Source organism: Verrucomicrobiia bacterium, assembly GCA_036405135.1.
In the GTDB taxonomy this organism is placed as follows: Bacteria; Verrucomicrobiota; Verrucomicrobiia; order Limisphaerales; family JAEYXS01; genus JAEYXS01.
In genome coordinates, this window is sequence record DASWYF010000027.1 from 1 (window position 1) to 57,671 (window position 57,671).

Genomic DNA, 57,671 nt, shown 5'->3' on the forward strand with positions numbered 1-57,671 from the left:
GCGGGCTAAACTCACGAACTCAAGTCGTACACTCATCAGGTCTTTCACAGGCCATGGCATAATTACGACACACTCCCATACCTCTCCCATGTGTCCACCATGTCCCCGCACACCTGTCCACCTTGTACCCAGTCCATACACTCCCTTGGGGAGAAGGAGTCAACGTTTCCTACGTAAAGACGAATGATACCGCCCGGATTTTATTGTGTAATTTGCAAGGTGAGAACATGAAGATATAGAAGGCGGATTTGCACTTAAGTCGCAGAGCCGGATGGCCGATACAGCTTTGCCGACAGTCACCGATGAAAGAGACGTATATATTGGAGCGCGTTCATAGCCAGAAAACTTGGGTCAATCACAAGCTGGAAGAGGCGTTGTCATCGGAACATCTGGTGCCTTCGTTCAGCCGCACGGCAGCGCGGCTATGCACGCTGGTGAATGATCCCAATGTGGAGATGGACAAGATCATCGAGGTGATTTCGCTGGACCCGGGACTGGTCGCACGATTTTTGAAGGCGGCAAGTTCGGCCGTTGCAGGCGGCAACCGGCATTCATCAATCGATGAAGCTGTCTTTAGATTGGGATTGAAGGAGATCCGGCGCATCGCACTCACGGTGGGTGTGATGGGGCAATTTTCTCATCTGCGCGTGAAGGTGGACTGGTCCCGCTTTTGGCTGCACAGCATCTTGGTGGCGCGCCTGACAGAGAGGCTGGCGATGGGTTTCCGTGAGCCGACCGGGCATGAGTATCTTTCCGGGCTGGTGCATGACATCGGCAAACTGGTGATCGAGCACAGTTTTCCGCGTGAGTTCGAGACGATCTACCTTCGCGCTATGGAGCGGAAGTGCGGGCATCAGAAGCTGGAGTTCGATCTGCTCGGCACGGACCACAGTCAGATCGGGGCATCCATTTGCGAACAACTGCAATTGCATCCGCATATCATCAGTGCGGTGCGTTATCACCATCAGCCGGATGATGTGCATCACACGCAGGAGCCGGGCGGCGATGGTGGTTTCCTCGCCGCATGTGTCGCGGTGGCGAATGCGATGGCGAATCGTGCTCAGATCAACATCGATGGGGCGGATCAAACATTTGGAATGGAATTCGAGGAACTGCCTGAGTGGCAGTTCTTGAACCAGTTCGAGATGTCATACGGTCTGGAAGTGGACACGGAAGAGGAGTGCGCGCTGGCGCTGGCGGATCTGCAGGGGCTGAATTGAGAAAAAGCTTATGCCCGCTTCTTAGGGCTTTCCGCGAACGTCTTTGTTTTCATCTCGCATGACCCCCACCCTTCTCGCCAGCAAGGCAAAGCAATAGATCCCAAGGAAATCGAAGAGCAGATCCACCAGATCGAATGTGCGGGTCGGCACCCAGGCTTGAGATATCTCCTCCAGCACCACGATGACGGTAACGATGGCGCTGCCCAGCAGCCAAGGCCGTTTCAGGGCGGTAAACGTACGCAGTCCGCAGGCAAGATTTACCACGAATGAAAGTCCGCCCATCAGCACAAAATGGCCGATCTTATCGGCATCAGGGATTGCGCGTATCCACGTGAAGATAAAGCTGTAGTGACCGTCATTGGCCAGCATGACCACCAAGGCGATGATCAGAACATAGACTGCCGCCAGCCAGCGAAAGCGGCCGGTACTCAGGGTTGTTGACGACATAGATGCACGCATTGATCGAATGCGACCTGCAGCTTGCGGGTCACCGGCCCAGCCTGACCATGGGCAATTTTACTACCTTCCATCTCCACCACAGGCATCACTTCTACCGTGGTGCCCATGAGAAAAACTTCATCGGCGGTGAACAGATCTGTTTTACTAAAGGCCTCTTCTTGCAACGGGATGCCAAGTTGCGCGCAAAGTTTCACCACCACCTGACGCGTGATGCCGTTCAGGATGCCTGTAGTCAAAGGATGCGTGCGCACCACGCCGTCCTTCACGATGGCGACATTAGAGCGTGAAGCTTCGGTGACTAGGTCATCACGGAGCAGGATGGCTTCATCCGCACCTTGTTCACGAGCGGCTTGCGCGGCGAGGACATTGGCCAGCAAGGCAACCGCCTTGATGTCGCATCGTGTCCAGCGCAGGTCTGGATGAAATACGACACGGAAACCTTGCTTGAACTTCTCCACGTTACGCGGCAATTCCGTGACGTAACCGTAAACGGTGGCTTGCAGATCGGCAGGATAAGAGTGATTGCGTGGGGCAGCGCCTCGTGTGATCTGCAGGTAGACGTAGCCGTCCTTCGCCTCCATCCGGTTTCGCACGACAAGTTCCTGGCAGACTTTCTCGTAATCCAGCGCAGGCGGACGGCTTATGCGCAGTTCCGTGAGACTGCGATCAAAGCGTTGCCAATGAGCGGCGGCCTCGAAGAAGCGACCTTGATAAAAGCGCACAACCTCATAGACGCCGTCACCAAAGAGAAAACCGCGATCATCCGGCGAGATGCGCGCCTCGGCTTTCGGCAGGAACTGATGATTGAGATAGACGATCATCGCGCTCTAGGTAAGCACAGGCGCGCGGAGATGCAATCTCAGGGAATGGAGATGCGCTAAATCGCAAAAATCTTATCCACCCGACCAACCAAATCCTTGGCCGTATCGACGCTGTCCGCCTGATTGCCGGATTGCTCGGTGATGGCCCAACCCGTGTAGCCGATCTTGTCCAGCTCCGCCATGATGGCTGGCCAGTTGTTATCGCCTTCCAGCAGTTTGAAACCAAAGCCTGCGCCCGGCTTCTCGGCAGTCATGACTTTGGTGTTAAATTCTTTGATGTGCAGACGCACGATGCGTTTACCGATCACAGGAATCCACGTCTCCGCCGGGCTATAACGGCCCACATTGCCGATATCGAAATGCCAGCCCACCCATTCACTGTTGATGGCGTCGAGGTAATCCACGGCCTGCTGCGGCTTGATGATGAAATCATTCCACACGTTCTCGATGGCGATCTTCACACCGAGGTCTTTCGCGACGGGTACCGCTTTCTTCACTTCTTCGACAGAGCGTTTGAAGCAGTCTTCATAGCTCACGCCATTGCGCGCCACACCGGGCACAAGCAATACGGAGGTGGCGCCATAAGCCTTCGCGTCTTGCAGCGAAAGGACGAGGCCATCGTAACCGACCTGACGCACGGGAGGTGCGGGATCGCTGAGCGGCTTGGCCCAATGCGTGTGACAGCACACGCTCGCGGCTTCGAGGCCAGTCTCTTTCAGCGCGGCGATGACTTCGGCGCGGTCCATGCCGCCCATGGGTTCCACGCCTTCAAAGCCCGCCGCCTTCATGGCCTTGTACTTTTCCATCACTGTACCCTTCACCCCTATGGTGGAGTGCATGATGGCCTTGCGCAGCTTGCGCTTCGCAGCGAAGACATTGGAAGGCAGCAACGTCGAAGTCGCAAAGGCGGCTGCGGAAGTCAGGAGGAATGAGCGGCGATTCATAGATGTGTCTGCTTAAACGTATTTCGTGCGACCGGGCATGGCCAACGGCGGCACTTCGATGGGCGTGTTCCAATCTTTGATGTCCGGCACGAGCACTTGCTTCGAGTTCAAAGCCATATCCCAAGTGATCTCCAAGCCCGTGTAACCGGCGGTGCGGCCCATGATGCCCATGAGCGTGCTGTTCACCATGCGGTCGCCATCGTTGATGGGATTGCCCGCGCGGATGGAGGCGTACATCTCATCGTGTTCCACCTGATACATGTCGGGCGTAGGTCCCTCGTAACGCCACGGATTCTCACCCGTGATCTGCACGCGGCCACGCGCGATGCTGGCGATGCCCTTGGAACCGATGACGCTCAGATTGTTCTCACCGTAGCAGCCGGTGATCTGACGCTGGGCGAGGAAGCCGCGCACGCCGTTCGGCCACTCGAAGTTCACCTCGATATGGTCGTAGATGTTGCCGCCTTCAGCAGGGATCTGCCGACCGCCGATGGCGGTGCATTTGCTGGGGGGCACATCTTTCATGGCCCAACCAAGCCAGTCCACGGCATGGATCGCCTGCTCGACGAGGCCGTCACCGGAGAGCCAGTTGAAGTTATACCAGTTACGCACCATCCACTCCATGTCCGTGATGCCTGCGGGCCGGGTATCGGCGGGCGGCATGGGCTTCACGGGGCTGGTGAGATAGGTGCCATAAATCGCGCGCACTTCACCGATCTGGCCTTCGTGGATGCGCTTGAACAGTTCGCGCCGCGGAGAATCGTAACGCCAGCAATAGCCCGCCACTACGGCGAGCTTCTTTTGCTTGGCCAGCTTCACCGATTCGATCACGGAACGGATGCCCGGAGCGTCGGTGGCCATGGGTTTCTCCAGGAACACATGCTTGCCCGCTTCGATCGCGGCGCGCAGATGTTGAGGGCGGAAACCCGGAGGCGTGGTGAGGATGACCACGTCCACACCGGAGCCGATGACCTTCTGATAAGCATTGAGCCCCTCAAACTGGCGTTCGGCGGGGACGTTAAATTTTTCGGGGTTGTCCGGAAGATTCTTCTTAAGGCTCGTCAGGCTCTTGTCCATCTGGCTCGCGAAGACGTCGCCCATAGCATACAGCTCCACGTTGCTATCCGCCTTCAATGCCTGTAAGGCCGCACCAGAGCCACGCCCACCGCAGCCGATGAAGCCGATGCGCAATTTATCACCCGGGCCTGCGGCTTTCGTGATGGTAGGGATGGTTGCCAGCGCGCCACCAATGGCCACCGTGGAAGAGGTCTTCAAAAAATCGCGACGAGAAGTAGATGTCGGTTCCATATGGATTGGCTCAGGATTGGAAAAGAAAGTAGGTCTTTATTCGTTGCTACGTCAAGCGGCATGCACCGCCACAAAACCAGACGCCCGTGATTAGAAGAACCTTCAAAGAGAAATTCAAGCGCGGTTCCTATCACCGCATGAAACTGCTTCATGAAAAAAGCCCCAAGCCATTGATGGCCTGAGGCTTCTTGCAAAATGACCGTTTATTTTAGATCAGCGGTGTGATGCCCGGCAAGGCGATCGGAACCTCAGGCAGTTTGCTGTCCCACGTCAGGTTCTTCGGGAAGGAATCTTCCTTGGAGTTAATCACTTGTTCCCAAGTGATCTCTTTGCCCGTGTAGGCAGCCATGCGGCCCATGATGCCCATCGCGGTGGCCTTGATGAAGCGTTCCGAGGTGTTGATCGGGTTGCCCGCGCGGATGGAGGCGAACAGCTCGTTGTGTTCCGTCTGGTAACCGTCATCCTTGAAGCCCTCTGGAGCACGATAGCGCCAGCGGTTTTCGCCACGGATTGTATGCACCTTGCTCGCGCTCTCACCATCGTAAACACCCTTGGTGCCGAACACGCGATCGGCCACGGAGTTCCAGCAGCGATCGATCTGGCGGCTGTAATGGTAGCCTGGGGTGCCGTCTTCCCAGCGGTATTCCACGGCAAAATGATCGAACACATTGCCGAACTTCGCATCCGTGCGGACCTGGCGGCCACCGTGGGCCACCGCTTTCACCGGAGCCACGTCTTTCATCGTCCAGAGCATCTTGTCGATGCTGTGGATGGCCTGTTCCACGATGCCGTCGCCGGAAAGCCACCAGTAGTAGTGCCAGCGGCGCATTTGGTATTCGACTTCGTTCGGCGTGTTCTCCCGGGTGACGTTCGGATAACGGTCCGTGCCCGCGGAATTGTAAGTAGAATAGACCGCGAGCACGTCGCCGATCGCACCTTCATGGATTTTCTTGTAAGCTTCGCGATTCGCCTGCGTCCAGCGCCAGACGAAGCCGTCCACCATCGCCAGTTTTTTCTGTTTGGCGATCTCGGCGCTCGCGAGCACGGAGCGCAGGCCGGTGCCGTCCACGGCCATGGGTTTCTCGGTGAAGATGTGTTTGCCCGCTTTGACGGCGGCTTCGATGTGTTGCGGACGGAATCCTGGAGGGGCGGTGAGGATCACTACGTCCACGCCGCTGTCGATGACCTTTTGGAAGGCGTCGATGCCCACGAACTGGCGCTCCGGCGGGACATTGAACTTCTCCGGCTTGTCCTTCATGTAGGTCTTCACGCCGTTGAGGCTCTTATCCATGTTCTCCTTGAAGGCATCGCCCGTGGCGAAGAGTTCCACGTTGCTATCCGCCTGGAGGGCCTGCACGGCGGCACCTGCGCCACGACCGCCGCAGCCGACCCAGCCGAGCTTGAGCTTGTCGCCGCCGGCCTGGGCCCGGGTGATGCTCGGAAACGAAACGGCCGAGGCCAAAGCGCTGGCGGTGAGCACCGCGCCGGAAGAAGTCTTGAGGAACGAACGACGATTGATGGAGGAGTCAGGAGGCTGATTCATATTCAAGGGTTCTCGTAAAAGGCTGTTTTAGACCCGTCACCGGTAGCGTCAAGCTTCGCTTCTCGCCGGGATGGCACGACCAGCCACCAGATAGACGATGGAACAGGCCGAAGTATTCGGTCAAGAGAGGGAATTTCTATGCCCTGTGATATGGAAAGGCAACCTACGAAGTCACCGCAGCCCGTTGCTGCTCACATTCCTGCAACCGTTTGGTGAGGAGGGATTGTTCGGATTTTACCTCGGTGAGTTCCAAGGCCTTGCGCAAGTGATCGCCAGCGGAAGCGAAGCGGCTCAACTGCACTTCAAAATCTGCGCGTACGGCGTAGAAGAGGTAATAGGAATTGAGCGGTTGTTGGTTGCGGATGGCTTCGAGGGCTTTGATGCCCGCTTCAGGACCGTGAACATTGGCGACAGCGACAGCGCGGTTCAGGGCGATGACGGGGGAATCATCGAATGACACCAGGCGATCGTAGAGCGAGAGTATCTGCGCCCAATCAGTGGATTGATAATCCTTCGCCGTGCCGTGGCAGGCCGCGATGCCCGCTTGCAGATGGTATTCACTTAAATCATCACCCGTGGCAGAGCGGCTGAGGTGCATGATGCCGTGAACTACCAATGTCCTGTCCCAGAGCGAACGATCCTGATCACGCAGCAGCAGGATATTGCCCTCGCTGTCCATGCGTGCCTTGAGTCGTGCGGCGTTCAGATACATGAGCGCGGCGAGGGCATGGACGCGCGGCTGATTGCCGATGGGATGCGCGGTGAGCAAGGTCGTGAGGCGGATGGCTTCCTTACACAGTTCTTCGCGAATGAGATTCTCGCCGCTGGAGGCTTTGTAGCCTTCGTTGAAAAGCAGGTAGAGCGTTTGCATCACGCTCTCCAAACGCACGGTCGCCGCTTCACCCGTGGGGATCTCGAATTGGATCTCCAGCTCGCGGATGCGTTGACGTGCGCGCACGAGACGCTTGGCGATGGCGGCTTCACTGGTAAGAAAGGCTTTCGCGATCTCCTCCGGGCTGAAACCGCACAGGGTTTTCAGCGCGAGCGCAATCTGGGCATCCGCTGGAATCTGCGGATGGCAACACGCGAACATGAGGCGCAGGCGCTCGTCCTTGATCTCGTGATCGTGGGAATCGGGATCATCGGCATCCGCCGACCATTGCTCCATGAAGGCGATGATCTGCGGCTGCTTGTCGTGAAAATTCTTTTCACGTCGTACGAGATCTAGCGCAAGGTTTTTTGCTGTTTGCGTGAGCCATGCGGCTGGATTTTTCGGCACGCCGTAATACGGCCACGTCTTCAACGCCTTGATGAGTGATTCCTGCACCACGTCCTCGGCGAACTGCAAACGGTCCATGCCGAAGATGCTCGTGAGCACGGACACGAGACGACCGGCCTCATGACGGAAAAGATGCTCCGCCAGCCCGGAGATGTCTTGGGCTGGCGGTGCGGGAGAATTGGTGGCGGTATCACTCATGGTTGATGATGTTCGTCCTTCTCCCCTCGGAGGGGAGAAGGATTGAGGATGAGGGGTGCCCCTCAATCAGTATATCTGTGTACGAAAACCCGGCACCCCTCACCCCGGCCCTCTCCCCTCCGAGGGGCGAGGGAGATAGTATGGGTGCACTTCTTAAGCATTTTCGTTTTGGAAGTTCATAGCCTGCTCACGCGCAGGCTTCAGCGGTGGTAACGCCTGCTTCTTTAGCCGCCCGGGCACGCATGCCGCAGATGTCCGCTACCGGACGCACTTCCACCACGAGCCCATATGGGAGCGCGGGGCACATCTGCGCGATGGCGATCGCTTCGTCCTCACCAGAGACACGCAGATAGAAGTAACCGCCGATGGCTTCTTTCGATTCCGCGAAGGGACCATCCGCCACAGACTTGCCGTTCTTGCCGGAGACGAGTTTGCCTTCGTTCTGCAACGGGTGACCGGAGAGGGCCTTGCCTTCCTGCTTCAAGCGCTCGAACCACGCCATCCAGTCGGCCACGACTTTCTGGAGCTGTTCGGGCGAGAGGCCTTTGTCCCAGGCGTTGCCGCGGAAGAGCAGCATGTAATCGGCAGATGGTTCAGTGGGTGTCGTGCTCATAAGGTTATGTCGCGTGAGGTTGTGGTTTCTGTCAAGCCGTGGCGAGGGCGAGTTGTTCTTTGGCGCGCTGGTAAGTGGCGCATTCCTCGGCCAGCGGACGTACCTCGATGGAGCAACCATGGGCCAAGTTCGGAAATCCGCGCGCGATCTCCGTAGCCTCCTCCAAGCTGGCTGCCTGGAGGATGAGGTAGCCGCCAATGGTCTCTTTGGATTCCACAAAAGGGCCATCGGATATCGTGGCTTTCTTGCCGGAGACGGTTTTGCCTTCCGCGCCCAAGGGCTGGCCGCCTTTCACGCGGCCTTGCTGATGGAGGCTCTCAAACCAGCGCATGGTCTGGCTCATGACGCGTTGGATCTCCTCGGGCGAAAGGCCTTTGTCCCAGTCCGCACCGCGGATGAGGAACAGATAATTGTTTGTGCTCATGTCTTTTATGGCGAAACGGGTGGGTTAATCTGCCCGCTTCAATGATACGACGAACGGGGAATGGGATTTAGGACAAGGGGGTGAAGAATAGTTTAATATCGCTTTAGCTATGTCTTTGGCCCAACGGGCCAACAGATTCCAGCCCAAGGCAGACCGATAGCGGTCTGCCTTGGGTATTGGAGTTAGGAAGCCAGCGGACTGAAAGGTCGCAAGAGCTCTAGTGTCCCTACAGGAAACATCGTTATTAACATAATGCCACCCAGGGCAATCGCCACTGAGATGTGGCGTTTGCCCTGGGCTAGAATCTATTGGCCCGTTGGGCCAAGTCACTTGCGTCACGCACCGTGTGAAGACGATTTACTTTTTCACCGTTTTCTTCGCTTTGGCAGCGGCTTCGAGGGTAGCAATGTCCAGTTTTACCATCTTGAGCATGGCGGACATGACGCGGTTGGCTTTTTCTTTGTCTTTGCTGAGGATCAGCTTGGACAACTGGCGCGGCACGACCTGCCAGCAGAGGCCGAACTTGTCTGAGAGCCAGCCGCATTGCTGGGCCTGCCCGCCGACGAGGAGCTTGTCCCAATAGTAATCCACCTCCGCTTGCGTGCCGCAATCGATGGAGAAGGAGATCGCAGGTGTGAACTTGAAATGCGGGCCGCCGTTCAAGGCGATGAAGTCCTGGCCTTCGAGGCGGAACTTGATGGTCAGCACGGAACCGGGTTTGCCGTGCCCGGCTTCAGTGTAATGCGACACGTTCAGCACTTTGCTTTTCTTGAAGATGGAACGGTAAAACGCCACGGCTTCTTCGGCATTGTCATCGTACCACAGGCAGGGCGTGAGTTTCTGACCGGAGGCGGCGGTGGCTTTGATCTTGGTCGGTTTCGTTTTCATAGGATGTATCGGTTTCAATATAACGACGAATGGGGATGCGGGCGGAGGACGGGGAATTTGTTCAACCGAATGGGGACAAACGAATGAGATTAGGGGATGGCGTTTGTGCGCTGGCGGAGCTGTATGGGAGTCTACTTTGCTTAAGGGAGTTGCTGCGACTCGGAGAGTCGCGCTCCAAAGAAAATGCGGCGTGAACCTTTATGGTTCACGCCGCATTGGGTGCGAAAACTACTTCGCTTCGACGGCGATCTTGAAGCCGCCGTAGGTCATGCGTTTGCAGTCGAACGGCATGTCTTCCGGGGTGCACATCTCGTTCAGGCGAGGGTCTGCCATTACTTTCTTGTTCACCTTGTCGCGGTGGGCGCGGGACTTGTAAACGATCCACGCGAACACCACGGTTTCGCCAGCCTTGGCGTTTGCCAACTTGGGAAAGGGGACTCCCATCTTGCTTTTCAGGTCGTCGCCCACCGCTTCGTAATATTCCAGAGCGCCGTGGTCTTTCCAGACTTTCGAGGCCTTCTTCGCGATCGCGAGATATTGCTTCAGTTTCTTTTTCGGCACGGCGAGGACGAATCCATCTACATAGTTCATGATGTTTTCCTTTTTCTTGGTTGGTTTTGTTTTCGTGAAAATCTTTAAGTGATGATCTTGCTGGCGAGCAGCGTGGTGTAGTTCTTCCGGCAGGCGTAGGCAAGGAAGAGGTTCATCGCGAGGACGACTATACCGGTGATCATGCCTTCGGGAGCGGTGAAGATATGAAAGAAGAAGATGTTCAGCGTGACGGGGAAAATCATCACCGTAGCCAGTGGAACGAAACGGCCGGAGATCAATAACAGGCCGCACACCAGTTCAGTGATTTTGATGAACGGAAACAGATACTTCGTGGCGATGGCGCCTTCCATGAATTCCTTTACTGCACCTGTTGGTTCTGGAGCTTTAACCAGATTGAACAGAACGACGATTGCGGAAAAGGCGTAGAGCAATCCCAATAATACACGAACAATAATGGTAGCGATTTTCATTTTATTGATCCCAATTTAACACCCCGGAAAACCAAACCTCTAACGGACGGTAAGCCCAGGCACTTTTTCACCAAATATCACTTTATCCAAGGAGAACCGGCCTGGTCCGGCGAGCAACAGTAGCAGCGCGACGGTGAGATACACACCGGCCAGTTCATAAGAACCGCCGCCCGTATTCGATACGAACGGATCACCCTTCGCGATCATGTGCGTGTGCACCGCCACGGCCATGGTGCACAGGATGCCGAAGGATGCTAGGGGTATCAGCGCCCCTAGCATCCAGGCGAGGCCGCCGCCAAATTCGGAGACGGCGGCGAGCATCTGCAAATAGCCGGGCATCTTTGCATCCGGTCCCATCCACTCGAACGGTTTCTGGATCTTGCCCCAGCCGTGGAACATGAACGCTAGTCCCACCACGAGCCGCAGCAGCAATAATCCGATAGAGGTGCGGTTATCCAATGCCAGTGGCTGAAATAATCTCAGGAACTTTACCATACGACGCGTAATTGAGGTTAAACCCCAATATACGCGCGATTTGGCATCGCTCAAGGCATCGGGGCCGGAACGATGACCATCCAGTTGATACCGAACTTGTCCACGACCATGCCGAAACACGGGGAGAAAAACGTCTTGGTCAGTGGCATATGCGGCTGGCCACCTTCGGCGAGCGCATTGAAGGCGCTCTTGGCCTCGGCTTCCGTCGGAAAGCTCAGAGAGAGCGAGATGCCTTGGAACGTGGCCTTGCCCGAGCACATGCCGTCCGAGACCATGATCATGGATTCGCCGACGAAAAAGCTCGAGTGCATCACTTTATCCGCAGGCGGAGGCGTGCCACCACCGGGACAGCCTTCATTGCCGGGAGGCGCGTCCTTGAAACGCATGAGCATGCCGGCCTTCGCGCCGATGGCCTTGGCGTAGAAGTTCAGTGCTTCTTCGCAACGGCCTTCGAAGCAGATGTAAGGGTGGACGATAGGGTTCTTGATGGGTGCAGTCATATTTTTAATTTTTATTTCGATCTTCAACATTACAACGAACGAAGATTTCGATTTAGGACAGGTGATGTGAATTTCCTGAAAATTATTTTCAGGCCTTTTCCCAAAGCGCGTTCAGGGTCTGCGCGAGATCGGTATCCAAGCGATCGAGCATCTGAAGCCAGCTCGGGTGCGCGCCAGTGCGTTTGGCGAGGGCTTCATCCACGGTCTGATGGAGCGTGAGGCGGGTTTGGCCGTCCACATCTTCGAAGATGACGGTGAGAACCGTTTCCGCAGGCCACGTCGGGTCCATGCCTTTGGTGGAGGGATCGATGCGCTGGCCGCGTTCATCGGCGATGGCCATGGTGTAAACGATGCGTTCGTTCGGCGTGATCTCGCGGTAATCGCCCACGCACCAGCACTCGTAACCATCCGGCGTGCGAATGCAGGAGTGGAAGCTGCCGCCTGCGCGAAACTCCAGGCGCTTGAACTGGATGGTGCAGCCGTTTGGTGCGAACCAGCGGCTGAGATGCGCGGTATCACTCCACGCGCGAAAAACGAATTCGCGTGGGGCATCGAAGAGACGAGTGATGTGGACGTGATTGGGAGCGGAGGGATTCATGGTGAAAGATTAAATGTTTCGATGCGTTCCTCTCCCTCGCCCCTCGGAGGGGAGAGGGCCGGGGTGAGGGGTGCCGGAGTTGCCCGAGAATAATACACTTTCAAATGACGGGCACCCCTCATCCTCATTCCTTCTCCCCTCCGAGGGGAGAAGGAGGATTGAGCGCGTTTTACTTCTAGCGGCGCTGACTGTCTGTGCTGTTCTTTGGCAATTCATGCGATCTCTCAGCCACCGGCCATGGCGCCGATGATGAGGAAAGGCTCGGTGCCATTGAGGACGGGTTCGGGGAGTTTGGTTTCCGCGGGTTCGTGTGAGAGGTCTTCCTTACACGCGTAGTAGCGGACAAAAGGACGACGCTTCAACGTGCCGTGATCGCGGATGGTGCCACGCAGCATGGGATACTTGGATTCGAGCGCTTCGAGCACATGGCCGATCGTGGCGTCGTTTCCGAGATCGAGCGTCACTTCGCCTTCGATGCGCGCGAGGTTTCGCAGGTGATATGGGAGCGTGACGCGGATCATGGCAGCGTTTGGACTTCCACGGACAGCACGGCGGGCAGATCGCGCACGATGGCGCGCCAGGTGTCGCCGCCATCGGGTGAGCAATAGACTTGTCCGCCGGTGGTGCCGAAGTAGATGCCGCAGGAATCGAGGGAATCCACGGCCATGGCGTCGCGGAGAACATTCACGTAGCAATCCTTTTGCGGGAGACCGTTCGTGAGCGCTTCCCATTCGTTGCCACCGGTGCGGCTGCGATAGACGCGGAGCTTGCCCTCGGGCGGGTAATGCTCGGAATCACTCTTGATAGGGACGACGTAAATCGTTTCCGGTTCGTGCGCGTGGACGTCGATGGGGAAACCGAAATCGGACGGCAGGTTGCCGCTGACTTCGTGCCAGAGTTCACCGGCGTTATCGCTGCGCATCACGTCCCAATGCTTTTGCATGAAGAGCACATCGGGGCGCGATGGATGAATCGCGATGCGATGCACGCAGTGACCGACTTCGGCATCGGGATCGGGGAGTTCGTATTGGGACTTCAGCCCTTTGTTGATGGGCTTCCACGTCTTGCCACCGTCATCGGTGCGGAAGGCTCCGGCAGCGGAGATGGCGATGTAGATGCGGTCCAAGTTTTTCGGATCTTGGATGATGGTGTGTACGGCCATGCCGCCCGCGCCGGGTTGCCAGAGATCACCTTTCGCCTGACGGAGACTCGGCATCTCCTGCCACGTCTTGCCGCCGTTCAAGCTCTTGAAGATAGCGGCGTCTTCTGCGCCCGCGAAGACGATATCGGGATCGTTCAACGAAGGTTCGAGATGCCAGACGCGTTTGAATTCCCACGGGTGCTGCGTGCCGTCATACCACTTGTGCGTGCCGACGTTGCCAGCGTAGGTGAAGTTGTTGCTCTGGCCGGTGGGCATACCGGATGGATCGGGCGTCGGTTCGCCGCCGGGAGTGGTCCACGTTTTACCGCCGTCATCGGAGCGCTGGATGATCTGGCCGAACCAGCCGCTGGTCTGCGAGGCGAAGATGCGGTTCGGGTCCACCGGCGAACCCTTCAGGTGATACATCTCCCAACCGGCGAAATGCGGGCCGGTGACGGACCAGTTCTCGCGCTTGCCATCGGCGGTCAGAATGAACGCGCCTTTTTTAGTGCCGACTAATACACGTACGCTGCTCATGGTTTTCTCCTAGTATTAACTTGTGATGAAATTGTTTTTCAACGAACTGGAAAACGACGGGCACCCCTCACCCCGGCCCTCTCCCCTCCGAGGGGCGAGGGTGGTGGGAGCTTCGATGTTATTTCTCATCTTCTGCATGACGGATATGTCGGGGTTTACTTTTTAGCTTCCGTTTCTACGATTGTTTTCAGATCGGCGAGGCCTTTTTCGAACTGGTCGCCGATCATCTTGTCCATGCTCATGAAGAGGCCCATGACCTTGGACATAAGGTTACATTTGCCAGACATGCTCCAGGTGACGGTCGTTTTGTCGCCTTCGGGTTTGAAGGTGAAAGCGGCGTCGCTGGTGCCGGCCATGGGTTTATACATGTCCAAACGGAAACGGACGGCTTCGTCGGGTTTGCTTTCGGTGACGGTCATCTTGCCCGAGCCGACCTGATTGTTCCCCTCCCATGAGTAACTGGCGCCCACGCCAGCCGAGGGACCGTCGTAGGTGAGTTTCATATTGGGATCGAGCTTGCCCCAAGGGTTCCACGCTTCCCATTTCTTGATCGTATTGACGTGAGTGAAGATGGCTGAGGCCGGAGCGGCCATGGTGGCGCTGCGGGAGACGCTGTATTCGTCGGGTTGCCGGGAAGCAGCGATCAGGAGGATGCCGATGAGGGCCACGATCGCGATCATGGCGATCATAAGCTTGGAACGCTTCTTCGGTTTGGTTTCGGTTTCAGGCATAGATTTTTAATTTCAGTTTCTATGGCTACGACGAACGGCATCCCCGGGGGAGGACATATAGATACACTTTTTCTTAAGATTGTCAGGCCGAAGCTTTTTTAGGGATGGGTTATTAGGGGACGTTGGGCAGTTCGTAGTGGCGGTGGGCTCGCTCACCCCTCACCCCGGCCCTCTCCCCGTTGAGGGGAGAGGGTGGAGCATTTGATGTCTCACAGCGTATTTGAGCGCATGGCTCTTGTTATGTCTTACTTCGTGTTCGCCAGATAGATTGCGAGCTGTTCCCACGAGGCGCCGAAGCCTTGTTGCATGCTGCTGTGGTGTTCCAAATAGACCTGTTGCTCGGCGGCGGTAGCGTTAAAGGGCACGCCGCGCAGGGTCAAGGTGGTCTTTCCGGCTTGTTCGGTGAGCGTTAACACTTTGAGCATTTGCAGGGGCCAACCGGCGTGGCCGGGGTGGCGGGTGATGCCGCCTTTCTCGTCCGAGAAGGAGAGGAGGAAGATGAGGCGCTCGGGGGCGACGATCTCGCGGTAGGTGAATTTGCCCCACATGGTCATATCGCCGGGGCCGCTCATGCCGTAGTGATAGGCACCGCCGGGACGGAGGTCCACGGTAGCTTGGTTCATCTTGAAGCCAGTCGGGCCCCACCAGTGCAGTAGGCAATCGGCCTCGGTGAAGGCGCGCCAGACGAGTTCGCGCGGGGCATCGAAGGTGCGGGTGATGACGAACGGCTCCTTCGCGGCGGCGAAGGCGAGCTGTTCCTCGAAGCGTTCCAAGGTCTGAATCGCGCCCTCGATGGCACCGTAGGTCTTGACGATGAAATCGCGAGAATCGGCGCTCTGGAACACGCTGCGCATGGTGACGCGCGTCTGCGCGCCTTCCGTCACGAAAGTGGTGACGACTTCGAACTTATGCGGGTAATCCTCCGCACCCGTACCGTGGCTGTAGCTGAGGCGTTCACCCACGATGACTTCATGATAGGTCATCTCGTTCGGGTAATCGGTGCCATCGGGGCCGTGCATGGTGTAGCGCCAGATGCCACCCGCTTTCAGGTCATGCGCGTGGGTGGTGGTGCGGAAGCCGCGCGGTCCCCACCAGTTCGTGATGTGCTTGGGATCGGTGAAGGTTTTCCAGACGAGGTCGCGCGGTGCGGAGAAGAGTCGCGTGGTGACGATCTCGCGCGGGGCCACAGGATTTTCTGCGAGATACTTTTCCAGCATGGGCCCGATGATATCGGTCCAACCGGCTTCGAAGTTCGAGCGGGCGAAGGATTCGAGTTTTGGGAAGGTATCGAGGCCCGTGTGGGTAACGGTCACGCGGGTTTGCGGGCCTTCGGGCTTGAGTTCAAAGGTGACGAGTGAATCGCCTTCGTAGCCCGCATAACGCCAGGTGTAGGCGATCAGTTTGTGCGGCACGGCTTCGGTAACGCGGCAGTGGTGGAGGAAGTCGTTGCCCTTGCCATCGGGGCAGGTGAATTCAAATTCAAAGCCGACCTCGGGCTTGAAGCCGCTCAGGGGAAAGAGCCAGAAGCGGAGGGCATCAAGCGAGGTGAGCGCGTGCCAGACGCGCTCCACGGGAGCGGCGAAGGTGCGGGAGATGGTGACAGTCCCGGCATTAGGGGCAGAGGAGTTCATTTCGTTTGGTCCTGTTTTTGCAGTTCTTTCAGATAGTCGTCCAGGCGGTCGAAGCTTTGTTCCCAGAAGATGCGGTAGGCCTCGAGCCAGTCCACAGCTTCCTTCATGGGCTTGGCCTCGATGCGGCAGGGTCGCCATTGGGCGTTGCGTCCGCGCGTGATGAGCTTGGCGCGCTCCAGCACTTTCAGGTGCTTGGAGACAGCAGGCAGGCTCATGCGAAACGGCGCAGCGAGATCATTCACCGAAACCTCACCCTCCGTGGCGAGCCGCGAGAGGATCGCGCGCCGGGTGGGATCGGCGAGGGCGGCGAAGGTGGCGCTGAGATGGTCGGTGGGCATCTTGGGTTCGATTATGTATTTAACTGTTTGGTTAAATAATATGTAATAAAACAAATGTCAAGACGGCGATGAGGAGATTACTCCACGGGTCTTAGCTACTGGTGGCAACAGCTTGCAGGAGGAGAAGTGCTTTGCGTAGTATCCGTACTAGCCAATATGAGTGAGGGCACATTTACCCGCGATGTCTTTCTGAGATACGGCTCCAAAGGTAAGGTGATTGTACGCTATAGAGCAGAGCGGTTGATGAAGAATGAATATATTGAGGTTCGACGACAGCTCTCATCAACGGCTAACTGACGTAATTCCTTAACAGGAACAGGCAATCAGAACGCTGAATTGAAATAGTAATATGTCAAAAAACGACGCTTACCGCAGAGCCGAAAAACTGATTGAAAAAGCTCGGCTATCTGGGGCGAAAGAACTGAGCCTTAGTCCAGGCAGGAACTTCAAGAACGAGGATGAACTCACAGAGTTGCCGGAGACACTGGGTCAGCTCAATCAACTGCAGAAGCTGGACCTCTCCGGCAACCAACTAACGGCACTGCCGAAATCCTTGGGAGAGCTTTGGCAGTTGCAGGTACTGAACCTCTCCAAAAACCGACTGACCTCACTCCCGGAATCGCTGGGGCAGCTTACGCAATTACGGCGTCTTAATCTGTGCCGAAATGTTATATCAGAAATACCTGTCTGCATTCGGTCCTTGAAGTCGCTTCAATCATTCGCAATTGGAGACAACCAAATTACGGAAATTCCAGAATGGTTGGGAGATTCTCGTAATTTGGTTGCTCTAAACTTGGGCGATGATGGAGGCGGCAATCCTCTTGCAATTCTTCCTACTTGCATTCGACGGTTGACCAATCTCGAGGAATTCATAGCCAGCTATTGCGGGATTCATGAACTGCCAGACTGGCTTCAAGATCTTACGCAACTGCAAGTACTCTATCTGACCCGCAATAAGCTTTCTGAAATCCCACCATGGATAGGGCAGCTTAAGCAGTTAACTATGCTGAGGCTTGAAGGGAACGACCTTGCAGATATTCCAAGCTCGATTGTACAGCTTCCTCGTCTGAGAAACTTAAACATCTACGAGAACCCTCTGAACCCCGAACTCGCCGCCGCCGACAAAGTGGGCTTTGACGCCGTCCTGCGTTACTTACGTGCTAAGGAGGAAGCGCAGATAGCGTTAAACGAGGCCAAATTGATTCTGGTCGGTGAGGGCGAGGTGGGCAAGAGTTGCTTGCTCGGCGCATTGCGCGGCGATTCTTGGGAAGAAGATCGTGACACTACGCACGGTATCGAGATCAAACCGGTAAAGGTAACCAGTTCTGCTACCGGTAAGGATATCACTCTGAATGGTTGGGATTTCGGTGGCCAGCGGGTCTATCGGCCCACGCACCAGCTCTTCTTCAGCGCGCCGGCGGTTTATCTGGTGGTGTGGAAGCCTCGTGAGGGATCACAAGCTGGCGCAGTGAAGGAATGGATGAAGTTGGTTAAACACCGTGAGCCGGATGCCAAAATTCTCGTAGTCGCCACTCATGGTGGCCCTAATGCTCGCCAGCCGGACATTGACCGACAAGAGATCTGGGATCTCTTTGGTAAGGAGACGGTCGTGGATTTCTTTTTTGTCGACAGCAAGGGAGGGCAAGGGATTGCAGAACTGAAGGAAGCCATCGCCAATGTGGCTGCCGTGTTGCCAGAGATGGGCCGCAGCGTCCCGAAAAGCTGGTACGAGGCCCGTGTCGCGCTGAAAGAACTCGACACCGCGTACATCCCTACGCCGTTGGCGATTGAACTCTGTGCGAAGCATAAGATGAACGAGGAAGATGCAAGGCTCTTTCTCACTATTGAGCACGCTCTGGGCCGCCTGATCTACTACACTCACGATCCGCTACTGAAGGACATCGTGATCCTGAAACCTGACTGGCTGGCAACGGCGATTAGCTTTGTGCTGGATGACAAGCAAACGCGTGACGCGCATGGGCTGGTGAGCCATGAACGGCTCCGGCAACTATGGAGCGACGCTGCACGCGTAGCGGAGCAACGCTATCCTATGGAGCTGCACCCGGTCTTTCTTAAGCTGATGGAACGTTATGATTTGTGTTACCGCATTGCCGAAGGCAAGGACGATGATACCGAAGGCACAAGGCTGATTGCCCAACTGGTGCCGGATGTAAAGCCGATGCCTATTTATGGATGGGCCGATTTCACCCCCACAGCAGAACACGAGCGCGTACAAATCTGCCGCATTATAGAAGAGGGTACGGCGCAATCCGCCACGGCGGAAGGTTTATTCTACTTGCTCATCGTGCGCCTGCACAAGTACTCGCTGGGACGGGTGAATTTCGCAAACAGCTCTCACTGGCAACGCGGGCTGGTACTCGACGACAACTACAACGGCCGTGCGTTGTTGGAACACATCGGCAACGATGTGAAGATTGTCGTGCGGGCTGTATATCCTGAGGCTTTTCTCTCTGTGCTGACGCACGAGGTGAAGTGGCTGGTGGAGAACTTCTGGAGGGGACTGCGCTGTGACGTGATGGTGCCGTGCATCGAACCATGCGGGCGCAAGACACCAGGTAATGGACTCTTCGAGGTCGAGAAGCTCATCGAGAGCAAACGGAAACAACGCCCCGAGTATCCCTGCGCTGTGTGCAACGAGTGGCAGAACATCGACTGCCTACTGCGCAATGCGCCCGCAGCTCACGCTAATCCGATGGCGGAGTTATTGATGAATTCGATGGAGTCGCTGAAGCTGCTTGAAGCTATCCGAAGCCAGCTCGGCACGCAGCATGTAGAAGTGATCGGGCGTTTTGATCAGGTTGATGCGCAAGGTCGGGAAATCGTGAGTAAGGTGGAGGTGGCCTACTCTGGGCTGATGCAAGCTCTATTGGATGAGGCGAAAGAGGGTCCGCGGCTGTTCAGCTTCGAACCGGTGGAGCCGAGATTCTTCGACCGCCCCAAGTGGGTCAACGCGAAATTCAAACTCACCTTGTGGTGCGAGCACTCCCGTCGGCCGCTATGGTATTACTCCGATGGAGACCCTGGCGTGTATACCATTGATCTACCGCGCGAGTGGCTTTTGAAGGCCGCCCCGTTTCTTAGGATTCTTTCAACAACTCTCAGCCTAGTGCTACCTGTAGTTGCTGCTGGGGCGAAGGTGGCATTGCCGGATGCTGATTACAAAGGGATTGAGGCGCAACTGGCGCTTGGGAAAGTCACAGCGGAGTCGCTACTTAAGGTTGGCGAGAAGACCGGGGAGTGGCTGGCAACGAATGATGGGCTGGATTTTGATACCCACCGTGCGATTCGTGCCGAGGGTGGAGTTCTGCGGCAGCTACACGTTTGGCTGAAAGAAAAAGATCCGGCTTTTGGCGGCTTGGTGCGTGTCCAGAATAAGCGGCAAGAGTTCCTCTGGGTGCATCGGAATTTTGAAATTGAATACTAAGCAGGGTTGAGTGGAACAGAGGATGAAAATCTTTCGGAGTATGGGGTTTTGGGTGGTGACCCAAGGTAGTCTGGGCTCCTTGACATCGCGGGACAACTCTGGGCTGATTGATTGGAACTCCGTTGGAGTTCGACGCTATAGATAAAAATCCCCAGCCGACTTTCATCGGCTGGGGATGCCTTCAGGCCGTTCTGCTGGCCTGAGGCGCTGACTTACCACTCCGTTTTACTTACGCAACCAAAGTGGTTCGTGCCAAAGGATCGTTATATCTTGGAGAATTTGCCGTCTTCTTTGCGGCTGTCGCGGAGGATGGTGCCGTCTTCAGCCACGTGCAGTTCGATGTTTTTGCCTTCCTGCTTGATCTCGACTTCATAGACCACGCGGCCATCGCGGGTTTCTTTATCAATGTCCACGATGTCTTTCCCTGCAGCTTCACGCTTGATGGTGGCCTGGGCGGCGGTGGGGAGGTCGGCTAATTGCGTGCCCATGAAGAAGGTGCGGTCTTGTAGGTCTTTGTTATCGCGATCAACGGCGTTGCGATTGTTCCGGTCATTGCGGACGGTGCGGTCGTTATTACGGACGGCACGGTCGGTGGCGTCGTTACGCTCGGATTTCACGACGGTGCCATTGGCGGCGATGTGGAGCTGGGCATTGCGACCGGTCTGGGCGAACTCGACTTCATAGACGGGCTGGCCGTTCCAGGTCTCTTTATCGATGTCCACGACTTTGCGACCGGCGGCTTCTTTATTAATGGTGGCTTGCACGGCTTGCGGGACATCCTTCATGTCCACGCTCTGCATGCGCGGGAAGCGGGGAACGTAATCACCACTGGCAGTGGTGGTGCGGGAGTTGTCGCGATCGCTGTCTTTCACCAAGGAGCCGTCGGCCGCGATGACCAGTTTTTGGTCCTTGGCATCTTCACGGTTCATGTCCACCTCGTAAACGGTACGGCCGTCTTTGGTCTCTTTATCGATGGTGATCTTTTTGACGTCCGCGCCTTTTTGCTGGGTGATGGCCTTTTGCACGGCTTCGGGGAGCTGGTTGAATTCAACCTTTTCCGCAAAGGCGGGGGTGGCGAGGCTGACACCGAGGAGGAGACAGGTAAGAGTGGTTTTCATAGGTAATAGGTTGTTGTTCTGGTTGCTTTGATTTCGTTGTTAACAGTCGTCGATTGTGAAGGAACCTCACCCGTGGAGCGGCGTTGAACAATTGGGGTGAGGACCTGCCCTGAGGAGTTTCAAGTGTGCAAGTGTTCAGTTTTCAGCGGGGGAATGGCCGCAAAGAAGCGCAGAAGACGCAAAAAGGAATACGAGGGAAACAGTTTTAGAAATGCGAGTTACGTAAGTTGTGGTTTTTGGATGTTCTTGTTGCGGAAAAGGTTGGGTTTTTGCTGCAAATTTTAGTGAAAAGTGGTGGTTTTCTTGAGGGTTTTGTGGGATAGATTTTAGTGCTGGCAGCTCGCTGCTGGTAAAGGAAGGGCTGACAAGCCGGTTACGTGTTTCTGGTTTTGAGTTTCGAGTTAGGGACACGAAAGGCTGAAATCCCCGCTGAATGGTTCGATGGAATCGTTTTGGCAATTCCTTATGGAAGCATCATGGGATGATGGGTGCGGATGAGAACCTGTCAGGGTGTCTTGACGAAAAGAGTCAGGGCATCGCGGCAGCGATTGCCCCACCATATCTCTGGTAGGATCTGTGGGTGTGTCGGGCGTGTGGATTGGGGCTCGTAAGCTGGAGGGGGAAAGGGACGTCGGCCGAGAATGGGGCCGGGGAATCCTGAGGGTCGAAGTTCGACTTCCAAGTTGAAGTTTGATCCATCGTACTCACTGCGGAACCGGCCGGGAACTAAACACACGCTTAATTTGAACTCTCAATCGTAGAGGGGGAGAACACGGTAGCTCACAGGGGTCGGATGGTTTCATTGCTCTTTGACATAATTTCCTAAAGGAAATGCAGAGCGGGTCGAAGTTCGACTTCCCAGAGATGGGGATGGGGTGGTTTAGTGCCTCCTCTCCCCGGCCCTCTCCTCCAGCGTCTGCTGGAGGAGAGGGGGATGGGAGCTTTTGGGCTTCGGCGGGGGGTGGGTCGTGGTTATCACGTGGCCTTGACGAAAAGAGTCAGGGCTCAAGAGGACTTTCGCCCTACCGTGGATGAGGGGTTCTTCGTTTCTTTGTGGGGTGGCTGGCGAGGGTTGGGTTTGGGAGGTTGAGGCCGGAGGCTAGAGTGCCGTAGCACAGGATGCCTTGAGCGGGTTGCCGGGCGGAGCAAACCAAGCAGAAAGCCACTTCGGGGGAATGGTAGTTGCACTACGGGCCTATATTAACCGCGAACTACGCGAAAACGAGGGAAGGCGTTCAACGTTCAGAGATGGGGAATGGGTCCGATGGGGCTGTAGGACTGATAGGTCGTATCGAATCGAGGACTAAGGACGACGTTACCCTGGTTTAGCAGTACGAGGTAAACCGGCTGGCCATGACTCATAACTTCCAACTTCGAAGGAGGGGATGTAAGGCGATAGTAAGTTCACTGGCAGGGGATTTCCCTTACGGGCAGTCCGCTATCTATGATGCCAGCAAACGGCCTAAACGGGTGATGCCTTCGGTGATGTCTTTTTCAGTGGCACCGCCGAAGCTCAGGCGCATCTCGTGGTTCGGCTTGGGGCGATGGGTGTCGTCTGCATAGGCAAGTTCACCGGGCACGTACAGGACGTCTTGGGCGAGGGCCTTTTTGAAGAAGGTGGATTTCATGCCGGTCTTCAAACGGACAGGTGTGCGGGCCCAGACATATAATCCGCCTTCGGGCTGGCGCCATTGGACATCGGCAGGGAAGTGTTTCCTGATGGCGGCGACCATGACTGCGGCCTTGCTGGCGTAGCGTTCACGGAGCTGCGTGAGGTGACGCTCATAGGTGCCGGTGGCGAGGGCTTCAGCGAGGAGTTGCTGGAGGAGATTCGCGGTGCCGAAGTCGTGATTGCCTTTGATGCGGAGTACGGCGGGGAAGAGTTCCTTGGGCAGGATGCCAAAGCCGACGCGGATGCCAGTGGCGAAAGGCTTGCTGTAGGTGCCCGCGTAGATGACGCGATCGCTGCCTTTACAGGTCAGCGCAGAGGGCACGTCATCCCCTTTGAAACGCAGTTCGCGATAGGCTGCATCTTCAAGCAGATAGATGGGGTGGCCCGCGGCTTTTTCATACCGTTTGAGCAGTTTCAGGGCGGCGGCCTTGCGCTCGAGTCGAGTGGTGTAGCCGGTGGGATTCTGATGGTAGGTGACGAGATAGAGAGCCTTGAGCTTCGGCAACGAGCCTTCTTTCTTCAATTGCTCCAGGCAACGTTCGAGATCGGCCAGGTCCACACCTTCCGGGGTGAGCTTCACGCCGCGGCAATCGATGTTGCGGCTTTGGGCGATGCCGAGGAAAACGAAGTAGGTGGGGTCTTCCACGATGACGATGTCCCCGGTATCAAACAATGCCTCGGAAAGAAGGTAGAGCAATTGCTGCGAGCCATGGGTCATGAGGGTCTGCGCCACTGGGGCATCGGCCTTTCCATGGTCCAGGTGTTGCAGGCGTTTGACCGTGAGCTCACGCAAGCGGGCGTCACCGGCAGTGGCGCCGTATTGGAGGGCGGCTTGTCCGCGAGCGGCTTTCGTAAGCACTCTGCGGGCGAGGTCTTGGGCTTCCAACACGGGCAGGGAAGCATTATCGGTGAAGCCGGCCGCCAGGGAGATGATATGCGGATGGTCGAGCGTCTGCTTCATGAGCCAGGCGATGGGAGGTTCCGCGATGCGCTGGCCGAGTTGTGAAAGGGCGGTGCGTTTCATTGTTCTGACAGGCGGTATAGTGAGGATTCGGAGCTAAGACGGCAAGGAGTGAACCATGAAAGCCAATAAGAGGGAGGCGGAATCTTTTCCGCCGGGTGAAACCTGTGGTATCTTGCCTCAGGCAAAGGCCATATCATGAGTGAAGTGATCTATGACAATGTGCTTCATCCCACTGACTGCTCTGAGAGCGATGCCAGCGCCTTCGCCCATGCCCTGCGCATCGCGTTGGCCACGCAGCACCAGTTGACGCTCCTGCACGTTTGCAAAGTGGGTGAAAAATTTTCACAGGAAGATTTTCCTCATGTCCGTGCCACGCTTGTGCGCTGGTTGCATCTGCTGCCGCAGGAGAAACAGAAGGAGTTCGATGCCAGCGCGCTCAATATCTGCAAGTTCACCAAGACCGGTGATGACCCCGTGCTGGGAACACTAGAGCATCTGGTCAATCATCCCACGGATCTCATGGTCCTGGCCACTCATCAATATGAAGGGATCGACCGGCTGCTGCATCGGCCCACCGCCGAACCCATGGCCCGTTTCTGTGGTTTGAAAACCCTTTTCGTTCCCCGCCTGGGTCTGGGATTTGTAGATCCTGAAAATGGTGATCTGAATCTCCGGCACGTTCTGGTCCCCGTAGATTTCCAGCCTGATCCGCAAGCGGCATTGGATGCGGCGGCTGCGTTGTTGCGTCTGCTGAAGATCACGGATGTGCGCATCTCCATCCTGCATGTGAGCAGCGAGGACAAGGAGCCAACGCTCACCTTGCCTATCGATTCCGGCTGGAAGATCACCCGCTATCGGACGGAAGGCAACGTGGTGGACGGCATACTTCAGATGGCCTTTGAACAACACGCCGACCTGATCGCGATGTCCACGGAAGGCCACACCGGATTCCTCGATGCTCTCCGGGGCAGCATGACAGAGCGCGTGGTGCGCGAAGCCAAATGCCCGGTGCTCGCGGTGCCTGTGGGGCAACCGTAAAAATTCCCGCCGCAGGCGCTTCCGCGAAGTAAAGAGGAGTAATGGTAACTTTCTGCCCAGGCGGAGCGTCCATTGGAAGGACCCCACCCATCATGAATAAGCCAGGGGTTCACAAGATATCCGGTTTAGGATACATTAACTGAATTCCACAGAGCATGTTCATGAAGCCCCGTCCGACATGGTCGCTCGGTCTTGCACTCACGACATTATTGAGTGCTGTCACCGCCTTCGGTGCAGACCCGAAGGAAGCGGGTGAAGTCCTCTTCGTGCATCGCATCCAGCCGCTCTTCAAAGAGAAGTGTCTGGCCTGCCACGGGGATGACGAGAAGAAGATCAAGGGTGATCTGGATATGCGCACGCTGGTGGGATTATTGAAGGGTGGAGAAAGTGAGAAGCCATCGGTCATCGCGGGAAAGCCTGAGGAGAGCCCGCTCTATCTCGCGGCAACACGTCTGCATGAAAACACGTGGTCGCCCATGCCACCGAAGGAGAATGACAAGCTCACGCCGGAACAACTCGCGTATCTGAAGGAATGGATCGTAGCCGGTGCACCTTGGCCGGAACAATCGCGCTGGGCGGAGCTGGAGAAGAAAGGCGCGGACAAGTGGGCAGCAGCCGATGGTGTACCAGTGAAGACGAGCGGCGGGCTTAGTGAGGATTGGACGAACCGGCGGTATAAGCCGGAGAATCTTTGGGCGTATCAGCCGTTGAAGAAACCGGCGGTGCCAGCGCACTCCAAAAATCCGGTCGATGCTTTTCTCGCCGCGAAGATGCCGGAGGGGCTTTCCCCTGCTCCACTCGCGGATCGGCTCACACTGTTGCGGCGGGTGAGCTATGACCTCATCGGTTGGCCGCCAACACCGGCGGAAGTGACCGCGTTCTTGAATGATCCGCTGCCGGATGAACAGGCGTTTGCAAAGGTAGTGGAGCGGCTGCTGGCTTCTCCACATTATGGCGAGCGTTGGGGCCGGCATTGGCTCGATGTGGTGCGGTATGCGGATTCATCAGGCTTCGCCAATGATTACGAACGCGGCAATACGTGGCGGTATCGGGACTACGTGGTGCGCAGCTTCAATGCAGACAAGCCCTACGATCAGTTCATCCGTGAACAGATCGCCGGGGATGAGCTTTACGAGAAGCAGAAAGCCGATGCGAAGAATCCTGAACTGCTGATCGCCACGGGTTTCTTGCGCATGGGACCGTGGGAGCTGACGGGTATGGAGGTGGCGAAGATCGCGAGGCAGCGCTTCCTCGATGATGTCACGGATGGTGTGGGTCAGGTTTTCCTCGCGCACATGCTGCAATGTGCGCGCTGTCACGATCACAAGTTCGATCCCATTCCCACGCGTGATTATTATTCCATGCAGGCGGTGTTTGCCACGACGCAGCTTTCCGAACGCGCTGCGCCTTTTCTGGCGCACGAGAATGTCAATGGTTTCGAGGAGAAGAAGTATCTGGATCTGCGACGCACGGATTTCATCGCGACCTTGCAACGGCTGGATGAGAAATCTGTGCAGGCGGCACAAGGATGGTTCAAAGAAAAGGGAATTGATCCGGCAGCTTGGAACAGCGCAGTAGAACAGGCGCGTAATTCGGAACGTGGCAATGGCCGTAGGGACTTCAACGGGGTGTTCAATGCGACGCGCGCGATCATGGGACGCAAAGGCGTCGCGGAGGAGCAGTTCCCGCCGAAGCTCTATGGGTTCACGCCGGAAGATTATGGGCATGAACGCATGGCGCGGAAAGGACTGGAGCGTTTGAAATGGGAGCAGGAGCGTTATCTGCCTTTCGCTTTCTCGGTCTATAATGGTGGCACGCCGGATGTGAAATCCGTCACGGCACCGATCCGTCTGCCGAAGAATCCGAACACGGATGGTGAACTGGAAGAGGTGGCGATTCTCACGGGAGGTGATCCGTTCTCCCCCGCACAAAAGGTAACGCCCGCAGTGCTCAGTGCGGTCTCTGAGCAAGGTGCGACGATACCAAATGAGGTGAGTGGAAGGCGCACGGCCTTGGCGGATTGGATCGCGAGCCCGCAAAATCCGCTCACGGCGCGCACGATGGTGAATCGCCTTTGGCTCTGGCATTTCGGCCAACCGATCGCGGGCAATCCAAATAATTTTGGGGCGACAGGCAAGAAGCCGACGCATCCGGAACTGCTCGATTGGCTGGCGGCGAGCTTCATCGAACAAGGCTGGTCGGTGAAGGCGATGCACCGGATGATTCTTTCTTCGGAAGCGTATCGCCGCAGTTCGGCGCACCCAGATTTCAAACTGCTCGCGGAGAAGGATGCGAACAGTACCAGCTATTCTGTGTTCGCGCCGCGTCGGCTAACGGCGGAGGAATTGCGGGATTCGATGCTGCTGGTCTCAGGCGAATTAAATCCTGTCTTGGGCGGCATCCCTTCACGACCGGAGATCAACCTCGAAGCAGCGCTGCAACCGCGTCAGGTGATGGGCACGTTTGCCTCGGCATGGGAGCCGTCACCAAAGCCGGAGCAACGGCATCGTCGCTCGTTGTATGCGCTGAAGATACGCGGCTTACGCGACCCATTCATGGAGGTGTTCAACGAGCCGGGCTCTGAGCTGTCCTGCGAAGCACGTGAGGCTTCCACCATCACACCACAGGTGTTCAGCCTGTTTAATGGTGAGAGCACGTTTGATCGGGCGATCGCGTTGGCGGCGCGGTTGAAGAAGGAAACGAAATCGCGCGAAGAAGCGGTGAAGAAGGCGTTTTCGCTGGCATACGGACGTGCACCGCGAGCTGATGAGATGCAGGCGTGTCTGGCGCATTGGGAGATGATGAAGACGCGGCATGAGAAGCTGACGTTTGCGAAAGCGGAAGTGCCAAAAGAGGTCGTGCGTGAGGCAGTGGAGGAGAACACGGGAGAGAAGTTCAAGTTCACCGAAAAGCTGCATGCGTATCATGATTTTGTGCCAGACTTGAAACCCGCAGATGTGGATGCGGACACGCGGGCCTTGGCCGAAGTATGCCTGGTGATCTTTAACTCTAACGAGTTCGCGTATGTCTATTAAGGGACAATTGATCGCACTGATGTTCTGCGCGCTGGCCGTAAGCGGCATAGCAGCGACGCGTCCCAACATCATCCTCATCAACTGCGATGACCTCGGCTATGGCGATCTCGGATGCTATGGCGCGAAGGATCTACGCACGCCGCATCTGGATCGTATGGCCAAGGAAGGCACGCGCTTCACGGACTTCTCGGTGACCTCGGCTCTGTGCACACCATCGCGGGCGGCATTGATGACAGGCAAGTATCCCGGGCGTGTGGGTTTGGCGACGGGCGTGCTGCGACCGGATGCTACGAATGGTCTCGCGAGCGCGGAGGTCACGCTTGCCGAAGTGGTGAAGATGGCGGGTTACACGACGGGCTGCATCGGTAAATGGCATCTGGGTTTCGTGAAAGGCATGCGGCCGATGGATCAGGGTTTTGATAGTTATTACGGCGTGCTGCATAACCTCGACAAGCACGAGACGGTGGTGTTCGAGAAAGAGGGCGGCATGCCAGTGCTGCGCGGAGATAAGGTGGAGAAGCGTCCGGCAGTTCCGGCGGAGATGACGGAACTGTATACGGTGGAGGCGTTGAGATTCATCGAGTCTAACAAGGATAAACCGTTCTTCCTCTATCTCGGTCACGCCATGCCGCATATCCCATTCGATGCGTCACCGCGTTTCAAAGACAAATCGGCACGCGGGCTTTATGGCGATAGCATCGAGGAACTGGATGACAGCACGGGGAGAATCCTCGATAAACTGCGCTCACTGAATCTCGCTGAGAAAACGCTGGTGATCTTCACGAGTGACAATGGGCCAGAACGGCGGACACCGGGCACCGCGGGCGTATTGCGCGGAACGAAGCACACGGTGCTGGAGGGCGGCTTGCGCGTTCCGTTCATCGTGTGGTGGCCGGGGCATGTGCCGGCTGGACGAGTCGCGAATGAGTTTATCACGGCACTCGATATATTGCCGACGTTCGCGAAGCTTGCAGATGTCACGTTTCCGAAAGATTTGAAACTCGATGGAATGGATGTCTCTGCGGTGTTACTCGGGAAAGAGCGTTCACCGCGCACGACGCTTTATTCGCTCTATGGTTTGAACAAGAACCGCAGCGAATCTTTTCGTGAGAAAGAGTGGAAGCTGCATCTCACCACGCCGCCGCAGCTCTACAATCTGACTACTGATATCGGAGAAACCAATAACGTCGCGAGCCAGCACACAGAGCTGGTGCAGCAATTAACCGAGGCCGCTGTTCACTTCCGCAAGGTGACCAACATCCCGCCCCCTTGATGCCATGACGACTCCTTACTTTCCATGCACACCGGGCGCACGGGCCTTTTCCAGCCACACGCGGCGGGACTTTCTCTATTCGCTCGGCGCGAGTATCGGCAGCGTGGCGTTCAGCTCGTTTCTCGCGAAGGAAGCGGGCGCTGCGGAGGTAAAGGCCGGGCCGTTGTCGCCGAAGGAGGGACATATCGCTGCGAAGGCGAAGAGCTGCATCTTCCTGATGATGGAAGGCGGACCATCGCACATCGACACGTTCGATCCCAAGCCGATGCTGGCGAAGATGCATCTGAAGGAGTTCGTGCGCGAGGGCAAGATGAAGTCTGCGATGGAGAGCGGCAAACGCTACTACGTCCAGAGCCCGTTCAAGTTTCGCAAAGCGGGCCAGAGCGGCATGGACATGGCGGAGAATTGGGAGCATCTGGCAAAGGTTGCGGATGATCTGTGCTTCTACCGTGGTTGTCAGGTGGACTCGGTGAATCATCCCACGGCGATGTATCAGATGAATACGGGCAACCGTTTCGGCGGCGATCCGGGCATCGGCTCGTGGGTGACGTATGGGCTCGGCACGGTGAATCAAAATCTGCCGGGCTTCATCGTGTTGCCAGAGGTGTCGTATCCGCAAGGTGGCTCGGCGAATTGGAGCAATGGTTACTTGCCTGCGAGTTTTCAGGGAACGCCGTTGCGTGCGAAGGGTTCACCCATTCTTGATCTGCAACCGCCCAAGGGCATCACGCCGGAACATCAGCGGCAGAATCTCGATCTACTCGCGAAGCTGAATCAAGGCCATGCGGCGCAGCATCCGGGGCATGATGAACTGGCGGCGCGCATGGAGAATTACGAACTGGCCTTCCGCATGCAGATGCAGGTGCCGGGCATTCTCGATATGAGCCAGGAGGATGCGAGGCTGAAGGCAATGTATGGCATCGGCAATGACGCGACGGATGCGTTCGGGAAGAAATGTCTGCTGGCTCGTCGGCTGGTGGAGAAAGGCGTGCGCTTCATCCAGCTCTACGCGGGCACGTGGGATAGCCATGATTACATCGAGCGCGCGCATGGGAATCTGGTGCGTAATGTGGATCAACCCATCGCGGCGCTCATCATGGATCTGAAACAGCGCGGCTTGCTGGATAGCACGCTCATCGTGTGGTGCGGCGAGTTCGGACGTTCACCGGACAACGGCGTGCGGGGCGGCACCGCCTATGGGCGCGATCATAACCCGCATGCAATGACGATGTGGCTCGCGGGTGGCGGTGTGAAGGCGGGCAGCATCATAGGCGCGACCGATGAGATGGGTGACAAGGCAGTGGATACGGTGCATCACGTGCGTGATGTGCATGTGACGTTGCTGCGTTTGCTGGGGTTGGATGATAACAAGCTCACGTATTTCCACGGCGGCCGGTTCAAGCAGCTAAGCCAGTTCGGCGGGCAGGTGATCAAGGAGTTGATTGCGTAGGCCATCATGAGAAACTAGATCATGCTCGCAGAAGTCCTTAACTGCCGGACATGGCCTACCACGGCGATAAAGTTCGCTGCCCTCTTAGGTGTTTTTGGGCTTTCGACGGCACCGCTCATGGCGGAGATCCCCAAGCCGACGGACGCTCCCAAACCCCGCACGCCCGAAGAAAGTGCCAAGGCGTTTCAACTGCCACCCGGCTTCCGTATGGAAGTCGTGGCCAGTGAACCACTCATCGCGTCGCCTTCTGGTGTTTGCTGGGATGAACGCGGGCGGATGTTCGTCAGCGAGTTGCACGGCTACAATCTGGAGGGACAGCTCGACATCGAGGAGTTGAACAAGACCGGCCAGCTCGATACCCAGGTGCGACGGGTGCAGGCGGAAGAGAGGTTCAAGCAAGCGGCGCTGAAAGGCACGTATGGCGTCATCAAGCTGCTGCACGACACGAACGGAGATGGCCGCATGGATAAAGCGGACATCTGGGCGAGCGACCTGCCGCCCGCCTATGGATTAGTGCCGAGCCGAGGCGGAGTAATCGTCGCCTGCGCGCCAGATATCGTTTATCTCGCGGATCGGGATGGCGATGGGAAAGCCGAAGTGCGGGAGGTGCTGTTCACTGGTTTCCGGACGGGCGCTTTGGAGCGCGGCGTGAATGCGCCGCAGTGGGCCATCGACGGCTGGATCTATTTTGGGCGCGGTTGGGGTGGGGGCCAGATCACAGGTCCGCATTTGAAAGCCCCAGTGCAGTTAAGCGGCACGGATTTTCGCATCCGCGCGGATGGCAGCGCTATTGAACCAGTCACCGGGGGCACGCATACGTTTGGTTTTACGTTCACTCCGGCGGGTGATCGCTTTGTGGTGAATACCATCACGCCGGGATTATTTGTCGCGCCCTTGCCGTGGCGGTATCTGGTGCGGAATCCCGATGCCACGTTTACCGGGCTTGAGGTTGAAGCGGGGAATGACCGTCATGCTTATTCACTCGCGCCCGCGCATCCGTGGCGCACCAAGCGTGCGGAAGATCCGGCCTATTTCAAATATTACCGCGATCGCTATGGGGCCTCAGACAGCGATGCTACGGGTTGGTTCACCTCCGGGTGCAGTCCGCTCATATATCAGGATAGCGTTTTGCCTGGCTTGCGGGGGCAATATTTTGTCTGCGATCCCTCAGCAAATCTCATCCACCGTGCGGCCATCCAAGAGAACGGGACGATGTTGAATCTGCGGCGCGTTCCTGGTGAGGAGAAATCGGAGTTCGCCGCTTCGCGCGATTCCTGGAGTCACCCGATCTCGTTGAACCACGGGCCGGATGGCTGCATCTACGTGGTGGATTATTATCGTGAGATCATTGAGGACTACTCGGCCATCCCCCGTCATCTCCAGCAGCAGTATGGGCTCTACAACGGCCATGATAAAGGCCGGATCTATCGACTGACGCATAAGGATGCGAAACCGTCGCTTTCGGCGGATTTGAGTAAACTGGGTAGCAAGGATTTGGCTTTACGCCTCATGCACGGAACATTTTGGCAAAAGCAAACCGCCCAACGCTTAATCATTGAGAGGAAAGATACCCTTGGAGAAGAAGCATTAAAACTAGTCGCGATCCATGTTTGCTATGGACCGTCGATGCACATTTTCGGCCTACGGACCTTGGATGGAATCGGGCTGCTGACACCTGGCTTTGCCATGTCAGCTTTTAATTGGCCTGACGTTGAGACGCGTGTCACTGGCTTGCAGTTGTGTGAGCAATGGTTGAAACAAGGCAATGAAAGCGTTTTGAAGCATATCCTTGAACTCGTTGACAAAGAGCAACACCCCCGTGTCCTCCTGCAACTCGCCCTCACTCTCGGTGAATCCAATGACCCGCGCGCTTTCACTGCCTTGGCCAATCTAGCGCGCACGCAATTGAAATACCGCTGGATGGATAGCGCCATCGTCTCTTCGCTACATGGTCGCGGTGAAGCCATGCTCACGGAACTGTTGCGCGAACCGGGCGATTCCAAAGCCTTGTGGGAACCGCTGGCCAAGACGATTGCGGCACGGCGGGATGAAGGGGAGCTGGCCCGCACGCTGGCCTTGTTGTCAAAGACTTCGGCGGAGAACCAAATGCTCATCTTGGATGCTCTCGCGAAAGGCCGGAAGAACGCGCCGCGCAAAGCGCTGCAGGACAAGTCCGCCCGCCAGACGCTTTCTGCCTTGGCTGCCAGCGCATCGGCGGAGGTGCGGAAAGCCACGAGAGCATTGGAGGACACGTTTGTGCTGACGGCGGTGGAAGGGGAGGAGTTGGCTCCGTCCGGTGCGCTTCCGCCAACGATGGAGGTCAGCGATGAGGTGTTCAAAAAATTTGTCGGCGCGCTCGCCGGTCAGCGGGATTTGAAGCGCGGGCATGAATTGTTTCAGCAAGCCTGCATGACGTGTCACAAAGTTGGGAAAGAAGGCTTTGAGGTTGGTCCCGATTTGATGGGCGAGCTGGCGGTGCCGGAAGAGACCTTGGTGCGACACATCTTGCTGCCGAATGAACACATCCGTCCCGGCTTCGAGACCGTTCGCGTGGATACGCAGGAAGGCACACCGGTGCTGGGTTTGTTGAAGGACGATGGAGCGACGAGCCTTACGCTGATCTCTCCCGGTGGTGTGGAGAATGTGCTGCTGCGGAAGGATGTCAAAGGGGTGCGCCGCCTGCCCGCTTCGTTGATGCCTTCCTTTGCCGAGACGCTTACGCCGGCGGATATGGCCAGCCTCTTGGGGTGGTTGAAGAAGAATTTGAAAGAGGCCCCCACAACTCCCAAGAAGTGACCGAGAGACAGACCGTTGGCAGGCAACTTGAACGCGACTCCTTTCTTCGGGTCAAACTTCCAGTATCAATGCTGCTCCACAGTTTGCTCGACGCGAATCGTTCCTAAATTTACGTTTTACCTATGCCTTTCATCACGAGTGACCAAGTCCAACCGGAGTATGATGTCGCGATCGTCGGTTCCGGGGCCGGTGGCGGCCAGATGGCCTACACCCTGACCCAGGCCGGCTTGAAGTGTGTCATGCTCGAGTCCGGACGCAGTTACAATCCTGATACGGAGACGGCGATGTTCCAGCGACCAGATCAATCGCCGCTCATGGGCATCTCCACGCCGGACAAGTTTTTCGGCTTTTCCGATGCCACGGTGAACGGCGGCTGGACGGTACCGGGCGAGCCTTACACGCAGGCGAGCGACAAGCCGGAGGAGCAGTTCTGGTGGTGGCGGGCGCGGATGATGGGTGGGCGCACGAATCACTGGGGGCGCATCTCCTTGCGCAACGGGCAGTATGATTTCAAGCCTTACAGCCGCGATGGTCTCGGATTCGACTGGCCGCTGAATTACAAGGATGTGGAGCCGTATTACACGAAGGTGGAGATGCTCATCGGCGTTTACGGGACGAATGAAGGTTTGGAGAACACACCGAATTCGCCCAAGGGAGTTTTGCTGCCCGCACCGAAAGGCCGCGCTTCCGAACTCTACACTCAAAAGCACGGCAAGAAACTGGGCATCCCGGTCATCCCGATCCATCGCGCGGTGCTGACGAAGGCGCTGGATGCGGACAAGATCCCGGCGAAGCTGCATCCGAAGAATCCGCGTGCGCAGAAGATTCTCGCGGATGCGATGCGTGGTCGTGCAGCTTGCTTCTGGGCCACACCTTGTGTGCGCGGCTGTAATATTCGCGCAAATTACCAAAGCACCACCGTGCATCTGCCCCCTGCCCTCGCCACGGGTAATCTCGATATTCTCTCTGACGCGCATGCTCGCGAAATTCTCATTGGCAAAGATGGCAAGGCGAATGGCGTGCTCTACATCAACAAGAAGACGCGCAAAGAAGAGCGCGTGAAGGCGAAGGCGGTGGTCATCGCGGCGAGCAGCGGCGAGACGGTGCGCATTCTCCTGAATACGAAGAATGCGCAGCACCCGAACGGTCTCGCGAACAGCACTGGACTAGTTGGCAAGTATATCATGGATACGGTGGGCGCTTCGGTAAGCGGGCATGTGCCCGCGCTCGAGAATCTGCCCCCGCATAATGAAGATGGTGCGGGTGGTTCACACTTCTATGCGCCGTGGTGGCTCTATAAAGAGCAGCTTAAGGGCAAACTGAATTTCGCACGTGGTTATCACATCGAGATGGGCGGCTCACGCGGCATGCCAGGTGGACGCAATCCCGCACCCTCCGATTTCATCAAGGGTGCGTACGGCACGAAGTTCAAAGAAGAGGCGCGGCGTTATTACGGATCATTTGTGGGTTACGCATGCCGCGGTGAGATGATCCCGAATGAAGGCTCCTTCGCGGAACTCGATCCGAAGGTGAAGGATGATTACGGCATCCCGGTGCTGAAGTGGCATTGGAAATGGAGCGAGCACGAGCTCAACATGGCCTTGCATGCATCCAAGACGTTCGGCGCACTCATTGAGGCGATGGGTGGCACGGTGCGCAGCAAGCAGGTGAAGACAGGGCATGACATCATCGAGCCGGGCGGCAAGATCATCCATGAGGTCGGCGGGGCACTCATGGGGGCAGACCCGAAGAAGTCCGTGTGCAATAGCTGGAACCAGACGTGGGATGTGAAGAATCTCTTCCTGTGCGATGGCACGCCCTTCCCCTCGAACGCGGACAAAAACCCCACGCTCACCATCATGGCGCTGGCCTGGCGCACAGGTGATTACATCGTGGAACAGGCGCGCAAAGGAAACCTTTAAACGATCTGCCTTATGGAAAATTCTGAGCAACAAAATCCGCGTCTCTCACGCCGCACGGTCTTGAAATGGTTCGCCTCGGCGGCAGCCGTGATGCAGGTGGGTGCGCTGGAGTCATTGAACTACGTCGCGAGTGCAGCGGAAGCAGGAAGGCCAGCGGCGAAGGGTTACGGGCAAGATCCGGATGTCTCGCAGTATTATAATCCCGGCGATTTCTGGCCGCTGACCTTCACGAAGGATGAGAAGGAAACGACGGCAGCTCTCGCCGACGTGATTCTCCCAGCGGATCAATACGGTCCGGCCGCCAGTACGGTGCGCGTGCCGGATTTCATGGATGAGTGGGTGAGTGCGCCGTATCCGGTGCAAGTGGCGGATCGCGCAATCATCATCCCCGGTTTGAAATGGCTCGCGGAAGAATCACAGAAGCGCTTCAAGAAATCCTTTGCCTCGCTCAACGACACGCAGAAGCGCGCGATCTGTGATGACATCTGCTGGCCTGCGGATGCGAAGGCGGAGTTCAAGAAAGCGGCTGCGTTCTTCGTGAAGTTCCGGGATGTGGCAGCAGGTGCTTATTACGGAACGCCGGAAGGTTGGAAAGCCGTGGGCTATGTGGGCAACGAAGCTTTGATGAGTTTCGATGGGCCGCCTAAGGAAGTGCTGGATCGGCTGGGTGTGACGCAGACAGTGAAGTAATTGTTAATCGATCTTCACACACCCACAGGCGTGAACGCCTGTGGGACTAGGGACAGACGATGGTGCCTGTCACACTGCTTGTTGTGTTTCTCATCGCACCAGCCGTGCTTGTCGGATGAAAACAAATCAAGCAAACTTCCATTCATAGGGCATCTCAAATCATGAAGTTATCGTCATTGTTTTCACAGCGCAGCAGTCCGCCAGCCGCTCAGGATCAGGCGCTGAAAGTGATGAGTTACAACCTGCGCTTCGCCAGCAACTATCCGCCTCATGCCTGGCCAGAACGGCGCCCATTGATGCGAGACTGCCTGCGCCATTCGGTGCCGGATATCATCGGCACACAGGAGGGCAGCTTTAGCCAATTGAATGATCTGATTGATGAGCTGCCTGAGTATCGCTGGATAGGGCTGGGACGCGATGGTGGCAGCCGGGGCGAGTTCATGGCCATCTTTTACCGCTGGGAAAAGCTGGAAGCCATGGAGTTTAATCACTTTTGGCTCTCGGACACACCCGATGTCGTCGCTTCCGCCACGTGGGGCAATACCGAGAGACGGATGGCTACGTGGGCAAGATTTCGCGACCGCCAAACGAAAAAGGAGTTCTACGTTTTCAATACCTATCTGGACAATCGCATGCAGGAAGCCAGGGAGAAAAGCGCCCGGCTGATCCTCGACCGCGTGGCCACATTGAAGACGCCGTTACCCGTGTTTCTGACCGGTGATTTCAACGCCGTGGCCGGGCAGAATCCCGTATTCCAGATACTGACCGCAGGCGAGAAGCATTTCACCGACAGCTGGACTGCCGCCCCAAAGCGGACGGGCGAAGGTCTTGGCACGGTGAACAGCTTCAAGGAACTCCCGAAGAACGCTCTGCGCATCGACTGGGTGCTGTTTCAAGGCCCAGCGAAGCCACTTCACGCAGAGATAGTCGCTTTCGAGAAAAACGGGCAATTCCCCAGCGATCATCTTCCGGTGATGGGCTCTTTTGAGTTGAGCTGAATATCATAGACCAGTCCGGCATCCGTCCTGCATGCCATTCAGCATTGCTTTCACCTCCGCTCTCCCGTAAGCAATCCGCAACTCGATCACACGCATGATCCATCCGACCGCCATCATCCATCCCCGGGCAGAACTGGACGCTTCAGCGGAAGTGGGCCCTTATGCTGTCATCGATGCAGGCGTGAAATTGGGCACGGGATGCAAAGTGGGGCCGCATGTTCACCTCACCGGTGAAACAGCGATAGGTGCGAACAACATCTTCCACACCGGCTGCGTCATCGGAGATGCCCCGCAAGACCTGAAATACAAGGGCGAACCAACACGTCTTCGCATCGGCGATGACAATATCTTTCGCGAACACGTCACCGTGCATCGCTCCAACAAACTGGCGGAAGACACGGTGATAGGCTCGGGCAATCTACTGATGGCCCACAGTCACGTGGGGCACAACGTCATCCTTGGTGACCACATCATCATTGCCAATGGCGCTCTGCTCGCCGGCCATGTCACAGTCGCGGACCGGGTGTTCATCTCCGGCAACTGCCTCGTGCATCAGCACGTGAGGATTGGCACGTTGGCGCTCATGCAGGGGGGCTCCGCCATCAGCAAAGATCTTCCACCTTATTGCATCGCCCGCGATGATAATGGCATCTGCGGGCTGAATATCATCGGCCTGCGGCGCAATGGGATCTCCGGAGAAGACCGTCTGCAACTGAAGCAGGCATACCACGCACTCTTCCGCAGCCGGGAACGCAAAGTGGAAGCGTTGGAGAAAGCACGCACGCGTTTCAACGCAATGGCCGTAAAAGTTCTGATCGATTTCGTGGCCGCCAGCAAACGTGGTGTTTGCGCTGATCGCGGTTTTGATGACGCGGCGGAATAGACGTCCATTTTTCCCACTCCGCATTACCATCCGGAACTTTCCCGGGTGTTTCGGAAAAAACAAAAACCCCTTCCCGCTTGCGCAGGAAGGGGTTCAGCATCTAGTTAAGTACTAGATTAGAACTTGTAGATCAGGTTCAACGCGACAGTCATGGCGTTCTTGTCGGTGTTACCACCGGCGGCAGGACCACCACCGAACACGCGGCTAACCGCAGCGCCACCACCCGTCAGAGCAGTGTCCCAACGGAACTCGAGACGGCTGATCACGTTCTCCCAGAGGGAGTAATCAAGCGTCGTGGTGAGGGCGAACAGCTCGTTACGAGCGTCGTCGTTCACCGGAGCCGTCACGTAGTACGTGCCGTCCGTTGCGGAGGTGTAGTCAGCGCGCACATTGATCTTCAACTTCTCGGTCACAGCGGCCGAGAGGTAGAGAGCCGTGGCATTCGCGTAGTTGGCTGCCGTGATGCCGTTGTCATTGGATTGACCGCGGTAGTCATAGGCGATACCGACGCTCCAGCCTTCGATCGGCAGAGGCAGCGCCAAACCAGCGTACCAGTTGATGATATCAGACTTGTTCGCAGCCACAGCGGTGGAGCTGACAGTCGTGTCAACCACACCGAAGGACAGCGTCGCACCAGAGATGAAGCCCATATCTTCCGGAGCCGTCAGGACGAAACCGGCCATATAGGACTTGTCGCTCTCGACACCAGCCTTACCGAAGCCAGCGCCCGTGCCGCCACCGATCTGGTTGGAGTTCACGCCGTTGTTGGCCACACCAGCGCTGATGGACAAGAAGTCCGTCACCTTGTAGCTGGCGAGGATGCCCGTGTGCGTGGTCGGCTCGATGCCCCAGCCGTAAGAACGACCGAAGTTCGGGTTCGCGTCATGGTTCGTGAGTTCGTAGCCGATGATGGTGTCGAACACGCCGACCTTGAAGTCGATGCCGTTACCCACCGGGGCGCGGAGTTCGACGTAAGCTTGGCGGATGACCACTTCAGAGGTGTTCACACCAGTGGAGCTACCAGCGAAAGCGGAAGCGTCCGAGCCAAACCAGAGTTCGCCCTTGTAACCAGCGGCCCATTCGCCCTCGTCGAGGGACTTGGAAACCGTCAGGTCAATGGCGTCCAGGTTGAAACCGTCTTGCTTCTGCGCGTTGTCATGGAAGCTGCGGCCCACGAAACCACCAGCGGCGGCAGGACGGCCAGAGCCGACCATCCAGCTCGCCGACGTGCTCACATAACCGCTGATCTGGGTACCAGAAACAGCCGTCATCAAATGCTCAGAAGCTTCTTCAGCTTGAGCCACCGAACCGAGGCTGACCACACCAGCGGCGGCCAAGCCCAATGTCCATTTATTAATCTTCATTCGTTAGTTCCTCCTGCGATGTGTGTGTTGTCTATTAAACGTTTTAGTTACGGGGTAAAAACGGTTTACCCTTGCACCAAAACGGTGCATTGGCTGCGGAAGATAGCAAACGAGCCTGCCTTGACAACAAGTTTTTTACGTAGCTTCCCGCCCCCTCCATAGGGTTCACACCGTATTTTCCCGCATTTTTACACATCTGGTAATACAAAAACACCCCACCATTCCCTAAAACGCGCTCATCCCTCAGCGCATATCTTATTAAATATAAGGATGTTACACCAGCATCATGACGACTCCATCCGGTTTCGCCTTTTTGCTTACTTTCTATTTCCCAAGGCCGAACTGGCTATTTACGCTCCTGCCCGTGCCGCCAGAACTTGCCATTGTGATACCTGTATTTAATGAAGCGGAGAACGTGCATCCTTTGACAGAAGAGGTCTTGGCGGCACTCACTCCTACAGGTCGCTCTTTCGAGTTGGTGCTAGTGGATGACGCCAGTACAGATGCCACTTGGAAGCAGATCCAAGCCGAACAAGCCCGGGATTCCAGAGTGCGCGGTATCAGGCACTTAAAGAATGCTGGCCAAAGCGCTGCTGTCTGGACAGGTTTTCAGCATACCCATTCGCCCTTGCTAGCCACTTTGGATGGCGATCGCCAGAACGACCCCGCCGACCTCCCCAAGCTGCTCTTAGAATTGAAGGATTGCGATTTCGTCTGCGGCAAGCGCACCCAGCGACAGGATTCTTGGGTGAGGAAAGCATCCTCCAAGATTGCGCGCTGGGCTAGGGGAGCCTGGCTGGGTGCAGACTTTGAAGATACCGGTTGCGCGGTTCGCGTATTCAAGCGGGAGACAATCGCCGATCTGGCTCCTTTCAATGGCTTGCATCGATTCCTCCCTATCTTGGTCCAAGCCAACGGAGCCAAGACCAAGGAAATCCCCGTGAACCACCGGCCCCGCGTGGCAGGCGTCTCCAAGTATGGTGTCTGGAACCGCGTCTGGCGCGGGATGTATGATCTCGTGGGCGTTTCATGGTATTTGAAACGCCGCTTGAAGCGCGTGCCGGTGGCTCATCACCCTCCGCAGTAGTAGCTTTTAGTTCAGCAACCCCTGCACACCCGGTCGCACCGGACCTTCTGGTTGCTGCTGTTTCGTAGCCTGCCGCCAAACCACACTGCCCGGCACCAGCGGAGGCAACCCCTTCCGCAGAGCCTCCATCAACAAGTCGAAATGCCTCTCTGCCGCTGCCTGATCATTCGCGTATACCAAGAAAGCTTGGTGCGCCAATTCCTTGGGTGTGGCACTACCGGTCAAACTCACCACCCATGCCCGGCAATCATGCACCGGATCATGCATATGAACCAAGCGGCCGACCACTTCATGGAAAACCCCGAACGGTCCCACCGCTTTTTCTCCCAAGGGCCGGCTGATCTCCAGGGCGGACAGAAAATAAGACCGGGCCACATCATGGTTCTGCCGGAAGGTCTCCATCCGGCCCAGACCGACATAAGCTTCAGGATAAAACCCTTTTTCCAAGGCTCGGTTGTAACAGCCCATGGCATACTCATGCTGCCGCGCTTCCTCGTAGGATTCACCGAGTCGCACCATCATCTGCGCATGAGGCGCTTTCTCCTTCAACTGCTCGGCCCACTCGTTGGCCTTTTCTACGTTCTGCTGGATAAGCTGCACCTTCACATGAGCAAAGATCAGATCCACGTCTTCCTTGGCCCGATGGTCCAATGCTGCCAGTTGTTCCTGCGCCTCACGGAAATACCCGCCTTCCAGCAACAGGTCGATGAACAGTTTCACCGCCTCATCGTCATCCGGCTTTAACTCACAGGCTTCGCGCGCATTTTTAATGGCGTTCTGTAACTTGCCACGACGCGCCTGGGCCAGTGCCAACAGCATCCGCCAAGATGGATTTAGCGGACGCTTGGCCAATGCCTGATCCAGAAACGCCTCCGCATGTGCCCAATCCGTCAGCAATAATAATGTCCAACCCGCACCCAATATGGTGTCTGGTGATTTCAATCCCGTCAGCTCCTTGGTCCGGGCCAGCGCCCACCCCGCCTGCTCGCTCATGTTCAATGCGGCAGAGGCGATGCCATACGCCATCACCAGTTCCGCAGACTTCTCGCTTTCCTTCAATCCGAGCCGCGCGGCCACATGGGCCGAGAGATAGTCTGCACGGCTTAAGGCATCATACGCTTCTTGCGCCAAGATTTTCGCCCGCTTCTTCTTCTTAGATTCCACGCCACTGAGCTTGAGCATGTCCTGCTCGATCCGCTTTTGCTCCCCCTCGAAATCCTTGATATCGCCCAGCCTCCGCCAGCCTTGGATGAAGGCCGTATATTCCGGCACCTGCAAGGGAAGTTTGTCTTTATACCGTCCCAGCCAGAAGAAAAGGTAACCGAATCCCGCAAAAATGACTATCGCCAGATACAACGCTAGCCCGCGAAATTCATCGAACAGCAGCGCGAAGCATAACGCCCCGGCGATCATGTAGAAAAAGAGGCCGATTCCTTGCACCGCGCTCATGTGACCGCCGCCCTGGACCTTGCGTGACCATTTCTTCAGGGCCTTGCTGTCCACCTCTTCCGCCTCTGCCTGCTTCTTCTGGATGTTCACCACGAGCTGATCGGCCACTTGATCCGGATTGGCCAGCAGGTCAATGGCTGGCTCCATGACGGAGGGCAGCGTGCTGCCATCATCCGGCAGCGCTGCCAGACGGTCACTGATCGTCGGATGTGTGGAATAAGGACTGCGCACCTCCACATGATGTCGCTTGGACAAGAAATCTGCCTTGGCCAGCTCCGCCCTTAACCACCGGCTGTAACCGCCCTCCAATTGCAACCGTGCCACGCGTTCCTTCCACGGCAGCCGAGAAGTGATCTCTTCCAACTGATCGAGCTTCATCAACGAAGAACGGATCTTCGCGGCGCCGCACAGTTCAGCCGCGCCGTGATCCGCCTCAAACTCGTCCTGCCGTGAATAGGCGCTGATCTGCTTCGCTGCCAGCCGGGTCAGCCAGTCGCTGACTGTGTGATACAGTTCAGCCACAAAGAATTTCTTGTTCTCGCGGCGAAACGGTTCGGCCTGGGCATCCAGCATGTTAGTCAGCCGGATCAACCTGCTTAGTCCCGCTGTAAGCCAGCCTTTGAGGCCGCGTTGGATCAGTTTCGCATGTGTCATCTCATGCGCCAGCACGCCTTCCATCTCCGCCTTGCTCAAGCCCGCCAGCAAGTCATACCCCACGCCCAAGATCGTTTCACCCTTGCCCTGCCGCAGACCTTTCAGGCGCACCCAGGCGGTCAGCCCCATCTCCAATTGCACCACTTGGGGCGGAGCTATATCCAGCTTGTTGGACAGGACTTGCACCGTGTCAAACAGCTCGGGCGCATCCTCCTCCGTCAACGGCAAACGAAATTCTATCGCATTATCCCGGAGCCAGAAGCTGTACCAAAAGACCTGCAACAATTCCGTCTGCCGGGTCAACATGGGCATCACCAAACCGACCGCACCAAACCTCAGGGCTACGAGGAATACGCACAACAGCATCAGCAACAAAACCAGCAGGAACGTGATGGCCACCAATGTCAGTGTGTAAAAAAGGAAAATGGTGGCTGCCGCCCCCAGCATGAGCAACGCCTTGGCTCCAGGGTTGAGCGGTTTCTCCGTGGTAGTTGGGACTTCCATAATGTCTCCGTCCTCCATTTGAACGGCTGCTTAAGTTGCAACTACCGCCGAAGACTTTCAATGCGAAAGGCACAAACCGTAAATGACCAATGACGAAATTACGAATGACCAAGGAAGGTCCAAGTGTTACCTATGTCTTGAACCACTTGGGTTACTTATCGCCTGACTGCGCTTTGGCCCGCCGGTGCAACCGGACTGAAAACTTCACACTGAAAACTTGAAACTCATTCCAAATATGTGCTTATTGGCGCACATATGCATTTCACCGTAAAGCGCAGCTTGGCTTTGGGCCTGCTCGCTATCTCTTTGCTGCCCTTGGGCGCTTCTGCCCAAGCCCTGAAGATCAATGGTTCCACCACGGTGAATCTTCCGGCGGCGGAAGCGGCGGAAATTCTCCGCGCGGAGAAGAAGCTCAACATCCAGGTGGATACGCAAGGCGGCAGCTCCGGCGGTATCTCCATGGTGGGCGATGGCCTGGTCCATATCGGCATGCTCTCCAAGCCGCTCAGCGATGATGACAAGAAGAAGTATCCCAAGGTGAACTTCAAACTCACCCACATCGGCGAAGACGCCGTGGCCATGATCGTCTCTCAAGATGTGTGGGAAGGCGGCGTGAAAGCCGTGACCAAGCAGCAACTGCGCGACATCTACGAGGGCAAGGTCAAGAACTGGAAAGATATCGGTGGCCCTGACCGTCGCATCGCGTTCTTCAACAAGGAACCAGGTCGCGGCACGTGGGAAGTCTTCACGCACTGGGTCTATGGCGATTCCAAGAAAGCCCCGCAGGTCAGCTTCCCAGAAGTCGGCGGCAATGAAGAGACCCGCAACAAGGTCGCTTCCACGAAGGGCGCCTTGTCCCAGCTCTCCTCCTCTTGGGCGGATGGCAAGAAAGTGTTCGCGCTCGGCATCAAGGGTGAGGATGGCAAGGTAGTGATACCCGATGCCGCCCATATCGCCAACCGTAGCTATCCCATGAGCCGCCCGCTCTACTTCCTCACCAATGGCGAACCGACGGGTGATGCCAAGACGTTCATCGAATTCGTCCTCAGCGCACGCGGCCAAGATCTGGTCCGCAAACACGGCTACCTTGCCTTGGCAGACTTGAAATAAGTAGTGACTGGAACTGCGCCAAAACGTCGTGAATGGGATTTCACCCGGCTGTGGAGCCTGGGCGCGAGTGCTTTTGCCTTGGGCTTCATGCTGCTCATGGTGACGCTCTTCATCTGGCAGAGCATCCCGGTATGGAAGCATGAGGGCATCAGCTATGTGACAGGCAAAAGCTGGTTCTTCCGTCAGCAAGAGTTCGGCATGCTACCGATGGTTTACGGCAGCGTGATGGTCGCGGCTGTGGCCCTCATCATCGCCGTGCCCTTAGGACTCGGCACCGCCATCTTCACCTCAGAGTTCTTGCCGTCACGCGTGCGCTTGGTGGTGAAGCTCATCGTGGAACTGCTCTCCGGCATCCCTTCCGTGGTGTACGGGCTGCTGGGCATTCTCTTCCTGCGGAACTGGGTTTACGACATGCTGGAGCGTTTCGAACCGTTGAATGGCGATACTCTCCTCACCGCGGGTCTCCTCCTCGCCGTGATGGTGCTGCCCACCATCATGACTCTCGCCGATGATGCCTTGCGCGGTGTCTCCGTGAATCAACGCCTCGCCGCGCGCGGCCTTGGCCTCACGCAAACGGAAACCATCTTCTCCATCGTCCTTCCGCAAGCCGCTCCCGGCCTCATGTCCGCCGTGTTGCTCGGTTTGGGCCGTGCCTTGGGTGAAACGATCGCCGTATTCCTCGTCGTGGGCCGTCAGGATAATCAATGGCCTGACCCGATCTACTCCATGCGCCTGCTCATCGAATCCGGCCAGACACTGACGAGCAAGTTGGGCAGCTCTGAAACGAACATCGCTTACGGCGATCCGCTGCATTGGGCCGCGATGGTGGGCTTAGGCTTGATTCTTTTGCTCATGACCGCCGCCATCACCTGGGTCGGAATCCGCCTTGGCAAAGGAAAGGATGGCCATGCGTAAACTCCGCCATCGCCTGTTTTGGCTGCTCACCGCGTTTTGCGCGTCGTTGGCCTGTGGCATATTGCTGTTGCTGGTCGGGGCGATCGCTTTCCGCGGCTGGCCGGCCATCAGTTGGAACTTCTTCACGGAACAGATTCGGTTGGTCGGTGCGTCCGGCGGCATCTTCTACAATCTTATCGGCACGCTCATCCTCATCACCACCGCGTTGGTTACCTGTCTGCCTATCGCCTTTGGCATCGGCTTGTTATGCGGCGTTTATCAACGCCAGCACAAATGGCGCAGCCACCTCATGATGCTGCTCTATCTCCTGAACGGTGTGCCTTCGATCCTGTTCGGCCTCTTCGGTTTGATCGTATTCGTGAAGTTCTTTGGCTGGGGCAAGTCCTGGCTCTCCGGCGGCATTCTTCTCGGCATCATGATGCTGCCCACAGTGACCGTTGCGTTCATCGAACGCATCGAAGGCCTGCCCGCAAAATATTTTGAAGCAGCCAAGGGGCTGGGACTGACGACTACTCAAGTCGTTTGGTCGGTGATCATCCCGCAAAGCCTCAGCGGTTTGATCACCGGCTCGCTTTTAGGTCTGGTGCGCGCCGCCACAGAAACCGCACCCATCATGTTCACCGCCACGGTATTCGCTGGAGCCACGGTGCCACACGGCGTCAAAGAAAACCCCGTGCTCTCGCTGCCGTATCACATCTTCATCCTCGCGCAGGACTCGTTTGATCCGGCCGTGGGTGCGAAGATCTGGGGCACGGCCTTGGTGCTTGTTGGCCTCGCATTACTGCTTAGTCTGCTCGCGTTGCCTTTGCGTCTGCGCATCCACGAAGAAGCCCGTCACCATTGATCTGATGTCTGCCTCCGCTCCATCTGCTGAATCCACGCCGGTCATGTCGGTGCGCAACCTCAGCGTCATCGCCGGACAAAAGACGCTGGTGCAAGACGTCAGCTTCATCGTGCCGCCCAAGAGTGTCGTCGGTTTCCTCGGACCTTCTGGCGCGGGCAAGACGACCTTGCTCAAGAGTCTCAATCGCCTGCTGGACCTGAATCCGAATTTCCGCGTGCAAGGTGAAGTGCTGCTCGATGGCCAATCCATCTACGCGCCCGAAGTTGACCCTGATGCCCTGCGCGTGCGCATCGGCATGCTCTTCCAACAACCGGTCGTTTTCCCCAAAAGCATCTACGACAACGTGACCCTTGCCGTGAAACATCTCGGCCAAGTGCCGCGTAGCGAATGGCCCGCCGTCGCCGAACGCGCTCTCCGTGAAGCCGCTTTGTGGGATGAGGTGAAAGATCGTCTGAAAGATTCCGCCCTGCGCCTCTCCGTGGGCCAGCAACAGCGTCTCTGCCTCGCCCGCACGCTGGCCTCGCAACCGGAAGTCATCCTCATGGATGAACCCACCAGCGCCCTTGATCCGCGTACCTCGGCAGCGATCGAGGAACTCATCCTGCAGCTCAAGACAAAGCACGCCATCGTCATCGTCACGCACAATCTCACCCAAGCCCGCCGTCTCACGAATACGGTTCTGAGGCTTGCGGTCAAAGACGGCATTGGTCGTGTCGTCGCTTGCGGACCGGCAGCCAGTGTGCTGGCTGAGGCGTGATCACCCGGGCCGCTGCACAATTCCTTTGACGCGCTCAGCCACCCAAGCTTTGTAAATTGCTGTGACATAGAGGCCATAAGCCAGATGGGTCACCAGCACGCGCGGCTCGTTACCTTCATAGGCAGGCAGGGTGAAATGGACGACCAGCCAGTTTACCAGATAACAGACCCCGCCTGCCAGACTGCCGATCAAGACACCCCGCCACACACGCCAATACCTTGATACGGCGATGATCGGAAAGGCATAGAGCACGGCCATCAGGAAATGCATGATCGGCCCCAGCATGGAGAAACTTTCCCCATCCCAATTGGTTGAACGTCCCATGGCGGCGGAGGAAAAGGAATTTAAACCCGCCCACGGAAGACCTTGCGGCAGAAATAGCAAGATGGCTCCGGCAATCCATCCGCTGTAAAAGACCAACAAAGGCCGCCAGGGATTGGCCTGGGACCATTGCGTCAGGCCGGTTTGTTTTTCGGCAGTTTGCATACCCTCCACTACCAGCCTGAAACATGCCAGCTTTGGGGCGGGCTGGCGGCGCCATCCACGAAGGGATTCGCAAAGTCGGCCTCCTTTAAAAAGAGGGCGCTGTTCCGGTATAAAAACCGATAGCGAAAAGTGCCGGGACAAGCACGGCACACTGCAAGCTGCATAAGTCGCATGAAGAACTTCCTGCGCGATAACGGGCTGTCCCTTGTGCTTGCAGCCATATTTCTGCTTTTGCTGGCGGGACAGGCATTCACCGGTTGGCACGTTTACAATGAAGAAGAGCTGGAACACGGTTCGAACGCACTTTCTTTGAGAGATTATCTCGGCACCGGTCATTTCATGGAATCAGTATTCGAGAATTGGGAGAGCGAGTTCTTGCAAATGGCCGCGTATGTAGTGCTCACGGCATTCCTTTTTCAGAAGGGTTCGGCGGAATCAAATGATCCAGAAGGGGAAGAATCCGAAACACAACTGTCTACCCACACACCACGCCCCTTGCTGAAAGGCGGATGGAAACTTAAATTATATGAACACTCGTTGTCCTTGGCGCTCTTAGGACTCTTCGCAGTATCTTTTATTGGACATCTCTTAGGCGGAGCGCGCCTTCACAACCAAGAGAATCTTCAGCACGGGAAAGCATCGATTTCGGTGGGGCAATATCTGGGCAGTTCACAATTCTGGTTCGAATCCTTTCAAAACTGGCAGAGTGAATTTCTCGCCGTACTCGCGATCGTGGTGCTCTCCATCTGGCTTCGTGAGAAAAATTCGGCGGAATCCAAGGAAATGACCGCCCCACACAGTTCCACCGGAAAGTAAAATTTTGATTATGCTCTTAGTTCCTCACTCAGAAACGGGGTTTGCAACCCAGTGGAACAGGTCCGTTTGTCAGCTTATTGGTGAGTCTCGTTTAGACACTGAACTGAACCCAAACAACTAAACCAATCCCACATTATGGAAAACGAACTGAAAGAACTCTTCATCGAAGAACTCGCCGACATGCTGCACGCCGAGAAGCAACTCACCAAGGCATTGCCGAAACTGGCGAAGGCCGCTGACAGTGATGAACTCCGTGAGGCATTTGAATCGCATCTCGAAGAAACCGAGACGCACATCTCGCGCATCGAACAAGTCTTCGAGATGTTGGAAAAACCGGCCAAAGCCAAGAAGTGCCCGGCAATGGAAGGTCTCGTGAAAGAAGGCGCGGAAGTGATCGAAGAACACAAAGGCTCTCCGGCCATTGATGCGGCATTGATTGCGGCAGCACAGAAGGCGGAGCATTACGAGATCGCCTCCTACGGCACACTGTGTGCGTGGGCAGAAATGCTAGAGCTGGAAGATGCCGTGGATCTGCTGAAAGAAACGCTCGACGAGGAGAAGGCGGCTGACGAGAAGCTGACGGAACTCGCCGAGTCTCTGGCCAATGCGAAGGCGGAATCCTCGGAATAAATTCATCTCTGTCCGGGCGTGATACCTTTCACGCCCGGACAGAGGCTCGTATCCTAATCGGACATCGCTCCAATATCTCACTCACCCTTTCTCAAATTTTTATGGCCATTTCTCCTCGCGAAACTGAACCCGCTGTCAAAGATCAGAAAGGCGTGAAAGTCATGCGCGCCATCACCATCCAATGTCCGGCGGATGCGTTGTATAGTTTCTGGCGGCAGGTGGAAAATCTTCCTCTCATAATGCATCACCTTGTCTCTGTGAAACAGATCTCGGCCAGGGAATCGCATTGGGTGGCCAAAGCGCCGATGGGCAAAACGGTGGAATGGGATGCGGAGATCATCAACGAAACGCAGGGCAGAATGATCGCATGGCGCACGAAGGAGGGTGAAACTCCAGCACATGCCGGCACGGTGAGGTTCGATCCGGCTCCGGGAAATCAGGGAACGGAGGTGCGTGTGACGCTCGAGTATGATCCACCAGGCGGCAAACTCGGGGCTCTCGTAGCCAAGCTGTTTGGAGAAGAACCGGCAGAACAGATTTCGGACGATCTGCATCGTTTAAAGGCACTGTTGGAAACCGGTGTCATTCCCACCACCAAAGGGCAGCCAGTGGGCTGCAAACAAAAAGAGAAAAACAAACAATCCTGAGAATTTTATAAAATTATGAAAGCTGTCTGCTGGTATGGAAAACGTGATGTGCGTGTGGAGACGGTGGATGATCCCTCGTTACTCAATGAACAGGATGCCATCGTCCGCGTGACTTCCACCGCAATCTGCGGCTCGGATTGTCATCTTTATAACGGTTACATCCCGACGATGGAGGAAGGTGACATCCTCGGGCATGAGTTCATGGGCGAGGTTGTGGAAACCGGCAAGGAAGTTAAGCGCTTGCGGGTGGGTGACCGCGTCGTGGTGCCTTTCACGATTTCATGCGGGCGTTGCCATTATTGCCAAAAAGGATTGTGGTCTTGCTGCGAAAACTCAAATCCGAATGCGCGTATCGCAGAGAAGATGAATGGTTATTCAGGCGCAGCGGCTTTTGGGTATTCACATATGATGGGTGGATACGCCGGTGGACAGGCGCAATTCGTGCGCGTGCCTTACGCTGATTATGGCCCGATCAAGATCACCTCCGACCTGAAGGACGATCAGGTATTGTTCCTTTCGGATATTTTTCCTACCGGCTACATGGCCGCGGAAGTGTGCGACATCAAACCCGGTCAAGTGGTGGCTGTGTGGGGTTGTGGGCCAGTCGGACAATTCGTGATCCGTAGTGCGATTTTGCTGGGTGCAGAAAAGGTCATCGCCATCGACCGCGAGCCTGTTCGCCTAAAGATGGCGGAGGCGGGCGGAGCGACGGTGATCTCTTCGGACGATGATGTGCATGAGATGTTGAATCACATGACGGCAGGGCGTGGACCGGATGCGTGCATCGATGCGGTGGGGTTGGAATCGCATGGTTCGACTTACGATGCGGTGAAGCAAACGCTGAAGCTGGAGAATGACCGTCCATACGTTTTGCGACAGGCTTTGCGGGCGTGTCGCAAAGGCGGTGTCGTTTCGATTCCCGGTGTGTATGGCGGGTTCATAGATAAGGTGCCATTTGGTGCGGCGTTTGCGAAAGGGTTGACGCTGAAGATGGGGCAGACGCATGTACAACGGTATCTCGCTCCCCTGCTACAACTCATCGAAGATGGAAAAATCGATCCATCCTTTGTGATCTCGCATCACATGCCGTTACGGGAAGCGCCAGCGGCATATGATATCTTCACAGAGAAGAAAGAGGATTGTACGAAGGTGGTGCTGAATCCGAACGAAGGGTGAAAGAGACAGGAGAACGGCATTGCTGCTGCGCGGATATTTGAGGGAGACTACGAGGAGAGGCACGATTACGAAAAGGTGCCGTTAAAATCCCTTTACCCACTTCAACGCATTGCTATTTTGGACCGATAGTCACTATGCGTATCAAATTGCGTTCCTCACTGGTTGCAGCAATGCTCGCCCTGCTGGCAGGCGTCACTTCACTACCTGGCCAACAGCAACCACCCGCCCAGCCAAAACAGCAGCCGAAGCAGCAACCCAAACAACAGCCCAAGGGACCGCCGCGCGCTCCAGACCGGGGCATTGAGACACCTGCCGCAGTGAGGATTGCGCTGGGGCCGAAAGTCGTGGCACTGGGCAAGGACATCGAGGCTCTCAAGCTGGAACTGCAATCCAAGCCCGAGATGCTGGATCTCCTGCCCGATGTGCAGATCTACTACCTCGCCGCTTACAACGCGCTCATGCAGGATCTCTTCTACAACACGAACGAATTCGCCATCGCCACCGCCATGGTGAACTTCGGCAACTATCGCGCGAAGCAATTGCGCGAGGGCAAACCCGGCTGGATCCATTCCACGGGCCTTGTGGTACGCGGTTACGTCTCACGCGTCGACGGCTCAGTGCAGCCGTACGGCCTTGAGATCCCCGCAACCTATTCTCCTGAAAACAAGGATAAGAAGTTCCGCCTCGATTACTGGTTCCACGGTCGCGACAGCAAGTTGAGCGAAATGAAGTTCATCAATGAACGCCAGACGCGTTACGGCCAGTTCAAGCTGAACGACGGCTTCGTGCTGCAACCTTACGGCCGTCATAATAACGGCTCGCGCTTCGCCGGTGAGACGGATGCCTTTGAAGCTCTCGCTGCGGTGAAGAAGCATTATCCGATCGATGACGACCGCATCAGCGTGCGCGGTTTCTCGCTCGGCGGCGGCACCACGTGGCATCTGGCCACGCATCATGCAGGTGATTGGTTCGCCGCCGCTCCGGGCGCGGGTTTCTCGGATACGGAGCAATTCCTGAAAATTTACCAGCGGGAGCCGAAGCCGACATGGTTCGAGGAAAAACTCTGGCGCATGTATGATTCCGTGACCGTGCCGGGCAATCTCTTCCAATGCCCCACCATCGCCTACAGCGGCGAGAAAGACGGTCAAAAGCTCGCAGCAGACCTCATGGAAGCGGCGATGGCCAAAGAAGGCCTGAAGCTCACGCACGTCATCGGCAAGGACATGGGTCATCGCTACGACACCAACTCCATCGCCGAGATCAGCAAATGGATGGATGAAAAAGCGGTGAAAGGCCGGGAGATCACTCCAAAAGAGATCCGCTTCACCATCTACACGCTGGCTTTCAACGAAATGAAATGGATCACCGTGGACCGTCTCACCCAGCATTGGGAGAAAGGCCAGATCAACGCGGTGGTGAACAGCCCGTCCTCCGTGCAGATAAAGACGGATGGCATCGGCGCGTTCACCATCAACATGCCCGCAGGCCAGCCTCTCGTGAGCGGCACACCGAAGGTTCAGGTGGATGGCAAGGACTTTACAGCCACAGCCGTTGGTGCAGACAAATCCTGGAAGGTGCCTTTCTACAAATTGAACGGCCAATGGCAAATGGGGGTCATGCCGGAAGCCGGCCTCGTGAAAAAGCATGGCCTGCAGGGTCCGATCGACCATGCGTTCATGGACAGTTTCATCTTCGTCGTGCCCACCGGTCGCACCACCAACTTCAAGTTCAGCGCCTGGCAGGCCGCCGAGTTTCGTGACGCCACCAACCAGTGGTGGATGCAGATGCGCGGAGTTGCCCGCATGAAACGGGACACCGACCTGACAAACGAGGACATCGCGAACAACCACCTCATCCTCTGGGGCGACGCGCAGAACAACAAGGTGATCGGAGACATCGCCAGCAAACTGCCCATCACCTGGAACGCCAAGGAGATCAAACTCGGCAGCAAGACCTTCTCCGCCGAGACCCACGCTCCCGTGCTGATCTACCCGAACCCGCTAAATCCCACCCGTTACATCGTACTGAACAGCAGCTTCACCTTTGCCTACGCCGGCATGTCGAACAACTGCAACCAGTACCCCCGCCTGCCGGACTGGGCGGTGCTCGACATGGCAGCAGAGAAAGAGAAGCGTCATCCCGCTGGCGTGACCTATGCCGGGTTCTTCGATGAGCAATGGAACTTGGTGGAAAGACCGGAATGAGCGGGTGGAAACGGAAAAGTACGATTTGGAAGGAAAGCGGTGGCAACCACCCACTTTCTTGACTTGCCTTCGCCCGTTCAATACGGTTCGCAGGATGACAAAACGGCCTGTATGTCTTTTAGTGTTGCTGGTGGGTCTCGTGGCATTTCCCCACGTCTCCCCCGCGCCGTTGATTTACCGCCCTGGTGAAGGTTGGGTCTATGAAGCCGTCGGCCAGGAAGGCAAATGGATCCGTGGCCGCGCCAAGGACCAGCTAACCGTCGCGCAGGAAGCCTTTGATAGCAAAGACTATAAGAACGCGATGAAGGCAGCCAAGCGCACCGTGAAACAGTGGCCGCTTTCCGACTACGCGCCCGATGCGCAATACATCATAGGCCGTTCCTACGAAGAACGGAAATCCGATGAAAAAGCCTTCAAGGAATACCAGAAACTCATCGAGAAATACCCGAAATACGCCAAATACGACGAAGTGTTGAAACGCCAGTATGAGATCGCCCAGCGCTTCCTTGGCGGGCAATGGTTCAAGCTCTGGGGCACCATCCCGCTGTATCCTTCCATGGATAAAACGGCGGAGATGTATGAGAAACTGATCAAGAACGGTCCATACAGCGAAGTTGCCCCACAGGCACAGATGGACATCGGCACCGCCAAGGAAAAACGCGAAGACTTCGTCGACGCAGTGAAGGCATATGAAAAGGCGGCGGACCGCTACAATGACCGCCCAGCCGTCGCCGCTGATGCTCTCTACAAGGCCGGTCTAGCCTATCAAAAGCAGGCCAAGACGGCGGAATACGATCAAAGCGCAGCCGCCCAAGCCATCGCCGTACTGACTGATTTCATGGCCCTCTACCCGGAAGACGCCCGCATCCCGGAAGCGCAAAAAATCATCGAAGACCTCCGCACCGAACAGGCTCGCGGCAATTTCAAAGTGGCCAAGTTCTACGAAAAAGCCCACCGTTACGAAGGCGCACTCGTTTACTACAACGAAGTCATCCTGCGCGACCCGAATTCCGAGCACGCCGCCGAGGCCAAAGAACGCATCGAAGTCCTGAAGAAGCGCATCGAAGCCAAGAAAGAGCAATAAGATCATGCTGCGCCTCGTTTTTTCCTGCCTGGCCGCGCTGCTCCTCAGCGGATGCGCGGGTTATCAGCTTGGTCCCACCAACGGGACCAAGGCAGGGGAAAAGTCCATTGAAGTACAATTTTTCCAGAACAAGACCGGTGAACCCCGGTTGATTGATGCGGTCACCGGCTCTTTGCGCAAGGTCATCCAGCAGGACGGCACCTATAAACTCGATACTCGGGGTGAAAGCGACGTCGTCCTCACTGGCAGCTTGATAAAATACGATCGCGGTGGCGTCACCTTCCAACCCTCGGACATCCGCACAGTTCGTGATTACAACGTCACCCTCACTGCCCGGGTACAAGCCCGCGAACGCAGCACCGGCAAAGTCATCCTGGACCGCGTGATCACCGGACGCGCCACCTTGCGGGCCGGTTCCGACCTCGCCAGTGCCGAACGCCAGACCCTGCCCAACCTCGCCGAAGATCTGGCCCGCAACATCACCACCTACTTGGTTGATGGCACTTGGTGAGGCCAACTCCTTCGACCTGACTTTTACGTATTTTTACGGGTTTTCCTGCCAAACTCCGGCCTTGTAACCCACCAAAGCCAGGTCACATAATCTCCCCCACGGAATGGAGGGGTGGCTAACGAGAGAAAACTGCCATGCCGGTCAGTTCTGTGCTATGATAGGGCCAATTTGCCTTCCAAGACACAGCTGCCAGGTATACTATCCGGCAATCCAGCCGATATAAATGTGGCCTTAACCTCAGGTTTTACCATGCAACGCGCCCTCACCATGTTACGCGCCCGGCTGCTGCCCTGCATCACCTTGCTGGGGGTGGCTTCCATCTTTAGTGGAACGCTGGCCGCTGCAGACACTCCGCTCGCCACCAACCAGCTCACCAGCCTCTCACTTGAGCAGTTGATGTCCATCGAGGTCACCTCCGTCTCCAAACATGCCGAACCGGTAGCCAAAGCACCCGCTGCCATCCACGTGCTCACAGGAGATGACATCCGGCGTTCCGGCGCGACGAGCATTCCCGAGGCCCTGCGCATGGTTCCAGGTATCAATGTCTCCCAAATCAATCCCGGCAACTGGGCCATCAGTTCCCGTGGGTTCAACGGTCGCTTTGCCAGCAAGCTGCTCGTCATGATCGATGGCCGCAGCGTTTACACCCCGCTTTTCTCAGGCGTTTACTGGGATGTGCAGGATACCTTGCTGGAAGACATCGAACGCATCGAAGTCATCCGCGGTCCAGGCGCCAGCCTCTGGGGTGCCAATGCCGTGAACGGTGTGATCAACATCATCACCAAGGACGCCTTCGATACCCAAGGCGGCATGCTTTCCGGCGGAGGCGGCTGGGAAGAGACCGCCTTCGGTGCCGTCCGCTACGGCGGCAAATTGAACGAACACACCGCCTATCGTGCCTTTGTGAAATACAACCAGCGCGATGACACCCAGTTCGCCATGGACGGCACAGACATATGGCGCGGCGGTTATCGCGTGGACTGGCGCCCGCAACCCGGCTCTTCCGGAATGTTGCAAAGCGAACTCTATGCCGGTGATACCGCTTCTGGCACCGGCGTCGGCATGTCCACCGTCGCGGGCGGTCACGCCTTGGCCCGTTGGGATCGTGAACTCGGCGCTGATTCCACCCTGCGTCTTCAAACTTGGTTCGACCGCACGGAACGCGTCTTCGACATCGTCACCGAGTATCGGAACACGTTCGATCTCGAAGCCCAGCACCAGTTCCTGCTGGGCGAAAAAAACCGCCTAGCCTGGGGTGCGGGCTACCGCTTCACCAGTGACCAAACGTTCGGCTCGCCACAACTCACCTTCGCACCCGCAGAAGTTGACGATCACCTGGCCAGCTTCTTTGTGCAGGATGAAGTCACCCTCCTGCCGGACAAACTTTCCTTAACCTTCGGCAGCAAGCTGGAGCATAACCAATATACCGGTTTAGAGGTGCAGCCCTCCGCCCGTCTAAGCTGGCAACCTTACACCCATCACAGCCTTTGGGCCTCTGTGTCCCGTGCTGTTCGCTCACCTTCCCGTGCAGAGACTGATGTCACTGCCGTCAGTGGTGGTCCCCCGGGTCTTACCACAGTTGTGCGCGGCGCCCCAATGCAGTCTGAGGAACTGCTCGCCTTTGAACTTGGCTGGCGCGCCCAGCTGCATCGCACATTCAGCACGGACTTGGCACTATTTTACAATGACTATGACCGGCTGCGCGCCTTTGACTTCACCTTCACACCCGTGCCGCCCACTGCCACGTTCTCAGTGAATAACGCCATGGACGGCCACACCTATGGCGGCGAACTGTCTCTGAACTGGCAGCCGGTCTCCTGGTGGCGCTGGCAGGCCAGCTATACCTTGCTGCAGATGCATCTGCGCAATGGCCTCGTTTTACCTGACGCCACTTTCTACTACCGGGCGGAAGACAATCCGCAGCAACAGATCCATCTGCGCTCCAGCCTGGACCTGCCGCATGGTTTTGAATTCGACACCCAGCTCTACTACCAGGATTCACTGCCCGGTTTGGGTGTGCCTGCCTATGCACGGCTGGATTTCCGACTCGGCTGGAAACACCGTGACCGCTTTGAAGCCAGCATCGTCCTTCAAAACGCGCTGGACCCCCAACACCGTGAGTATGGCAACGCTTCCATGGTCGTCTCCTCGGAAATCCAGCGGACGCTGTATGGCAAGCTGACCTGGCGCTTCTAAAAATGCTGTCGTTCAGCTCCATATCACAGCATCTCCGCCGGAGCTTTTTCCGGCTGCAGTTCGCGCTTGCCCTGTTGTTCACCAGCGCCAGCTCCCTCCGCGCTGCTGAACCCACCGAGTATGAGATCAAGGCGGCCATGATCTACCGGCTGGCTCAATTCATGGAGTGGCCTTCCAACCGGTTTGATTCTGCCTCCGCACCCCTCTCCCTGGCCATCATGGGCAAAGATCCCTTTGGCGACTCCATCGACACGGTATTGAAGAATCAAAAAATTGGGGACCGCGACATCCTCATACATCGACTTCCTTCCCATGCTGACAACCGCACCAACCACCACGTGATTTACCTCAGCACCAGCCTTTCCGCCGAGGCCCAAAACATCATCTCCAGTGTACGGACAAACGCCGTGTTCACCGTAGGTGAAGGTGAGGACTTCACCACCCGGGGCGGTCACGCGCGGATCTACCTCGAACAGAAGAAGGTGCGTTTCGAGATAAATATCGCCGCCATGGAACGCAGCGGCTTGAAATTACACTCCCAAGTCATGAAACTCGCCACGCGCATCACGCGCGACGGCAAAGACGTGAAGAAGTAGCGACTCCATGAGCTGGTGGCAAAAACTGGCGCTCCGCCGCAAGCTGACCCTCATCATCATGATGACGGCGCTCACCGCTTTGCTCCTCGCCAGCACCGGATTCATCCTCTACGACATCTCCAATTTCCGCGATGCCATCCAAAACGACCTCACCAGCCTCGCGGACATCACCGGTGCGAACAGCTCTGCCGCCATCACCTTCAATGACGCCGAAGCCGCGGAGAAGGACACCCTTTCCCTCTTGCGTGAACGCCCCCACATCATGGCTGCCATCGTCTACCGTTCCGATGGCACCATCTTCGCCCGCTATATCCGCGGAGATTTGAAGGGCACGTACCGCCCCCCTCAAAGCGTTCCCAATGGCCCCTTGGTATTGCAGGACAGTCTGGGCATCGCCCGCCCCATCAATTATGACAACAAACCCATCGGCAACATCTATCTGGAGACCGATGTGGGTGAACTGGACGAGCGCCTGCGCAACTACGCCGGCATCGTGGTCATCCTGTTGCTCATCTCGGGACTGGTCACCTACCTGCTATCTTCCCGCCTGCAAAATGTCATTTCCCTCCCCATCGTCCAGCTGGAAGACACCGCCCAGAAAGTTGCTGAAAAGAAAGATTACTCCCTCCGCGCCGTGAAGCGGGGCGAGGACGAGATCGGTCGCCTC

Annotated in this window: 50 protein-coding genes (1 of these 50 running past the window's edge); 26 read left to right on the forward strand and 24 right to left on the reverse strand. The window is 56.7% G+C overall.

The window, feature by feature from the left end; genetic code table 11:
- Window positions 1-302: 302 nt before the first annotated feature.
- Entirely contained in the window at window positions 303-1,220 is a 918-nt protein-coding gene (locus VGH19_13720; GenBank protein ID HEY1172421.1) for an HDOD domain-containing protein, read from the forward strand.
- Window positions 1,221-1,241: 21 nt separating this feature from the next.
- On the opposite strand, the gene VGH19_13725 is transcribed toward VGH19_13720, so the two are convergent.
- From VGH19_13725 to VGH19_13815, 19 genes are all read right to left on the reverse strand, one after another.
- Window positions 1,242-1,667: a VanZ family protein gene (locus tag VGH19_13725; GenBank protein ID HEY1172422.1), complete on the reverse strand. Its 426-nt coding sequence runs from the start codon at window positions 1,665-1,667 to the stop codon at window positions 1,242-1,244.
- The gene (gene dat / locus VGH19_13730; protein HEY1172423.1) at window positions 1,649-2,500 is read right to left on the reverse strand and encodes a D-amino-acid transaminase; all 852 of its coding nucleotides are present in this window, start codon (window positions 2,498-2,500) and stop codon (window positions 1,649-1,651) included. Before dat ends, VGH19_13725 begins: the two co-directional genes overlap by 19 nt.
- Before the next feature lie 56 nt (window positions 2,501-2,556).
- On the reverse strand, window positions 2,557-3,444 hold the full coding sequence (locus VGH19_13735; protein HEY1172424.1) for a sugar phosphate isomerase/epimerase family protein: 888 nt from the start codon (window positions 3,442-3,444) through the stop codon (window positions 2,557-2,559).
- A 12-nt stretch (window positions 3,445-3,456) separates the two neighbouring features.
- Window positions 3,457-4,752: a Gfo/Idh/MocA family oxidoreductase gene (locus VGH19_13740; protein ID HEY1172425.1), complete on the reverse strand. Its 1,296-nt coding sequence runs from the start codon at window positions 4,750-4,752 to the stop codon at window positions 3,457-3,459.
- A 208-nt stretch (window positions 4,753-4,960) separates the two neighbouring features.
- Window positions 4,961-6,295: a Gfo/Idh/MocA family oxidoreductase gene (locus VGH19_13745; protein ID HEY1172426.1), complete on the reverse strand. Its 1,335-nt coding sequence runs from the start codon at window positions 6,293-6,295 to the stop codon at window positions 4,961-4,963.
- A gap of 163 nt (window positions 6,296-6,458) precedes the next feature.
- Window positions 6,459-7,772 (reverse strand): sigma-70 family RNA polymerase sigma factor, encoded by a 1,314-nt coding sequence (locus VGH19_13750; protein ID HEY1172427.1) that lies wholly within the window; start codon window positions 7,770-7,772, stop codon window positions 6,459-6,461.
- A gap of 187 nt (window positions 7,773-7,959) precedes the next feature.
- Window positions 7,960-8,385: a YciI family protein gene (locus tag VGH19_13755; protein ID HEY1172428.1), complete on the reverse strand. Its 426-nt coding sequence runs from the start codon at window positions 8,383-8,385 to the stop codon at window positions 7,960-7,962.
- 31 nt (window positions 8,386-8,416) lie between these two features.
- A complete protein-coding gene (locus tag VGH19_13760; GenBank protein ID HEY1172429.1) occupies window positions 8,417-8,809 on the reverse strand; it encodes a YciI family protein in 393 nt (130 codons plus the stop codon).
- Between the two features lie 357 nt (window positions 8,810-9,166).
- Window positions 9,167-9,697 carry a VOC family protein gene (locus tag VGH19_13765; protein HEY1172430.1) on the reverse strand — a complete coding sequence of 177 codons (531 nt, stop codon included), beginning with the start codon at window positions 9,695-9,697 and terminating at the stop codon, window positions 9,167-9,169.
- Between the two features lie 228 nt (window positions 9,698-9,925).
- Window positions 9,926-10,288 carry a DUF1428 domain-containing protein gene (locus VGH19_13770; protein ID HEY1172431.1) on the reverse strand — a complete coding sequence of 121 codons (363 nt, stop codon included), beginning with the start codon at window positions 10,286-10,288 and terminating at the stop codon, window positions 9,926-9,928.
- Window positions 10,289-10,332: 44 nt separating this feature from the next.
- The gene (locus VGH19_13775; GenBank protein ID HEY1172432.1) at window positions 10,333-10,719 is read right to left on the reverse strand and encodes a DoxX family membrane protein; all 387 of its coding nucleotides are present in this window, start codon (window positions 10,717-10,719) and stop codon (window positions 10,333-10,335) included.
- Window positions 10,720-10,758: 39 nt separating this feature from the next.
- Window positions 10,759-11,214, reverse strand: coding sequence for a DoxX family protein (locus VGH19_13780; protein HEY1172433.1), 456 nt, complete (start codon window positions 11,212-11,214; stop codon window positions 10,759-10,761).
- 50 nt (window positions 11,215-11,264) lie between these two features.
- Entirely contained in the window at window positions 11,265-11,714 is a 450-nt protein-coding gene (locus tag VGH19_13785; GenBank protein ID HEY1172434.1) for a VOC family protein, read from the reverse strand.
- Window positions 11,715-11,802: 88 nt separating this feature from the next.
- A complete protein-coding gene (locus VGH19_13790; protein ID HEY1172435.1) occupies window positions 11,803-12,312 on the reverse strand; it encodes an SRPBCC domain-containing protein in 510 nt (169 codons plus the stop codon).
- A gap of 224 nt (window positions 12,313-12,536) precedes the next feature.
- Window positions 12,537-12,833 (reverse strand): MoaD/ThiS family protein, encoded by a 297-nt coding sequence (locus tag VGH19_13795; GenBank protein ID HEY1172436.1) that lies wholly within the window; start codon window positions 12,831-12,833, stop codon window positions 12,537-12,539.
- Window positions 12,830-13,990, reverse strand: a complete 1,161-nt coding sequence (locus VGH19_13800; protein HEY1172437.1) for an exo-alpha-sialidase — start codon at window positions 13,988-13,990, stop codon at window positions 12,830-12,832. Before VGH19_13800 ends, VGH19_13795 begins: the two co-directional genes overlap by 4 nt.
- 155 nt (window positions 13,991-14,145) lie before the next feature.
- Window positions 14,146-14,721 (reverse strand): SRPBCC family protein, encoded by a 576-nt coding sequence (locus VGH19_13805; GenBank protein HEY1172438.1) that lies wholly within the window; start codon window positions 14,719-14,721, stop codon window positions 14,146-14,148.
- A gap of 245 nt (window positions 14,722-14,966) precedes the next feature.
- Entirely contained in the window at window positions 14,967-16,352 is a 1,386-nt protein-coding gene (locus VGH19_13810; protein ID HEY1172439.1) for an SRPBCC domain-containing protein, read from the reverse strand.
- Window positions 16,349-16,690 (reverse strand): metalloregulator ArsR/SmtB family transcription factor, encoded by a 342-nt coding sequence (locus VGH19_13815; GenBank protein ID HEY1172440.1) that lies wholly within the window; start codon window positions 16,688-16,690, stop codon window positions 16,349-16,351. The genes VGH19_13810 and VGH19_13815 overlap by 4 nt, the downstream gene beginning before the upstream one ends.
- Before the next feature lie 349 nt (window positions 16,691-17,039).
- Here VGH19_13815 and VGH19_13820 point away from each other — a divergent pair, with 349 nt between their 5' ends.
- A complete protein-coding gene (locus VGH19_13820) occupies window positions 17,040-20,135 on the forward strand; it encodes a COR domain-containing protein (GenBank protein ID HEY1172441.1) in 3,096 nt (1,031 codons plus the stop codon).
- Between the two features lie 263 nt (window positions 20,136-20,398).
- Here the strand turns inward: VGH19_13820 and VGH19_13825 are convergent, their stop codons facing one another.
- Window positions 20,399-21,253 carry a PepSY domain-containing protein gene (locus VGH19_13825; GenBank protein ID HEY1172442.1) on the reverse strand — a complete coding sequence of 285 codons (855 nt, stop codon included), beginning with the start codon at window positions 21,251-21,253 and terminating at the stop codon, window positions 20,399-20,401.
- Between the two features lie 1,442 nt (window positions 21,254-22,695).
- Complete coding sequence (locus VGH19_13830) at window positions 22,696-23,949, reverse strand: PLP-dependent aminotransferase family protein (GenBank protein ID HEY1172443.1); 1,254 nt, start codon at window positions 23,947-23,949, stop codon at window positions 22,696-22,698.
- Window positions 23,950-24,084: 135 nt separating this feature from the next.
- Here VGH19_13830 and VGH19_13835 point away from each other — a divergent pair, with 135 nt between their 5' ends.
- From VGH19_13835 to lpxA, 9 genes are all read left to right on the forward strand, one after another.
- Window positions 24,085-24,927, forward strand: a complete 843-nt coding sequence (locus VGH19_13835; protein HEY1172444.1) for a universal stress protein — start codon at window positions 24,085-24,087, stop codon at window positions 24,925-24,927.
- A 161-nt stretch (window positions 24,928-25,088) separates the two neighbouring features.
- Complete coding sequence (locus VGH19_13840) at window positions 25,089-27,962, forward strand: PSD1 and planctomycete cytochrome C domain-containing protein (protein HEY1172445.1); 2,874 nt, start codon at window positions 25,089-25,091, stop codon at window positions 27,960-27,962.
- Entirely contained in the window at window positions 27,952-29,235 is a 1,284-nt protein-coding gene (locus VGH19_13845) for a sulfatase (GenBank protein HEY1172446.1), read from the forward strand. The genes VGH19_13840 and VGH19_13845 overlap by 11 nt, the downstream gene beginning before the upstream one ends.
- A gap of 4 nt (window positions 29,236-29,239) precedes the next feature.
- Window positions 29,240-30,685 carry a DUF1501 domain-containing protein gene (locus VGH19_13850; GenBank protein ID HEY1172447.1) on the forward strand — a complete coding sequence of 482 codons (1,446 nt, stop codon included), beginning with the start codon at window positions 29,240-29,242 and terminating at the stop codon, window positions 30,683-30,685.
- A gap of 21 nt (window positions 30,686-30,706) precedes the next feature.
- Window positions 30,707-33,481 carry a PVC-type heme-binding CxxCH protein gene (locus VGH19_13855; protein ID HEY1172448.1) on the forward strand — a complete coding sequence of 925 codons (2,775 nt, stop codon included), beginning with the start codon at window positions 30,707-30,709 and terminating at the stop codon, window positions 33,479-33,481.
- 122 nt (window positions 33,482-33,603) lie between these two features.
- Window positions 33,604-35,403 carry a GMC family oxidoreductase gene (locus VGH19_13860; GenBank protein HEY1172449.1) on the forward strand — a complete coding sequence of 600 codons (1,800 nt, stop codon included), beginning with the start codon at window positions 33,604-33,606 and terminating at the stop codon, window positions 35,401-35,403.
- A 12-nt stretch (window positions 35,404-35,415) separates the two neighbouring features.
- Entirely contained in the window at window positions 35,416-36,093 is a 678-nt protein-coding gene (locus VGH19_13865; GenBank protein HEY1172450.1) for a gluconate 2-dehydrogenase subunit 3 family protein, read from the forward strand.
- A 161-nt stretch (window positions 36,094-36,254) separates the two neighbouring features.
- Complete coding sequence (locus tag VGH19_13870; GenBank protein ID HEY1172451.1) at window positions 36,255-37,091, forward strand: endonuclease/exonuclease/phosphatase family protein; 837 nt, start codon at window positions 36,255-36,257, stop codon at window positions 37,089-37,091.
- A gap of 94 nt (window positions 37,092-37,185) precedes the next feature.
- The gene (gene lpxA / locus VGH19_13875; GenBank protein HEY1172452.1) at window positions 37,186-37,974 is read left to right on the forward strand and encodes an acyl-ACP--UDP-N-acetylglucosamine O-acyltransferase; all 789 of its coding nucleotides are present in this window, start codon (window positions 37,186-37,188) and stop codon (window positions 37,972-37,974) included.
- A gap of 116 nt (window positions 37,975-38,090) precedes the next feature.
- On the opposite strand, the gene VGH19_13880 is transcribed toward lpxA, so the two are convergent.
- Window positions 38,091-39,338: an outer membrane beta-barrel protein gene (locus VGH19_13880; GenBank protein ID HEY1172453.1), complete on the reverse strand. Its 1,248-nt coding sequence runs from the start codon at window positions 39,336-39,338 to the stop codon at window positions 38,091-38,093.
- Window positions 39,339-39,624: 286 nt separating this feature from the next.
- Here VGH19_13880 and VGH19_13885 point away from each other — a divergent pair, with 286 nt between their 5' ends.
- Window positions 39,625-40,425 carry a glycosyltransferase family 2 protein gene (locus tag VGH19_13885; protein ID HEY1172454.1) on the forward strand — a complete coding sequence of 267 codons (801 nt, stop codon included), beginning with the start codon at window positions 39,625-39,627 and terminating at the stop codon, window positions 40,423-40,425.
- A 6-nt stretch (window positions 40,426-40,431) separates the two neighbouring features.
- Here the strand turns inward: VGH19_13885 and VGH19_13890 are convergent, their stop codons facing one another.
- The gene (locus VGH19_13890) at window positions 40,432-43,032 is read right to left on the reverse strand and encodes a M48 family metalloprotease (protein HEY1172455.1); all 2,601 of its coding nucleotides are present in this window, start codon (window positions 43,030-43,032) and stop codon (window positions 40,432-40,434) included.
- Window positions 43,033-43,287: 255 nt separating this feature from the next.
- On the opposite strand from VGH19_13890, the gene VGH19_13895 reads away from it, so the two are divergent.
- From VGH19_13895 to VGH19_13910, 4 genes are read left to right on the forward strand one after another with little or no spacing between them, the layout of a single operon-like run.
- A complete protein-coding gene (locus VGH19_13895) occupies window positions 43,288-44,142 on the forward strand; it encodes a phosphate ABC transporter substrate-binding protein (protein HEY1172456.1) in 855 nt (284 codons plus the stop codon).
- A gap of 3 nt (window positions 44,143-44,145) precedes the next feature.
- Complete coding sequence (pstC, locus tag VGH19_13900) at window positions 44,146-45,057, forward strand: phosphate ABC transporter permease subunit PstC (GenBank protein ID HEY1172457.1); 912 nt, start codon at window positions 44,146-44,148, stop codon at window positions 45,055-45,057.
- Window positions 45,050-45,901: an ABC transporter permease subunit gene (locus VGH19_13905; protein ID HEY1172458.1), complete on the forward strand. Its 852-nt coding sequence runs from the start codon at window positions 45,050-45,052 to the stop codon at window positions 45,899-45,901. Before pstC ends, VGH19_13905 begins: the two co-directional genes overlap by 8 nt.
- A gap of 4 nt (window positions 45,902-45,905) precedes the next feature.
- The gene (locus tag VGH19_13910; protein ID HEY1172459.1) at window positions 45,906-46,658 is read left to right on the forward strand and encodes a phosphate ABC transporter ATP-binding protein; all 753 of its coding nucleotides are present in this window, start codon (window positions 45,906-45,908) and stop codon (window positions 46,656-46,658) included.
- Here the strand turns inward: VGH19_13910 and VGH19_13915 are convergent, their stop codons facing one another.
- Entirely contained in the window at window positions 46,659-47,144 is a 486-nt protein-coding gene (locus VGH19_13915) for a hypothetical protein (protein HEY1172460.1), read from the reverse strand.
- A 171-nt stretch (window positions 47,145-47,315) separates the two neighbouring features.
- Here VGH19_13915 and VGH19_13920 point away from each other — a divergent pair, with 171 nt between their 5' ends.
- The 10 genes from VGH19_13920 to VGH19_13965 form a co-directional block, all read left to right on the forward strand.
- Entirely contained in the window at window positions 47,316-47,960 is a 645-nt protein-coding gene (locus VGH19_13920; GenBank protein ID HEY1172461.1) for a DUF6766 family protein, read from the forward strand.
- Window positions 47,961-48,095: 135 nt separating this feature from the next.
- Window positions 48,096-48,590 carry a ferritin-like domain-containing protein gene (locus VGH19_13925; GenBank protein ID HEY1172462.1) on the forward strand — a complete coding sequence of 165 codons (495 nt, stop codon included), beginning with the start codon at window positions 48,096-48,098 and terminating at the stop codon, window positions 48,588-48,590.
- A 101-nt stretch (window positions 48,591-48,691) separates the two neighbouring features.
- Window positions 48,692-49,237: an SRPBCC family protein gene (locus tag VGH19_13930; GenBank protein ID HEY1172463.1), complete on the forward strand. Its 546-nt coding sequence runs from the start codon at window positions 48,692-48,694 to the stop codon at window positions 49,235-49,237.
- A gap of 15 nt (window positions 49,238-49,252) precedes the next feature.
- Window positions 49,253-50,413: a zinc-dependent alcohol dehydrogenase gene (locus VGH19_13935; GenBank protein ID HEY1172464.1), complete on the forward strand. Its 1,161-nt coding sequence runs from the start codon at window positions 49,253-49,255 to the stop codon at window positions 50,411-50,413.
- A gap of 134 nt (window positions 50,414-50,547) precedes the next feature.
- Window positions 50,548-52,617, forward strand: a complete 2,070-nt coding sequence (locus tag VGH19_13940) for a prolyl oligopeptidase family serine peptidase (GenBank protein ID HEY1172465.1) — start codon at window positions 50,548-50,550, stop codon at window positions 52,615-52,617.
- Window positions 52,618-52,711: 94 nt separating this feature from the next.
- Complete coding sequence (gene bamD / locus VGH19_13945; protein HEY1172466.1) at window positions 52,712-53,701, forward strand: outer membrane protein assembly factor BamD; 990 nt, start codon at window positions 52,712-52,714, stop codon at window positions 53,699-53,701.
- A 4-nt stretch (window positions 53,702-53,705) separates the two neighbouring features.
- The gene (lptE, locus tag VGH19_13950) at window positions 53,706-54,212 is read left to right on the forward strand and encodes an LPS assembly lipoprotein LptE (protein ID HEY1172467.1); all 507 of its coding nucleotides are present in this window, start codon (window positions 53,706-53,708) and stop codon (window positions 54,210-54,212) included.
- 249 nt (window positions 54,213-54,461) lie between these two features.
- The gene (locus VGH19_13955; GenBank protein ID HEY1172468.1) at window positions 54,462-56,408 is read left to right on the forward strand and encodes a TonB-dependent receptor; all 1,947 of its coding nucleotides are present in this window, start codon (window positions 54,462-54,464) and stop codon (window positions 56,406-56,408) included.
- A 2-nt stretch (window positions 56,409-56,410) separates the two neighbouring features.
- A complete protein-coding gene (locus VGH19_13960; GenBank protein ID HEY1172469.1) occupies window positions 56,411-57,004 on the forward strand; it encodes a YfiR family protein in 594 nt (197 codons plus the stop codon).
- A gap of 7 nt (window positions 57,005-57,011) precedes the next feature.
- Window positions 57,012-57,671, forward strand: partial view of an ATP-binding protein gene (locus VGH19_13965; protein ID HEY1172470.1) — the start only. 3,267 nt of this gene lie beyond the right edge of the window; 660 of the gene's 3,927 nt are visible here — the first part of the coding sequence; its start codon is at window positions 57,012-57,014; its stop codon lies off the right edge, out of view.

Coding starts and splice junctions, on each gene's coding strand:
- VGH19_13845 (HEY1172446.1), top strand. CDS start 27,952: ATGTCTATTAAGGGACAATTGATCGCACTGATGTTCTGCGCGCTGGCC.
- VGH19_13865 (HEY1172450.1), top strand. CDS start 35,416: ATGGAAAATTCTGAGCAACAAAATCCGCGTCTCTCACGCCGCACGGTC.
- VGH19_13745 (HEY1172426.1), bottom strand. CDS start 6,295: ATGAATCAGCCTCCTGACTCCTCCATCAATCGTCGTTCGTTCCTCAAG.
- VGH19_13920 (HEY1172461.1), top strand. CDS start 47,316: ATGAAGAACTTCCTGCGCGATAACGGGCTGTCCCTTGTGCTTGCAGCC.
- VGH19_13805 (HEY1172438.1), bottom strand. CDS start 14,721: ATGCCTGAAACCGAAACCAAACCGAAGAAGCGTTCCAAGCTTATGATC.
- VGH19_13960 (HEY1172469.1), top strand. CDS start 56,411: ATGCTGTCGTTCAGCTCCATATCACAGCATCTCCGCCGGAGCTTTTTC.
- VGH19_13765 (HEY1172430.1), bottom strand. CDS start 9,697: ATGAAAACGAAACCGACCAAGATCAAAGCCACCGCCGCCTCCGGTCAG.
- VGH19_13910 (HEY1172459.1), top strand. CDS start 45,906: ATGTCTGCCTCCGCTCCATCTGCTGAATCCACGCCGGTCATGTCGGTG.
- VGH19_13885 (HEY1172454.1), top strand. CDS start 39,625: ATGACGACTCCATCCGGTTTCGCCTTTTTGCTTACTTTCTATTTCCCA.
- VGH19_13955 (HEY1172468.1), top strand. CDS start 54,462: ATGCAACGCGCCCTCACCATGTTACGCGCCCGGCTGCTGCCCTGCATC.
- VGH19_13775 (HEY1172432.1), bottom strand. CDS start 10,719: ATGAAAATCGCTACCATTATTGTTCGTGTATTATTGGGATTGCTCTAC.
- VGH19_13915 (HEY1172460.1), bottom strand. CDS start 47,144: ATGCAAACTGCCGAAAAACAAACCGGCCTGACGCAATGGTCCCAGGCC.
- VGH19_13905 (HEY1172458.1), top strand. CDS start 45,050: ATGCGTAAACTCCGCCATCGCCTGTTTTGGCTGCTCACCGCGTTTTGC.
- VGH19_13890 (HEY1172455.1), bottom strand. CDS start 43,032: ATGGAAGTCCCAACTACCACGGAGAAACCGCTCAACCCTGGAGCCAAG.
- VGH19_13855 (HEY1172448.1), top strand. CDS start 30,707: ATGCTCGCAGAAGTCCTTAACTGCCGGACATGGCCTACCACGGCGATA.
- VGH19_13825 (HEY1172442.1), bottom strand. CDS start 21,253: ATGAAAACCACTCTTACCTGTCTCCTCCTCGGTGTCAGCCTCGCCACC.
- VGH19_13780 (HEY1172433.1), bottom strand. CDS start 11,214: ATGGTAAAGTTCCTGAGATTATTTCAGCCACTGGCATTGGATAACCGC.
- VGH19_13925 (HEY1172462.1), top strand. CDS start 48,096: ATGGAAAACGAACTGAAAGAACTCTTCATCGAAGAACTCGCCGACATG.
- dat (HEY1172423.1), bottom strand. CDS start 2,500: ATGATCGTCTATCTCAATCATCAGTTCCTGCCGAAAGCCGAGGCGCGC.
- VGH19_13930 (HEY1172463.1), top strand. CDS start 48,692: ATGGCCATTTCTCCTCGCGAAACTGAACCCGCTGTCAAAGATCAGAAA.
- VGH19_13720 (HEY1172421.1), top strand. CDS start 303: ATGAAAGAGACGTATATATTGGAGCGCGTTCATAGCCAGAAAACTTGG.
- VGH19_13835 (HEY1172444.1), top strand. CDS start 24,085: ATGAGTGAAGTGATCTATGACAATGTGCTTCATCCCACTGACTGCTCT.
- VGH19_13830 (HEY1172443.1), bottom strand. CDS start 23,949: ATGAAACGCACCGCCCTTTCACAACTCGGCCAGCGCATCGCGGAACCT.
- VGH19_13760 (HEY1172429.1), bottom strand. CDS start 8,809: ATGAGCACAAACAATTATCTGTTCCTCATCCGCGGTGCGGACTGGGAC.
- VGH19_13895 (HEY1172456.1), top strand. CDS start 43,288: ATGCATTTCACCGTAAAGCGCAGCTTGGCTTTGGGCCTGCTCGCTATC.
- VGH19_13740 (HEY1172425.1), bottom strand. CDS start 4,752: ATGGAACCGACATCTACTTCTCGTCGCGATTTTTTGAAGACCTCTTCC.
- VGH19_13725 (HEY1172422.1), bottom strand. CDS start 1,667: ATGTCGTCAACAACCCTGAGTACCGGCCGCTTTCGCTGGCTGGCGGCA.
- VGH19_13785 (HEY1172434.1), bottom strand. CDS start 11,714: ATGACTGCACCCATCAAGAACCCTATCGTCCACCCTTACATCTGCTTC.
- VGH19_13770 (HEY1172431.1), bottom strand. CDS start 10,288: ATGAACTATGTAGATGGATTCGTCCTCGCCGTGCCGAAAAAGAAACTG.
- VGH19_13735 (HEY1172424.1), bottom strand. CDS start 3,444: ATGAATCGCCGCTCATTCCTCCTGACTTCCGCAGCCGCCTTTGCGACT.
- VGH19_13795 (HEY1172436.1), bottom strand. CDS start 12,833: ATGATCCGCGTCACGCTCCCATATCACCTGCGAAACCTCGCGCGCATC.
- VGH19_13840 (HEY1172445.1), top strand. CDS start 25,089: ATGAAGCCCCGTCCGACATGGTCGCTCGGTCTTGCACTCACGACATTA.
- VGH19_13750 (HEY1172427.1), bottom strand. CDS start 7,772: ATGAGTGATACCGCCACCAATTCTCCCGCACCGCCAGCCCAAGACATC.
- VGH19_13940 (HEY1172465.1), top strand. CDS start 50,548: ATGCGTATCAAATTGCGTTCCTCACTGGTTGCAGCAATGCTCGCCCTG.
- lptE (HEY1172467.1), top strand. CDS start 53,706: ATGCTGCGCCTCGTTTTTTCCTGCCTGGCCGCGCTGCTCCTCAGCGGA.
- VGH19_13820 (HEY1172441.1), top strand. CDS start 17,040: ATGTCAAAAAACGACGCTTACCGCAGAGCCGAAAAACTGATTGAAAAA.
- VGH19_13790 (HEY1172435.1), bottom strand. CDS start 12,312: ATGAATCCCTCCGCTCCCAATCACGTCCACATCACTCGTCTCTTCGAT.
- VGH19_13850 (HEY1172447.1), top strand. CDS start 29,240: ATGACGACTCCTTACTTTCCATGCACACCGGGCGCACGGGCCTTTTCC.
- VGH19_13870 (HEY1172451.1), top strand. CDS start 36,255: ATGAAGTTATCGTCATTGTTTTCACAGCGCAGCAGTCCGCCAGCCGCT.
- VGH19_13860 (HEY1172449.1), top strand. CDS start 33,604: ATGCCTTTCATCACGAGTGACCAAGTCCAACCGGAGTATGATGTCGCG.
- VGH19_13800 (HEY1172437.1), bottom strand. CDS start 13,990: ATGAGCAGCGTACGTGTATTAGTCGGCACTAAAAAAGGCGCGTTCATT.
- VGH19_13810 (HEY1172439.1), bottom strand. CDS start 16,352: ATGAACTCCTCTGCCCCTAATGCCGGGACTGTCACCATCTCCCGCACC.
- VGH19_13815 (HEY1172440.1), bottom strand. CDS start 16,690: ATGCCCACCGACCATCTCAGCGCCACCTTCGCCGCCCTCGCCGATCCC.
- VGH19_13935 (HEY1172464.1), top strand. CDS start 49,253: ATGAAAGCTGTCTGCTGGTATGGAAAACGTGATGTGCGTGTGGAGACG.
- VGH19_13880 (HEY1172453.1), bottom strand. CDS start 39,338: ATGAAGATTAATAAATGGACATTGGGCTTGGCCGCCGCTGGTGTGGTC.
- lpxA (HEY1172452.1), top strand. CDS start 37,186: ATGATCCATCCGACCGCCATCATCCATCCCCGGGCAGAACTGGACGCT.
- VGH19_13755 (HEY1172428.1), bottom strand. CDS start 8,385: ATGAGCACGACACCCACTGAACCATCTGCCGATTACATGCTGCTCTTC.
- bamD (HEY1172466.1), top strand. CDS start 52,712: ATGACAAAACGGCCTGTATGTCTTTTAGTGTTGCTGGTGGGTCTCGTG.